Genomic DNA, 55,740 nt, shown 5'->3' with positions numbered 1-55,740 from the left:
GACGTCCGAGAACCCGCTGGGCGCGGCCCCCGCGTCGTACACGCTGCCCGGACCGCCCGACATCGCCGCGCGCCTGCGCAGACCCCGGCGCACCGGCACCGTCCCCGGACTGCACCACCGGCCGGCCGTGCCCGCCGACCCGGTGAAGGCCGCCGAGGTGGACCGCCGGCTGGAGACGTGGGCCCGCGGCCTCGATCTGTTCCCGGAGACCTGGAAGGGGGACTTCTCGGGCTTCCGGTTCGGCCGGGCCGTCGTCCTGCAGCACCCTGGGGCGCTCGACCTGGACCGGCTGACGGCCGCCGGGAAGCTGCTGCTCGCCGAGAACATCGTGGACTCCTGCTACTGCGAGGAGGACGAGGGCCGGGGCGGTGCGCGCCGCGGGCTCGGCGGCCGGCTGGTCATGGCCCAGTCGGCGCTCGACCCCTTCCACGGCGTCCCCGAGCTGGAGGAGGAGTGGCGCCGGGGCGTGCGGGCCGACGGGCCGCTGCGGTCGTACCACTTCGCCCTGGAGGACTTCGCGGGCTTCGCCACGCCCAGCCAGACCGACCGGTTCGTGCACGACATCGCACGGCTGCACCTGGGCTACCTCGCGGAGGCGGCGTGGGCGGAGACGCGGTACATGCCCCGGGTCTGGGAGTACCTGGTGATGCGGCAGTTCAACAGCTTCCGGCCCTGCCTGTCCATCGTGGACGCCGTGGACGGCTACGAGCTGCCCGAGCAGATCTACGCCCGGCCCGAGATCCAGCGGATCACCGCGCTCGCCTGCAACGCCACCACGATCGTCAACGACCTGTACTCCTTCACCAAGGAACTGGCCGCCGACCCCACGCACCTCAATCTGCCGCAGGTCGTCGCCGCCAACGAGCGGCGCGGGCTGAAGGCCGCCTATCTGAAGTCCGTCGAGATCCACAACCGGATCATGGCGGCGTTCGAGGAGGAGTCGGCCCTGCTGTCGGCGACCTCGCCGCTGGTGGAGCGCTATGCCCGGGGGCTCGCCGCCTGGGTGTCCGGCAACCACGAGTGGCACGCCACCAACACCCACCGCTACCACCTGCCCGACTACTGGTGACCGCCGCCTTCCGGAACACCGTCACACGCGCCAAGAGGAGCCACCCTTGACCTTCGCCCCCGTCGCCCGCACCACGCCCGTCACGGTCCCGGCCCAGTCCGTCTACCAGAGCCGGGTCGCGGACTACTGGAACGCCGAGGAGAACCCGGTCAACCTGGAACTCGGCAAGCTCGACGACCTGTACCACCACCACTACGGCATCGGCGCCGCCGACCTGTCGGTGCTGGACGAGCCCGATCCGCAGGCGCGCCGCGACCGCATCACCGCCGAACTGCACCGCCTGGAGCACGCCCAGGCCGAGTTGCTCGCCTCGCATCTCGGGCCGCTCTCCCCCGCCGACCGGGTCTTCGACGCCGGCTGCGGCCGGGGCGGCGGCAGCGTGGTGGCGCATCTGCTCTACGGCTGCCACGCCGACGGCGTCACCATCTCCGCCAAGCAGGCCGCCTTCGCCAGCGAGCAGGCCCGCGCCCGGGGCATCGACGACAAGGTGCGCTACCACCACCGCAACATGCTCGACACAGGCCTGGAGACCGGCGCGTACGCGGCGTCGTGGAACAACGAGTCCACCATGTACGTCGAGCTGGACCTGCTGTTCGCCGAGCACGCCCGGCTGCTGCGCCGCGGCGGACGCTATGTGGTGATCACCGGCTGCTACAACGACACCTACGGTCAGGCCTCGCGGGAGGTGTCGCTGATCAACGCCCACTACATCTGCGACATCCACCCGCGCTCGGAGTACTTCAAGGCGATGGCCCGCAACCGCCTGGTGCCGGTCCACGTCGAGGACCTGACCGAGGCGGCCATCCCCTACTGGGAGCTGCGCCGGAAGGCCGAGCACCTGGTCACCGGCGTCGAGGACACGTTCCTGGACGCCTACCGCAACGGCAGCTTCCAGTACCTGCTGATCGCGGCCGACCGGGTCTGAGCGCGGGCCCCCGGGAAAACGCGTCGACAGGGAGGGGGCCGAGGCGCTGTCATGGGCCGCGATGACTGCCTCCGACAGCCGGACTCCGCCGGCGCTGCCGAAGATGCACGCGGACGAGATCGACCTCGACGCCCCGCTGGTCCGGCGCCTGATCGCCCGCCGGTACCCGCAGTGGGCCGCCCTGCCGGTCCGCCGGCTCGCGTCCTCCGGGACCGAGAACGCCATGTTCCGCCTGGGCGCCGACCTGCTGGTACGGCTGCCCCGGCGGCCCGGAGCCGTGCCGGACGTGCGGCTGGAGCAGCGCTGGCTGCCCCGGCTCGCGCCGCTGCTGCCGGTCGCCGTGCCGGAGCCGGTGGGCCTCGGCGAGCCGGACGAGGGCTACCCGTGGCCCTGGTCCGTCTATCGCTGGCTTCCCGGCAGCAATCCGGCGGCCGGCGCCGTGCGGGACCCCGAGCGGCTGGCCGGGGACCTCGGGGCGTTCGTGCGCGCGCTGCGCCGTGCCGACCCGCGGGACGCGCCGGCCGGCTATCGGGCCGGCCCCCTGCGCGACCGGGACGCTCCCACCCGGGCCGCCCTCGCCGAACTCGGCGGACGCGTCGACACGGGTGCGGTCACGGCGCTGTGGGAGGAGGCGCTGCGCGCCCCCGCGCACACCGGGCCGCCGGTGTGGGCCCACGGGGACCTCTCCCCCGGGAACGTGCTGGTGGACGAGGACCGGCTGAGTGCGGTCATCGACTTCGGCTGTGCGGGGGCAGGCGACCCGGCGGTGGACCTGATCGTGGCCTGGAACCTGCTGCCCGCCCCGGCCCGGGACACCTTCCGCAAGGCCGCAGGCGCCGACGACGCGCAGTGGGCGCGGGGGCGGGGCTGGGCGCTGTCGATCGCGCTGATCCAGCTGCCGTACTACTGGGACACCAACCCGGCCCTGGCGGAGAACTCCCGGCATGTGATCGCCGAGATCCTCGCCGAGGCCGGATGACGGGGGCCGGCCGGCGGGGGGAGCCCCGGTGGCCCCTACTCCCCCGCGTACGCCCTGTTCAGCGCCGCGACGTCCAGCTTGCCCATGCCCATCATGGCCTTCATGGTGCGCGACGCCTTCTCCTGGTCCGGGTCGCCGATCAGGTCGATCAGGCGGTCGTAGACGACCTGCCAGGACAGGCCGTACCTGTCCTTGAGCCAGCCGCACGGACCGGGCTCGCCGCCGTCCTCGGTGAGCTTGGTCCAGTAGTAGTCGATCTCGGCCTGGTCGGCGCAGAAGATCTGGAACGAGACGGCCTCGCTGAAGGTGAACTGGGGACCGCCGTTGAGCGCGACGAACTTCTGGCCGTTGGCCGTGAACTCCACGGCCATCACGGAGCCGGCCGGACCGGGCCCGGCCTCGTTGTAGCGGCCGACGCGGCCGATGCTGGAGTTCTTGAAGACGGAGACGTAGAACTCGGCGGCCTCCTGGGCCTGGCCGTCGAACCAGAGACAGGTGGTGAAACCGTCGGCGGTCATGAGTACCTCCTGGGCGAGGGAACGCGGTCATCCGTGTAGACGGGTCCTCGCGGCGAAACTCATCGGCCGGGACGCCGAACGGCCGGCCATGGGGACTTTCGCGGCTCAGGCCGCCAGGCAGAGGCCGTTGTACGGGCGGTGGGGTGCGGACGCCGGGCGGTGGGGAGCCGCCGTGCGGCGGGTCAGTTCGCCGTGGGCCAGGGACAGCAGGCCGCCGAGGCCCAGGCCGAGGGCGTGCGCGGCGGCCGCGAGCACCTCGGAGGAGGCCTCCTTGCGGCCGCGCTCGATCTCGGACAGATACGGCAGCGAGATCCGCGCCGCGTCGGCCACCTCCTTGAGGGTGCGGCCCTGGGCCCGGCGCTCGCGGCGCAGCACCTCGCCGACCAGATCGCGCCACAGCGGCTCCTTGTCCGCCGCGGGCCCGGACCCGGGGGCCGCCGGACGGGCGGGCGCGGATCGCAGGGGAATCACTCGGGCTGCGTCGCTCACCTGGTTGCTCACCCCGCCAGCCTAGGAACCGGGGGCCGCGGGGCAAGGGGGCGGCATTGCGCCCTGAGGGAAACCGCCCCGCCGGGCGGGAGCCGAGCGTTTTCCGCCGCCGGCGAAGCAGGCATGCATGCTGTCCGTGACCGGGGGTACCCGCCTCGTGTGCACACCTCGCGGTCAGGCATGCAACGCCGGGCCCGGGGTATCCGGGCACACGCCGAGGAGTCGACAGAAGCGGAAGCCGCCGAGGCAGCCGCAGAACCGTGACTACCGTGGGAGAGGTAATGAACACCGCCGGGATCCGGTCGGAAGCAGAGGTCACCCAGAGGGCCGAGCAGGACGGGACGGGCGAGGGGTCACTGCCTGGCGTCGCGGACCCGGCATCCGTCGCACCACGGGACGCGCGGGAGCTGTCCCGCCAGTTCTTCCAGCGGCTCACCGAGCTGGAGGAGGGCACGCACGAGTACCAGTACGCGCGCAACACCCTGATCGAGATGAACATGTCGCTCGTGCGGTTCGCCGCCGGACGGTTCCGGGGCCGCGGCGACGACATGGAGGACATCGTCCAGACCGGCATGATCGGCCTGATCAAGGCCATCGACCGGTTCGAGCTGTCCCGCGAGGTGGAGTTCACCTCCTTCGCGCTGCCGTACATCGTGGGTGAGATCAAGCGGTTCTTCCGGGACACCACCTGGGCGGTGCACGTGCCGCGCCGGCTCCAGGAGCTGCGGGTGGAGCTGGCCAAGGCGCGCGAGGAGCTGTCCAGCCGGCTGGACCGGGACCCGACGGTGGCCGAGCTGGCGACCCTCATGAACATCACCGAGGACGAGGTGATCGAGGCCCAGATCGCCTCCAACGGCTACAACTCGGCCTCGCTGGACGCGGCGCTCACCGGTGACGGGCCGGAGGACGGCGAGGCGGTGCTCGCCGACTTCATCGGCGTGGAGGAGGAGGGGCTGCGACTCGTCGAGGACTTCCACGCGCTCGCCCCGCTGATGGCCGAACTCAGCGAACGGGACCGGCAGATCATCCACATGCGGTTCGTGGAGGAGGCCACGCAGGCGGAGATCGGGCAACGGCTCGGCTGCTCCCAGATGCACGTGTCCCGGCTGATCAAGCGGATCATCACCCGGCTGCGTGAGGGGATGCTCGGCGAACTCGGCTGCGCCTGACGCCGGTCCGGCCCCGACGGGGCGCGGACGCCGGTGGGCTGGGGCCGTTCGGTGTGCCGGCCCGGTGGCCGGTTCGGCGGGGACCCAGCGGTCGGTTGGGCCTGCGCCTCAGCGGTTCAGCTCGAAGCGGGCACGGATCCGCTTGCCCACCGGCACGCGCTCGGCGGTGACCTCGGAGGCGAGGGCGTGCACGATCTCCAGGCCGTGCCGCCCGATGCGTTCGGGGTCCTTGGGGAAGCGGCGGGGAAGGGCGGAGCTGCTGTCGTAGACGGACACCGTGACCTCGCTGTCCGTGCCCTCCAGTTCCAGGATGTACGGGCCGTTGCTGTGCCGGTCGGCGTTGGTGACGAGTTCGCTCACGAGCAGGAGCAGCTCGCCGCCGGCACGACGGTCGGCGTCCGCGCACCACTCGGTGCGCAGCTGCTCCAGAAAACGGGCCGCGAAGTCGCGCGCCTCGGCGATGCATCCGGGTTCGCCCGTGTAGTGCGCGGCACGGCGCAGCGGTTCCACGGGAACGTCGAAACCAGTGGGTATCACATCCCCGCCCAGGTGTTTGCTCATGCTGTCTCTCTCGGAAAGCCGGATCCGGCCAGTCACGTGGTGCACCTGTCCTCGTACCCCGAGCCCGGCGCGGCAGTCCCCGGAGGCGTTCGCCCACCGCGCACAGTGGCGAGGCTCACGCCGTCCGGCGCCCACCACCCTCCCACCGGCAGAGCGTTCTACGACTGCTGCCGAGTGGGGGTGATCGCCGGTTCGCCGGGCGTCCCGCTGGTCACCGGGGCCGGAGCAGAGCTTACCGAGGAGGCGGCCGACCGGGGCCCCGCGGACGACGGGGAGCCGGTCGCGGCGGAGGACGTCTGCGACGACGCCGGCCTCGACTCCGCGGACGTCGACGCCGGGGGCGAAGAGGCCGAGGAAGCGGAAGAGGCCGAGGAGGGGGATGACGTCGGCTTCGACGCCGGAGGCGAGGTCGGGGAGGACGGCCCCGACGAACCCGTCGACGGCGAGGAGTGGGACGGCGACGAAGATGGCTGGGACGGTGACGAAGAAGGCTTGGACGGGGACGAGGACGGCGACGACGGCGACGGGGACTTGGAAGCCGACGGGGAGGACGACGGCGACGGGCTCGGCTTGCCGGACGGGGACGGGCAGTGCTTCGTGCCCGGCGGGCACGACGGTGACGCGGGCCGGGGCCGGGCCGTCCAGGGGTGCGCGACCTTCGGCGGCTCGGCGCGCTGGTCGTGCCGGCAGTCGTGGTCGCCGCGCCGGCGGTGGATCCAGTCGTCGTGGCGGGTGTCGTAGAGCACGAAGACGTTGACGGGCTTCGGCGCGGGGGTCACCACGACCACGTTCGAGGGCCGGTACGCGGGCCAGCGCGGACCCACCAGCTTCGGCGCGGCCTTCTGGGCGACCGGCGAGGTCAGCGGGTTGCCGCAGGCGCAGCGCACGCGCGGCACACCGTGGCTGTCCACGAGCACGGCGGTGCCCGCCTGGAGCACGGACTGGTAGGAGGTGGGGGCGCCGTCGCGGTAGCCGTGGTTGGTGACCCGGGTGTCGACGCGCAGTTGCACCGGCGTCAGCGAGCGCAGGTAGGCGGGCACGCCGGACGACTGGACGCCGGCCACGGAGGCGAAGGCCTTCTCCTTGGCCGGGTCGGACCGGAAGAACCTGATCTGCTTCTCGACATCGCACGCGGGGGTGCTCTTGGTGCCGCCGTACAGGCCGGGCGCTGCGCCGTCCACGCCCTGCACCGCGTTGGCGGGGCCGGAGGGCGCGGCGGAGGCCGAGGGCGGCGGCGGGGCGGAACTCTGCCGGGCCGTCGATTCCGTGAACGGGTCCTCGCCGCTGCTGTTCGCGGACTGCAGGAAGACCTCGCCGCCCTTGGCGGAGGAGCCGCCACCCGAACGGGTGAGGACCACCGCCAGGACCACGGCGGCCACGACCACGGCGGTGATGCCTGCCACGCGCGGTACGGACTTCCACCACGGCCCGTGCGGCCCCCTGGCTCCGCCCGGCCCGGAGGGCGGCGGTCCGGCGGGCGGTGGCCCGGAGGGCGGCCGGGAGGAGCCCGACAGCGGGCCGGAGGGCGGCCCGGTCGGGCGGCCGGAAGACGGAGGTTCGGCGCTCACGAGCACTTCTTCCCGTCGCGATCGTCGCGGTACGCGGTGCGACACGCGGCTTGCTCAGTCAAAACCTTTTGGGTGCATTTTGGGGTATTTGGCTGCACGTTGATCCCATTGTGTGTCGCGGGATGAGGGCCGCAAGCCGACGCGGACGGCCCCACTCGGCGGGCGGGCCGCCCGGTGGGTGCCTAGCGTGTCCCTCGTGAGCGTTCCGACCGTCTCCGCGCGGCCCGCCGCCCGTCACGGCTGGGCGCAGGCCCTGGCCGCGGTGCTGACCGGGCTGGCCGTGATGGCGCTGGCGGCGGCGCTCGGACTGTGGGCGGCCGGCGCGACCGGCCTGCCGGACGCCGCGTTCCCGCGCGTGGTGGCCGCGACGTTGGTCATGTCGGTCGGCGGCAGCGTGGACCTGGCCGGCAACGCGGGCGCGCTGGCGCAGACGCGGGCCGGGCTGACCGTGATCCCGCTGTCGGTGACCCTGGTCGGCGCACTGGTGATCGGCGCGGGCTTCCTGCGCCCGCTGCGGCACCGGGCGGTGGCGTCGGCCCGGGAACTGGCCAGCTGGGCCGCCCGGATCGCGGTGCTGTGGCTGCTCGTGCTGATCGGGCTGGCCCTCGGCGCCCGGCAGACCTTCGCCGTCGACGTGGGCAACGGCACCCTCAGCGATCTCACCGGGCTGTTCGGCTCGGCGCCCCGGGTCGGGTTCACCACGGACGTGCCGCTGACGGTGCTGTTCGGCCTGCTGTGGCTGGCCGGGGTGCTGCTGCTGGCGCTGCTGGTGGCGCGCGGGGCGCCGCTGCCGGGGCGGCTGCTGCGCTGCCAGGAGTCGGTACGCCCGGCGGCGCACGCGGTGGTGGTCCTGCTGCTCGCCCATGTCGTCGTCGCCCTCGTCGCCGCGCTGATCACGGCGGCCACGCGCGGGCACGCCCCGGCGACCTTCGCCGTGATCCTGCTGGGCCTGCCCAATCTGGCCTGGCCGGCCCTCACCATCGGCCTGGGCGCCACCTGGAACGGCCGGGTGGACGGCCCGTTCGGTCTGCCGATGCCGCACGTCCTGGACGTGATCCTGCGCACCCCGGACGTCTCCGAACTGAATCTGCGGTCGCTCACCGCGTACGACGGCCGCTGGTGGTGGCTGGTGGCCGTGGACGCGATCCTGCTGCTGGCGGTGTCCTTCCGGATGGCGGCCCGCTCACCGGCCCGGATCCGGCTGTGGCGGCACGCCGTCCATCTGGCGGTGGCGCTGGCGCTGGCGGTGCTGATGATCTGCCTGATCTGTCGTGTCTCGGCCCACTACGGCCTCTCCCTGCTCGGCATCGGCGACCTGGGCGGCGGTCTGTCCGGGGAACTGTTCCTCACACCCCGGCTGTGGCAGGCGGTGGGCCTGGGCGCGCTGTGGGGGCTGGTCGCCGGATTCCTGGGCGGCCTGCTGGCCAAGGGGGTACGCCGCCGCGGCGAGGTGGACACGCGCTAGCGGCGGCGGACGGGCGCGGGGCGAGACGGACGGGGCCTGGGCGACGCCGGCCCGTGTCAGGTGAGGCGGACGGGTCGTGGCGGCGCGGGCCGGTATTGGGCGGGGTGGGTCGGTCTCAGCCTCAGGTGGGGAACACCGCTCCGGCCCAGTGTGGTGGGCGGGGAGCCCCGGCCGCCACGGCGGAATGGTCTGTGCGCCCGGACGCGGACGCCGGACGGTCCGGACGCGGCCCTGCCGCCGCGCGGTCCGACGGCGGCCCGGCTCCCGGCTGATCCGGTGCTGGTCCGGCCCCCGGCTGATCCGGTGCTGGTCCGGCCCCCGGCTGATGCGGTGCTGGTCCGGTCACCGCGTGGTCCGTCTCCGTGCCGGGCGCCTGCGCCGGGTGCGAGGCGGCCGGGCGGGCGGTGTCCGTGACGGACCGCAGGGCGGTGACGAAGCCGAGGCACGTGGGGTAGCGGGCGTCGGGGCTCTTGGCGAGGGCCTTGGCGAAGACGGCGTCGGCCCCGGCGGCGAGACCGGGGCGCGCCCGGCTCGGCGGGGGCGGTTCGTCGTACTGGTGGGCCCACAGCAGGGCCATGTCGTCGTCGCGCAGGAAGGGCGGGCGGCCGGCGAGGCTCTCGTACACGACGCAGGCCAGGCTGTAGACGTCGCAGCGGCCGTCGACCGGGCGGCCGGAGATCTGCTCGGGGGCCACGTAGTCGAGGGTGCCCACGAGCTGGCCGACACTCGTGAATCCGGTCAGCGACAGCGACTTCTTGGTGAGCCCGAAGTCGGTGAGGTACACGTGCTCGGGGTGGTCGCTGTCGATGCCCTCGGCGATCAGGATGTTGCCGGGTTTGACGTCCCGGTGCACCAGACCGTGGTCGTGGGCGGCGTCGAGGGCGGAGGCCACCTGCGCGGCGATCCGCACGGCGTCCGGCAGGGGCAGCGGCCCGCGCAGGTCGAGCAGGCGCCGCAGATCGCTGCCGGCGACGTACCGCATGGCGATGTAGAGCACCCCGTCCGTCTCGCCCGCCTCGAAGACCGGCACGATGTGCGGGTGGTCGATGGCGGCGGCCACCTGGGACTCATGGGTGAACCGCTTGCGGAAGGTGTCGTTGCGGGCGAGTTCGGGGGCGAGCAGCTTCAGGGCGACCGTGCGCTCCAGCCGCAGGTCGCGGGCGCGGTAGACGACGGCCATGCCGCCGCGCCCGATCTCGCTCTCGATGAGGTAGCCCGCGATCCGCCGGCCGACCGGTTCGGCGGGCCGGCCGGAGGACAGGCTGGTCCCGGGCGCCATCACCGCTCGCCCTCGGGCGCGACCACCCGGGTCGGGGCGTGTCCGGTGTCCTCTGCGCCGGTGACCTCCCGGTCGGTGGCGTAGGTGGTCAGCCGCCGTCCGTCGCCGTAGACCCAGCGGCCCTCCTCGGGGTCGTACAGCCACATCGACTCCCCGTCGACGACGAGGCCGATGCGCAGGCCGCCGGTGCGGTCGGCGAAGTCCTCGCCGTCCAGGGTCCCGGCGGCCAGCCCCTCCACGGCGGACCGGTAGTCGGCCAGGGCCTGTTCGGCGCGGGCGAGCAGGGGGCGGGGGTCGGCGGTGGTGGCGGCCGGGCCGTCCGCGGCGGGCGGGTCGTCGGGTACGGCGACGAGGCGGCGGCCGTCGACCCAGGCGGCCCAGCCGTTGGAACACCGGACGTGCCCCCAGTCGCCGCGCCGCTCCACGAGTTCGACGGGCAGCAGCGGGTCGAGGGGCACGGTGGGCCGGGCCGGGTCGGGGGCCTCCCAGGCGGGCATGCCGTGCCGCGGCACCACGTGCGTGGGCCGGAATCCGGGACCGGTCGCCTTGCTCATCGGGGCGCCTGCTTCCGCGTGGGGGCCATGGCGTTCGCCTGCTTCCGCTACTTCCGCATCACGGCGGGCTCCTGCCGGCGCAGCAGCCGTGCGACGACGAGCCCGTAGAGGACGGACAGCACCACCAGCATGGCCAGATCGAGCAGCCAGACGCCCGTCGAGTGCCGGAAGAGGGGGTCGGCGGTGAGCTTGCCGGGGACGGTCCTGGACAGCCCGACCGTGCCCGCCATGGCGCCGAGCGCCCAGCGGGACGGCACCAGCCAGGACAGCTGCTCCAGGCCGGGCACACCGTGCAGTTTGAGCAGGGCCCCGCAGAACACCACCTGGACGATGGCGAGCAGCACCAGCAGCGGCATCGTCACCTCCTCCTTGCGCACCAGCGCGGAGACGAGCAGGCCGAGCATCATCGCGGTGAACGCGAGCAGGGCGACGGCGAGGGCGAGCTCGGCGAGCGGCGGCAGCAGGACGCCCCGGCCGCCTGGGCTGTTCAGGTCGGCGCCGAGGAGGGCGACCAGGGTCAGCACGACGGCCTGGACGACGCTGACCGTGCCGAGCACCACCACCTTGGACAGCAGATAGGCCGAGCGGGGCAGTCCGACGGCGCGTTCGCGCTGGTAGACCACGCGTTCCTTGACGAGTTCGCGTACCGCGTTGGCGGCGCCGGTCAGTACCGCGCCGACGCACAGGATGAGCAGGGCGTTCATCGCGGTGTCCCGGCCGAGCCGGCCGCCTGCCAGGGCGCGGGCCATGGCGCCCATGACGAACGGCAGCGCGACCATGACGGCCAGGAAGGTGCGGTCGGCGGCGAGCACGGCCGTGTACCGCCGGATCAGGGTGCCGAGCTGGGCGCCCCAGCCGCGCGGGTGGGGCGGCGGCGCCGGGGGGACGGGGGCGGGGCCCGGATGGTGGGGCTGGGTGGTGGCCTCGGTGACGTAGTGCCGGTGGAACGGCGATTCGCGGTACTCGCGCGCCCAGTCGCGTTCCGGGTCCCGGTCGAAGGCCTCGAAGGCCTCCGGCCACTGCTCGAAGCCGAAGAAGGCGAGGGCGTCCTCGGGCGGCCCGTAGTAGGCCACCTTGCCGCCGGGGGCGAGCACCAGCAGGCGGTCGCAGACGGCGAGGCTGAGGACGCTGTGGGTGACTACGATGACGGTGCGGCCGTCGTCAGCGAGGCCGCGCAGCATGTGCATCACCGACCGGTCCATTCCGGGGTCGAGGCCGGAGGTCGGCTCGTCCAGGAAGAGCAGGGACGGTTTGGTGAGCAGTTCCAGGGCCACGCTGACCCGCTTGCGCTGGCCGCCGGAGAGGCTGTGCACCGGCTGGCCCGCGCGCTGCTCGAGGCCGAGTTCCCGGACGACCTCGTCCACCCGGGCGCGCCGCTCGGTCCGTGCGGTGTCCTGCGGGAAGCGCAGCTCGGCGGCGTACGACAGCGCGGCGCGCACGGTGAGCTGGGGGTGCAGGATGTCGTCCTGCGGGACCAGGCCGATGCGCTGGCGGAGTTCGGCGTAGTCGCGGTAGAGGTCGCGGCCGTCGTACAGGACGGTGCCCCGGTCGGCGGGCCGCTGCCCGGTCAGGGCGTTGAGCAGCGTGGACTTGCCGGCGCCGCTCGGCCCGACCACCGCGAGCAGGCACTTCTCCGGCACCGGGAAGGACACGTGGTCGAGGAGCACCTTCCGGCCGCCGTCGACGGCGACGGTGAGGTCCTGGACGTCGAGGGAGATCTCGCCGGTGTCGACGTACTCCTGGAGTTCGTCGCCGACCAGGCTGAAGGCGGAGTGGCCGACACCGACGACGTCGCCGGGGCGGAGGGGGGCGCGGGTGACGGGCCGCCCGTTGAGATAGGTGCCGTTGTGGCTGCCGAGGTCGACGATCTCGTACGTGCCGTCGGGGTGGGCGCGCAGTTCGGCGTGGCGGCGGGAGACGATCAGGTCGTCCACCACGAGGTCGTTGTCGGCGGCCCGGCCGATGCGCACCGAGCGCACGGGCAGCGGGCGGACGCTACTGGGCCGGCGGAAGGTGCCGGTCAGCAGCGGCTGCGACACCGCGGAGGGACGGCCGGGGGCGGGCGGCGGGGCGTCGGTGAGGACGGCGCGGGGGCCGTCGGTGGGATTGCCGAAGCGGATGACGCTGCCGGGGTGCACGCCCCACTCGTCGATCCGGTGGCCGTCGGCGTAGGTGCCGTTGGTGCTGTGCTGGTCCTTCAGGGTCCAGCGGTCCCGGTCGCAGCGCAGCACGGCGTGGTGCCACGAGACCCGGGCGTCGTCGAGGACGATGTCGCTCGAGGGGTCGCGTCCGACGTGGTAGTCGTGGCCCGGGCTCATCACCGTGGAGCCTGTGTCGGTCTCCACGAGGAGTTCGGGCGCCGTGAAGGCGACCGGCCGCTCCGCCATGGCCAGAATTCTACCGATTCACCCTGTTTCGCGCCCGGAGTCCCGGCCGGAGTGCGGGGGGAGCACCAGTGGACACGTGTCAGGCGACGGGTACGACGAGCGCCGGCAGGGTGCGCTGCATGCGCAGCGCGTCGACGGACTCGGCGAGCAGCTCGTACTCGGTGGTGTCGTCGCTGGCGGCGATCCGCACCAGCCGCCCGCCGGCCAGCTCCTCGGCCACCCGCTCCTGCCCGGCGTCGTCGGCGCACCAGGCGCGCAGCAGGGCGGGCACGTCGGCCACCGTGCCGGCGACCGGCACCAGCGAGCCCGCCGGGAAGGCGGGGTCGTCCGGGCTCGGGTCCAGGCGTTCGGCGATCCAGGAGGCGCGGTCGCGCAGCCACCACAGGGCCAGGGCCAGCGTCGGCGCGCGATAGGTGCCGAGCGGTACCCCGATGCGCCGGCCGTCGCACATGCCGTACGCCGTGACATGGCACAGGAATTCGTCGTGCACGTCCCACTCCCCCGTCGCCTCGCTGCTGCCGGTCCCGCCCTCGCTCTCCGTGCGGCTCCTGTGCGGTGAAGTGCCCCTGATGTTCGAGTATCGCCACTGCCGAAACACTGTCACCATGGGTTTCCGGCCAGTCTGTTGGCATATTCACCACCCGTTCTGGCCGGAATGCGGCGGGAGTTGGGGCCCCGGGTGATTACCAGCGAGGTAATCGACCCGCTCCCCCGTGCTCCGGCATGGTGGTCACACCGGATCGGCGACGGCCACGGATCCGGGTCCGACCAGTGGTTACGACCTCGATGGAGGCTGATGCAGCATGTCCGTGAACACCGACCGTTACGAGAACGCCGCCGCCCGTTACTTCGAGGCCTGGAACGCCACCGATCCGGAGGCGCTGAAGAAGGCGGTCGCCGCCGCCTGGACCGCCGACGGCGGCTACACCGACCCGCTCGCCGACGTCCGCGGCCACGACGCCATCGCGGCCGTGATCGCGACGGCGCACGAGCAGTTCCCCGGGTTCGTCTTCCGGCCGCTCGGCGCGGTGGACGGGCACCACGACACCGCGCGCTTCGGCTGGGAGCTGGTGAGCGGGGCCGACGGCTCGGCGCCGGTGGCCGGGTTCGACGTCGTCACGCTGGACGACGAGGGCCGGATCCGGCAGGTGCTGGGCTTTCTCGACCGGGTGCCGCCGACCGCCTGACCCCGCCTGCCCGGCGATGAACGCCTGGGGGGAGGTGAGCGAGCGGCTCACCTCCCCCGGTCCTGCCGATCCGGCGGTTCAGCCCGGTCCCGCCATCCGGCGGCTCAGCCCTTCACGATCGCGTCGATCCGCGCCAGTTCCTCGGCGTCGAAGTCCAGGTTGCCGAGGGCGCCGACGCTGTCCTCCAGCTGCCGCGGGCTGCTCGCGCCGACGAGCGCGGAGGTGACCCGGCCGCCGCGCAGCACCCAGGCCAGGGCCAGCTGGGCCAGGGTCTGGCCGCGGGACGTGGCGATCTCGTCCAGGGATCGGAGGCGGGCGACCAGGTCCTCGGTGACCACGTCCTTGTTCAGGAAGGGGCTGCCGCTCGCGGCGCGGGAGTCCTCGGGAATGCCGTTCAGGTAGCGCCCGGTGAGCAGGCCCTGCTCCAGCGGGGAGTAGACGATGGAGCCGACCTGGAGTTCGTCCAGGGCGTCGAGCAGGCCCTCGTCCTCGGGGCGCCGGTCGAGCATCGAGTAGCGCGGCTGGTGGATGAGGAGCGGGGTGCCGAGGTCGGCCAGGATGCGGGCGGCCTCGCGGGTCTGCTCCGCCGAGTAGTTGGAGACGCCGACGTACAGCGCCTTGCCCTGCTGCACCGCGGTGTGCAGGGCGCCCATCGTCTCCTCCAGCGGAGTGTCCGGGTCGGGGCGGTGCGAGTAGAAGATGTCGACGTAGTCCAGGCCCATCCGGGCGAGGCTCTGGTCCAGGGAGGAGAGCAGGTACTTGCGCGAGCCCCATTCGCCGTAGGGGCCGGGCCACATGAGGTAGCCGGCCTTGGTGGAGATGACGAGTTCGTCGCGGTACGGCCCGAAGTCGGCCTTCAGGGCCTCGCCGAGCGCGGACTCGGCGGCGCCGGGCGGCGGGCCGTAGTTGTTGGCGAGGTCGAAGTGGGTGACGCCCAGGTCGAAGGCGCGGCGCAGGATCGCCCGCTGGGTCTCGGCGGGCCGGTCCGGGCCGAAGTTGTGCCACAGGCCGAGGGACAGCGCGGGGAGCTTCAGTCCGCTGCGTCCGGTGCGCCGGTAGGGCATGGCGGCGTAGCGGTCGGGGTGTGCGGTGTACAACGCGACTCCAGAGGGGTTGGCACACGGTGTTCCCGGCTCCCGGGAGCGGCGGGCTCCCGGTCGCCGGTCCCACTCTTCCCCGCGGGCCGGGCAGCGGTCCAACAGAAGAATCCGATGGAATTGTGCGGCTAGGCTTCTCAATCATGGAACTGCGCCATCTCCAGCACTTCGTCGCCGTCGCCGAGGACCAGCATTTCACCCGGGCCGCCGAACGCCTCATGGTGTCCCAGTCGGGTCTGTCGGCGTCCATCCGGGCGCTGGAGCGGGAGCTGCGGGCGCCGCTGTTCGTGCGCACCACCCGCCGGGTCACGCTCACCGAGGCGGGGCGGGCACTGCTGGTGGAGGCCGAGCGGATCCTGGCGCAGGTGCGCGCCGCGCACGAGGCGGTGGCGGCGGTGCAGGGCGTGCTGCGCGGCACCCTGGCCCTGGGCACCGAGCAGTGCATCGCCGGGGTGCACGTCGCCCGGCTGCTGGCCGCGTTCCGGAGCCGGCACCCGGACGTGGAGATCCGGCTGCGGCAGACCGGCTCGGGCGCGCTGGCCGAGGAGGTCGGGGCCGGCCGGCTCGACCTGGCCTTCGCCTACCGCACCCAGGCGGACAGCGACCAGCTGCGTTCGGTGTCGCTGACGAGCGAGCCGATGACCGTGCTGTGCCATTCCGGGCACCGGCTGGCCTCGGCCGGCGCGGTGCTGACCCCGGAGGATCTGGCCGGCGAGGTCTTCGTGGACTTCCACCCGGACTGGGGCCCGCGCCGCACCACCGACGCCGCGTTCGCCGCGGCCGGGGTGCGGCGCACGGTCGCCCTGGAGGTCAACGACGTGCACAGCCTGCTGGACCTGGTGGACGAGAACCTGGGAATCGCGGTCGTACCCCGGCACTTCCGGCACAAGCGGCCCTCCCTCACGGCGCTGCCCCTGAAGGGCACGGGCGAGACGGAGTACGAGACCGTGGCGCTGCTGCCCCCGGACCGCGCCACCAGCCCCGCCGCCCGGGCACTCGTCACACTGCTGGAGACGGCCGGCGAGACAGGGGGCCTGGCACCACGAGGAGCCCACCCCTCCTGCTGACGGCCGCACGAGACACGTGACCGCCGGCCGGGGCGACGGCGGTCAGCGGGACCTGTCAGGGCAGCTCAGCGGGGAGCCGCCAAGGCGGACGCACCTGCCGGGACGTGTGCCGTTCGGTTTCCACGGGAGCTGGATTCCGGGCGCGTGAACGCCCGCTGTTTGGGATGGTGGACGGTATGCATGCGAAGGACATCCTCATCGACGGCTACGGCCGCATCCAGGAAGAAGTCCATGCCGCCCTCGACGGCCTCGGCCCGGACGCGCTGCACCACCGTCCGGCCCCCGACGCCAACTCCATCGCCTGGCTCGTCTGGCATCTCACCCGGGTGCAGGACGACCACGTCGCCGACGCGTTCGACCTCGACCAGGTGTGGCTGAGCCAGGGCTGGGAGAAGCGCTTCGGCCTCGACCTGCCCCGGCACGACACCGGGTACGGGCACAGCCCCGCGAAGGTCGCGAAGGTGCGGGTCGAGTCGGCCGACCTGCTCACCGGGTACTACGACGCCGTGCACGAGCAGACGCTCCGCGCGCTGCGCTCCCTGGCCGCCAAGGATCTGGAACGGATCGTGGACGAGCGCTGGGATCCGCCGGTCAGCCTCGGCGTGCGGCTGGTGAGCGTCCTGTCCGACGACCTTCAGCACGCCGGACAGGCCGCCTACCTCAGGGGGCTCGTTCAGAGCGCGGCCGCGTAGCCCGGCAGGACCACGTCCTCGATGAGGGCCTTGCGCTCGTCGAACGGGAGGAACGCGCTCTTGACGGCGTTCACCGTGACCGTGCGCAGGTCCTCGACGCTCCAGCCGGCCTCCCGGACCAGCAGGGACATCTCCCGGGTCATCGTCGTGCCCGACACCAGCCGGTTGTCGGTGTTGAGGGTGACCCGGAAGCCGAGGTCCTTCAGGGCCGTGATCGGGTGGCCGGCGATCGAGGCGGCGCAGCCCGTCTGCAGGTTGGAGGTGGGGCACATCTCCAGGGCGATCCGGCGGTCGCGCACCCAGGAGGCGAGCCGGCCGAGCTTGCCGTCCACGATGTCCTCGGTCAGGCGCACCCCGTGGCCGATGCGCTGGGCGCCGCACACCTGAAGGGCCTGATGGATGCTGGGCAGGCCGTGCGCCTCGCCGGCGTGGATGGTGAAGGGCACGCTCTCGCGGCGCAGATGCTCGAAGGCCTCGAGGTGGTCGGCGGGCGGGAAGCCGTCCTCGGCGCCGGCGATGTCGAAGCCGACGACCCCGGCGTCGCGGTAGGCGACGGCCAGGTCGGCGGCCTCACGCACCCGGTCGAACATCCGCATCCCGCACAGCAGCGTGCCGACCCGGACCGGAGTGCCGCCGGCGGCCGCCTTGGCCATGCCGGCGGCGAGCCCCTCCTGGACCGTCTCCACGACCTCGCGCATCGACAGCCCGCCCCGGGTGTTCAGCTCGGGGGCGTAACGCACCTCGGCGTAGACGACACCGTCGGCGGCGAGGTCCAGCACGTACTCCTCGGCGGTGCGCAGCAGGCCTTCACGGGTCTGCATGACGGCGAGGGTGTGCTCGAAGGTGGCTATGTAGCGCACCAGGTCGCCGGAGTTGGCGGCCTCGAAGAACCAGGCGGCCAGCTCGTCGGGATCGGTGGTGGGAAGGGTGTGACCGGCCTCGGCCGCCAGTTCCACGAGGGTGGCGGGGCGCAGGCCGCCGTCGAGGTGGTCGTGCAGCACGGCCTTGGGGAGGCGGCGGATCACATCAGCATCTACGCGCGTAGCAGTCATGGCGGGTCTTTCCTTGAGCAGGCGGTTCGAAGCGGCGGGAAGAAGTCAGCCGGCGGGCTGGAGCAGGTCCCAGCGGTTCCCGTAGAGGTCCTGGAAGACGGCTACGGTGCCGTACGGCTCGTGCCGCGGCTCCTCCAGGAAGGTCACGCCGGCCGCGGTCATCCGGGCGTGGTCGCGGGCGAAGTCGTCGGTGTGCAGGAAGAACCCGACGCGGCCGCCGGTCTGGTCGCCGACCCTGGACCTCTGGGCCTCACCCTTGGCGCGGGCCAGCAGCAGGCCGGTGCCGGCGGCGGCGCCGGGCTCCACCACGACCCAGCGGGAGCCGTCGGGACGCGGGGCATCCTCGGCGAGCCGGAACCCGAGAGCCTCGGTGTAGAAGCGAACGGCCTCGTCGTAGTCGTCGACGACGAGGGTGACCAGGGCGACGCGTCGCATCGGGACCTTCCGGTGGGAGTGGTTAGCGGGTGAGGTTATACGTAAAACCCGTGTCAGCGCCAGTCCCGGTCTACGCGCGTTGCCAGCGGGGACGCAAAGCCGGCCAGGATCTTGTGCGAGTCCCGGATCAGGGGGCCTCGTCGCCCTGGGCGATCTCCACGCGGTGGTGGAAGTCGGCCAGTCCGGCGACGGAGGCCGCACAGGAGACGGCCGTGCAGGCGATGAGCAGGGCGGCGACGGCACAGCCGGCGCGGGGAACGAGGGGCGCGGCCAGCAGCGCCTGGACGCGCTGCGGGACGGGACCGGCGGTCGCGGCGGGCACGAAGCCGGGGCGCTCGGCACGGGCGCCCTGTCCGGCGAGGGCGGCGCGGGCTATGGCGCGGGCGGTCAGACGCCGGTCACCGACGCTGGCTGCGGCGGCCTCGTCGGCGACACGCTCGGCGGCCAGGCGGATCGTGTCCCGGACCGGGCGCAGCGCCGGATGGCAGTGCGCGACGAGTTCGGCGGCGGCCAGGAAGTAGTGGTGGCGGCCGTCGTTGTGGGCCCGCTCGTGGGCGAACAGCACCTCCCGCTCGGAGCCGTCCAGGCTGCGCAGCATGGCGGTGGTGACGACGATGCGGTGCGGGCGGCCGGGCAGCGCATAGGCGTCCGGGCGCGGCGAGTCCACCACGCACAGATCGCCGGCCGCGGGCCTGCATCCGGCCTCGGCCCGTGCGGCGCGGAAGGCGCGGGTCTGCCACAGCACCGAGCGTGCGAGGGTCCAGCCGCAGACCGCGAGGGCGCCGACCGACGTCGCGGCGGCCGGCAGCACCACGAGGTCCGAGGCGGTGCGCAGCGGGTGGATCAGCTCGCCGACCGCCGCGAAGAGCGGGACCTTGAGCAGCCCGATGAGCACGAACGAGCCGAGCGCGGCCAGCGAGCAGCCGGCGAGGACGATCGCGCAGACGGTGACGGCCCACAGCGCGGCGACCGGGGCGAGCCGGTCCAGGGCCCGGCGGGCCAGCGCCGGCAGGGCGAACGGCAGCAGCAGGGGCAGCAGGAGCAGCGCGGTCATCGTTCGTCGGCTTCGAGCAGGTCCCGCAGGATGCGTTCGTCGTCGGGGCTCAGCTGGGCGACGAACCGGGCGAGGACGGTCTCGCGGTCACTGTCCCGGTCGAGCTCGGTGTGCATCCGGCGGGCGGTGAGACCGTGGGCGTCCTGGACGTCGCGGACCGGGAAGTAGGCGTAGCCGCGGCCCTGGCGGTGCCGCTCGACGACGCCCTTGTCGTACAGGCGGGTGAGGATCGTCGTCACCGTCGTACGGGCCAGGCCGCCGCCGAGGCTCCGCTGCACCTGACCGGACGTCTGCGGTGCGCCGGCGGCCCAGAGCGCGGCCATGACGCTCGCCTCGAGCTCACCGGCCGGCCGGCGCTCGTCCTTCGCCTCGGTCATGGAACGTCCCTCACCCCGTCTTGGTCTGGCGGCCCGGGCGACCGTCTACACGATAGTAGTCAACCGCTCCTTCGTACGGCTGGGCCCCCGCACCCATTATGTGAGGAGCGCTCGCGATGGCCGTCGTCCGCGGACGAGGGGCGGGAACCGTCCGTGGACGGAGGGGCGGGAACCGTTCGCGGGACGGAGGGCTGCGAGCACGGGCGGGCGGGAGTGGCCGGGCGCCTGGGCGCGACCGGTGCGTTGACGTCCTGCGGAGGACCGGGGTGTCGCCCGGAGGACCGCGGGCCGCCGCCCAGGCCGGGGGCTGCCGGGGACCGTCGGGAGGGGGCTACGGGGGCGGGCTGGGGGTCGGGGCGGCTTCCCTGAGGGGGCGGCCGGGTCCGGCACCGGCTGGTCCATGTTCGCGGCGATGGGTGCGGGACCCAGGCCCCCAGCCCGGCCCCAGCACCGGCTCCGGCGCAAGCCGCAGCCCCGGCCCTGGCCCTCGCCCGGCCCTCACCCTCGCCCTTCCCAGGCCCTGCCCCGGCACCGGCATCGGCCCCGGCCCTCGCCCTCGCCCGGCCCCGGGCAAGGGTGCGGCGCTGCCGGGCAGGGCGCCTCGGCACCGGGCCCGGGCGGCCTGCGTGGTCAGCCGCCGCCTCGGGTGGCCCGGGGTGCGGCGGTCGGGTGCGCGTCAGCTCGTGGGGCCGTGGAGCGCGTTCAGGCGGGCCAGTTCGTCGTCGGTGAGGCGCAGGGCGCCGGCCGCGATGTTCTCCGCGACGTGGTCCGGGTTGCCGGTGCCGGGAATGGCGAGGACGTGCGGGCCCTGGTGCAGGGTCCAGGCGATGCGGATCTGCGCGGGACCGACCCCGTGGGCGCGGGCGATGTCGCGCACGGTGTCGTCGTGGTCGTCGGCCGCCGCCTGCGCTCCCGCGTTGCCCGCGACGGCGTAGAACGGCACGAACGCCATGCCGTGCTCGCCGCACAGGCGGAGCATCTCGTCGTCGACGGGGTCGGGACGGTCGAGGGCGTAGCGGTTCTGCACGCACACCACCGGGGCGATCTCCAGGGCCTCGGCGAGGTGGCGCGGCTGGACACCCGAGACGCCCAGGTGCCGGATCAGGCCGGCGGCGCGCAGCTCGGCGAGCGCGCCGAAGTGCTCGGCGATGGAATCCTGGTTCTGGCGCCGGAAGTTGACGACGTCGAGATGGTCGCGCCCGAGCTGGCGCAGGTTCTCCTCGACGTGACCGCGCAGCTGGTCGGGGCGGGCGGGATCGCCCCACTCGCCGCAGTAGTCGCGGAAGGGACCGACCTTGGTGGTGATGACGAGGTCGTCGGCGTAGGGGGCGAGGGCCGTGTTGATCAGTTCGTTGGCGGAGCGCGTGGCGGAGAAGTAGAAGGCGGCGGTGTCGATGTGGTTCACGCCGAGTTCCACGGCCCGGCGCAGCACGGCGATCGAGCGGGCACGGTCGCTGGGCGTGCCGAGGTGGAACGCGGCACTGCCCGTCAGCCGCATGGCTCCGAGGCCGATGCGGTGGACGGGCAGGTCACCGAGTGTGAAGGTGCCGGAGGCTTCCGCGGTGATCGTTTCAGCGGTCATTCGGCGGAGTCTCGCACATCTGCCTTGCGTGCAAGGGAATTAGGCCGAGGGGCGTCTGCGGCGACGGCCGCGTCATGGGGTGTCGTACGCCGGCGGGCCCTGGGGCCGCGCCGGGCGCGCAGGGTCGTCAGACCGGGTTGAGGCGGGCCTTGAGCAGGCAGAACTCGTTGCCCTCGGGGTCGGCCAGCACGTGCCACTGTTCCTCGCCGGTCTGGCCGACGTCGGCCGGGCGCGCCCCGAGCTTCAGGAGGCGTTCGAGCTCGGCGTCCTGATCGCGGTCGGTGGGGTTGACGTCGATGTGCAGGCGGGCCTTCCCCGGCTCGGGCTCGTCCCTGCGGCTGAGGATGATCGTCGGCTGCGGACCGCCGAACCCTTCGCGCGGCCCGATCTCGATGCAGTCGTCCCCTTCGCGGTCGAGCACCACGAAGTCCAGGACCTCGCACCAGAACCGCGCCAGCACCTCGGGTTCGCGGCAGCCGAGCACGAGTTCACTGATACGACATGCCATGGACGAAACCCGCTCTCAGCGTGCGAACCGAAGGACCGGCCGCCCGCGGAGCAGTCGGACTTCCCGCCGCGGCGACACGCTCGGGACCGTACCGGACGGGGCGAGCGCACGCGATGGCTTTTCGGGACCGTGGCCCCGCCCCGGCCGGGCCCCGGCACGAGGCCGCACCGTCTCCGAAAGAATCCCCGCCTCCGAAAGAATCCCCGTCTCCGAAAGAATCCTCCGTATGACGGCCACCACCCCGCACCCGCTCGTCGACCGCGCCCACCGGCTCGCCACGGACCTGCTCGCGCCCCAGGCCGAGCGGGTCGACCAGGAGGGAGTCCCGATGAGTCACATCGAGGCGCTGAAACGGTCGGGGCTGCTCGGGGTGGCCGCTCCGGTCGAGTACGGCGGCTCGGACGCCCCGCCGGACGTGGCGCGCCGGACCGCGGAGATCCTGGCCGGGGCGTGCTGTTCGACGTGGTTCGTGCAGACCCAGCACCACACGCCGGTGAAGATCCTGGTCAAGGGTGAACCGCCCGTACGGGAGCGGCTGCTGGGCCGGCTGTCGCGCGGGGAGCTGCTGTCCGGGGTGGCGTACGCGCATGTCCGGTCGTATCCGCGCGTCCCGGTGCGGGCCCGCCGGGAGGGCGGCGGATGGCGGTTCGACGGAACCGTGCCCTGGTACACCGGGTGGGGCCTGAACGACGTGATGCTCCTCGCCGGGGTGACGGAGGCGGGCGAGGTGCTCCTGGCGTTCGCCGAAGCCCGCGAGCAGCCGGGGCTGCGGGCCTCGGAGCCGATGCGTCTCGCGGCGCTCACCGCCGCGCGCACGGTGTCGCTGGAGCTGTCCGGGCTGTGGCTGCCCGAGGAGGCGGTGGCCCTGCGGCGGCCCTACGAGCAGTGGGCGCCGGTGGACCGGGCCAGGACGCTGAACGCCAACCCGGCGGTGTTCGGCGTCACGGAGGCCGCCCTGTCCCTGCTGGATCCGGAAACGGCGGCTCCCCTCACGGCCCGGCTCGACGACGTCCGCCGCCGGGCCTACGCCCTGGCCGACCATCCGGAACCGCTGGAGCGGGTCGCGGAACGGCTGGCGGTGCGCGCGGAGGCGTACGAGGTGCTGCGTACGGCCACCACAGCGGCCGTGGTGGCGGAGGGCGGCCGCTCGATGGCCCTGACGAGCCGCGCCCAGCGCCTCGCCCGCGAGGCGCTGTTCCTGCTGGTGCAGGGGCAGACGGCCGAGACCCGGGCGGCACATCTGCGGACGTTGGGAGGTGCCTGAGCCGGATCCCTCGCCGTCACCGGCGTCGCAGCGCACCCCGGGCGGGGCGTGGGTGACGGCCGTGGCCGCCGCCACGCACGCGAGGCCCTCGGCCATGTCCCGAGGCGTCCCGCGCGTCCACGGCCTCCGGCGGCCGCCGTACGGACTCCTGCACGCCGGGGAACTTCTGCGCAGCCCCTGCGCATGGGCTGGCACCACCGCGGCACCATGACCAGTTCCTCGGTGTCGTGCACGGCCCATCCGGCTAGTCCCCAGGTGACGGCCCCGGCGGCCTCCTTCGGTTCTCGTGGCATGAACCGGCGGCCTGCCGGGGCCGGCTGGTCAGCTCGCGAACGGCACCTGGGCCGCGGGAGCGGGCGCGTGGCCGTCGGGATGCGTCCACAGGCCCCGCGCGGCGAGCCGGGGCAGCACCCCCTCGCCGAACCAGTACGCCTCCTCCAGGTGCGGATAGCCGGAGAGGACGAACTCGTCGATACCCAGGGCGTGGTACTCCTCGATCCGTTCGGCGACCTCGTCGTGGCTGCCGACCAGGGCGGTGCCCGCTCCACCGCGCACCAGGCCGATCCCGGCCCACAGGTTGGGGTGGATCTCCAGGTTCTCCCGCTTGCCGCCGTGCAGGGCGAGCATACGCTGCTGCCCTTCCGACTCGCTGCGCCCGAGCCCGGCCTGCACCGCCTGCACCGTCTCCGGGTCGAAGCCGTCGAGCAGCCGGTCCGCCTCCGCCCAGGCCTGCGCCGAGCTGTCGCGGGTGATGACGTGCAGCCGGATGCCGAAGCGGAGGGTCCGGCCGTGCTCGGCGGCCAGCGTGCGGATCCAGGCGATCTTCTCGGCGACCTGGGCGGGCGGCTCCCCCCAGGTCAGATACACGTCCGCGTGCCGGGCGGCGACCTCGCCCGCGGCGGGCGAGGAGCCGCCGAAGTACACCTCCGGCACCGGATCGGGCACCCGGCTCAGCCTGGCGTCCTCGACCCGCAGGTGCTCCCCGTGCAGGTCGACGCTCTTGCCGTCCCACAGGTCGCGCACGATGTGCAGGAATTCGCCGGTACGCCGGTACCGGGCGTCCTTGTCGAGGAAGTCGCCGTAGGCCCGCTGCTCGTGGCTCTCGCCGCCGGTGACCACGTTCAGCAGCAGCCGTCCGCCGGTCTGCCGCTGGAAGGTGGACGCCATCTGCGCGGCGAGCGTCGGCGAGACGAAGCCCGGCCGGAACGCGACGAGGAACTTCAGCCGCTCGGAGTTCTGGCTGACCATCGCGGTGGTCAGCCAGGCGTCCTCGCACCACGCGCCGGTCGGGGTGAGCGCGCCCGTGAAGCCGAGGTCCTCGGCGGCCCGGGCGATCTGGCTCAGGTAGGCGACCGTCGGCGGCCGGTCCCGGCCGGAGGCGGTGGCCGGGGTGCCGTGGCCGCCGCCGACGACATGGCGGCTGTCGCCGTTGGTGGGCAGGAACCAGTGGAAGGTGAGGGACACGTGGGTCTCCGTTCGCGAGTGTCCGTCAGAGCAGACCGTGCCGGGGCGGCCGGGTTCCGTCGAGCACGTACCGGCCGATGTGCTGGACCTTCCAGCGCACCGGGTCGTGCAGGGTGTGGGTGCGGGCGTCGCGCCAATGCCGGTGCAGATTGAGGGAGTCCAGGGCCGAGCGGGTGCCGGACACCTCGAACAGCGCGCTCGCCACCTCCACCGCCGCCTCGGCGGCCCGCACCTTGGCGGCGGCCACCGCGATGGACGCCTCGGCCGCCGAGTCGTCGGTGAGGTGCTCGCGGGCCGTGTCGACCGTGCGGGCGGCTTCCTTGAGCAGCGCCTCGGCCGTCCTGACGTGCAGGGCGAGTTCACCGAAACGCTGGGCGAGCAGCGGGTCCTCGACCGCCGTGTCGGCCCCGCTCTCGAACCAGGGCCGGCTCTTGGTGCGCACGAACCGGGCCGCCTCGGCGAGCGCTCCCCCGGCGATGCCGGCGTCGATGGCGGCGTGCAGCAACTGGGCGAACGCGCCGTGGAGTTGGGGCCCCCGGAAGGTGAGGTGGTGCGGGAGGACCCGGTCGGCGGGGACGGGTACGGCGTCCAGGCGGACGGTACCGCTGGCCGTCGTCCGCTGCCCCATGCCGTCCCAGTCGTCGGCCACGGTCACTCCGGGGGCGTCCCGGGAGACGTAGGCGACGTGCAGGTTGTCGTCCTCGGCGCGGGCCAGCACCGGGATCCAGTCGGCGAACAGCGCACCGGTGCAGTAGTGCTTGACGCCGGTCAGCAGGTACGACCCGTCGGACCGCCGCTCCAGGCGGGTGCGGATGTCCTGGACGTGCCGGGTGCCGGCCTCGGACTGGGCGTTGCCGAACCGGCGGCCGGCCAGCAGCTCGGCGAAGAAGAACTTCCGCTGCTCGTCCGTCCCCTGCCGCCGGATGACGTTGACGTAGACGAAGTGGCTCTGCGGGATCTGGGCGAGGCTTGCGTCGGCCGAGCCGAGCAGCCGGAAGATCTCCGCCAGGGTCGCGGCGCGTACGTCGGCGCCGCCGTGCTCGGCGGGCACGGTGACGGCGAGCAGCCCGGAGGCGGACAGCCGGTCCACCTCGGCCCGGGGCAGCCGCCGCTGTGCGTCCCGCTCGGCCGCCCCGGTACGGAACTCCGCGGCCAGGGCCTCGGCGACGGCGAGCGCTTCGACGTCGTCGGCGATGACATGTGCGGTCATGACCGGTCAGCCCGCCGTCGCGAGCGCGGGGACGCGGTCGAGGGCGGCGGAGAACTGGTCCACCACGTGCTCCAGCGCCTCGGCGGTGGCCGGGGCGACGGTCACCGAGCCGTCCTCGCCGACCGTGATGTCCTTGTCGAGGGTGAACCAGCCCTGCAGGACATGTGCGGCGCCCATGGACTGCAGCACCGGGCGCAGCGCGTAGTCGATGGCGAGGACGTGGGCGGTGGATCCTCCGGTGGCGAGCGGCAGCACGGTCTTGCCGGTGAGCGCGTACTGCGGGAGCAGGTCGAGCAGCGCTTTCAGCACGCCGGAGTACGACGCCTTGTAGATGGGCGTGCCGATCAGGACGCCGTCGGCGCGGGCGAACAGGTCGGTGGCCCGGGCGACGGCCGGGTGCCGGAAGTCGGCGCCGAGCAGGGCCTCGGCCGGGATGGTGCGGACGTCCAGCGGGATCACCTGGTGGCCCTGGGCGGTCAGCCGCCGGCCGAGGTGGTGCAGCAGGCGGCCGGTGCGCGAGGAGGCGGAGGGACTGCCGGAGACGGACAGGACGGTGGCCATGGGTGCCTCGTTTCTGGGGTGCGCCGGGCGCCCGTACGGGGACGGGCGCCCGGGGGGAAATCGGTCAGGAGTACCAGGTGGGTTCGGGCAGTTCGCCCTCGAGGACCCAGCGGCCGACCTCGCGGCGCTTGTAGGCGACGGGGTCGTGCAGGGTGTGGGTGCGCACGTTGCGCCAGAACCGGTCCAGGCCCTCGGCAGCCGTGGTGGAGCGGGCGCCGGTCACCTCGAAGATGCGGCTGGTGATCTCCAGCGCGACATCGGTGGCGCGTGCCTTCACCGCCGCCACCCGTACCTCGAACTCGCCGCGCGCCTGCGCGGTCACCGCGTCGGGATCGTCGTGCAGCCGCTGCCCCTCGTCGGCGACCGTGTCGGCGAGCGCTTCCACGGCCCAGAGTTTGGCGGTGAGGTCGCCGTAGGTGTCGATGACGTACGGCTCGTCGACCGCGCGCTCGTGGCCGCCGTGCAGCCAGGCGCGGGACTTCGTACGGGTGTAGGCGGCCGCGGTCTCCAGCGCGCCGGCCGCGATGCCGAGGTAGAAGTTCACGAAGACGAGCTGGATGGTGGGGACGTTGAGGGTGTTGTAGACCCTCGGCCGGAACTCCTTGTCCACGTATCCGGCGGCGCCGGACCACGGGGTGCGGACGCCGTCGAGGGTGACGCTGCCGCTCTCGGTGAGCCGCTGGCCGATGTTGTCCCAGTCGTCGTGGAAGGTGAGCCCCGCGGAGTCGGAGGGCACGATGGCGAAGACGTGCCGGTCGGTGCCCTCGAAGACGCCTTCCAGGACGGTGACGTCGGAGACCCTGCTGCCGGTGGAGAAGGACTTGCGGCCGGTGAAGACCAGGTCGTCACCGTCCTCGGTGACGATCACGTCCTTGTCGCGCGGGTTGACGGCGCCGCCGAAGAACCAGCGGCTGCGGGAGGCCTCGGCCTCCACCTGCTCCCACTGCTCGCGGGTGCCGACCAGTCGGGCGGCCCAGAACCACAGGTAGTGGTAGCCGAGGAGCTGCCCGATCGAACCGTCGGCCTTGGCGATCTCCCGGACGACCCGGTAGGCCGTCGGCCAGTCCTGGCCCCCGCCGCCGTGCTCGGCGGGACCGAGCAGGGTGACGAGGCCGGAGTCCTTCAGCAGCCGGACCTCGGCGTGCGGGGTGGCGCCGGCCTTGTCCCGGGCGGCGGCGTCGGTGGCGAGGACGGCGGCCACCTCGGTGGCGCGGGCGATCCAGTCCTCGGCGCTGCGCGGGGTGGGGAGCGTGGACCAGTCGGTGGGCGTGGCGGTGCTGCTCATGCGGACGACCTCCGGTGTCAGGCGTGGGCGGGGGCGAACTCGGGGTCGGATTCGGGCAGTTGTGCCTCGAGCTCCCGGACGAGCGGCAGCACCCGCCTGCCGAAGTACTCGACCTCCTCGTGGTAGTGCAGGAAGCCGAGCAGGAAGAGGTCGACGCCGAGCTTCCTGTAGGCGACGATCCGCTCGGCGATCTGTTCCGGCGTGCCGATGAGGCCGGTCCTGAAGCCGTCGTTGTACTGGACGAGGTCCTCGAAGGCGGAGTCCTGCCACATGCCCTTCTTGTCGGCGGTGGACTGGCCCGCCTGCTTCACGGCCGCGCCGAAGCCCTCCACCGCCGCGGTGTCGGCCTTGGCGACGATCTCGCGCAGCGTCTCGCGGGCCTCGGCCTCGGTGTCCCGGGCGATGAGGAAGCCGTTGAGGCCGAACCTCGGAGCCTCGCGGCCGGCTTCGGCGGCGGAGGCACGCACGTCCTCGATCTGCTCGACGACGCCGTCGAAGTCCTTGCCGTTGGAGAAGTACCAGTCGGAGACCCGGCCGGCCATCCGCCGGGCGGCGGTGGAGTTGCCGCCCTGGAAGATCTCCGGGTGCGGCCGTCCGGGTGCGGCGAGCGGCTTGGGTTTGAGGGAGAAGTCCCGCAACCGGTAGAAGTCCCCGGCGAGTTCGGCGTGGTCCTCGGTCCAGATCCGGCGCAGGGCGGTGATGAACTCCTCGGAGCGGCGGTAGCACTCGTCGTGCTCGAGCCAGGGCTCGCCGAGGGCGGTGAACTCGTCCTTGAACCAGCCGGACACGACGTTCACCGCGAAGCGGCCGCCGGACAGGTGGTCGGCGGTGGCGCCGAGTTTGGCGAGGACACCGGGGTGCCACAGCCCGGGGTGGACGGCGGCGATGACCTTCAGACGCCGGGTGGCGAGCAGCAGGGCGAGGCTGAAGCTGGTCGACTCGTGCTGGTACTCGGCGCCGTAGCTGGCCATGTAGCGGACCTGGCTGAGGGCGTACTCGAAACCGTTCTCCTCGGCGAGGACGGCGAGTTCGCGGTTGTAGTCGTATCCCCAGTCGGTGCGCTGTTCGATCGTGCTGGTGACGAGTCCCCCACTGACATTGGGAACCCAGTAGGCGAATTTCACGGGCGCTGCGGGCATGCGTGACTCCTGGTGCGGAATTGCTCGAAGGATTTCCCGGGCACGCCGAATTCCAGGTACGGGAAAACACCGGAAGACGTCGGGCGGTGCCGGAGGTGGAGCGGGGAGCGGCGGATCGGGAGCGGGGTCGGGCGATCAGGCCGCGGCGCAACAGGAGGCGCTGGAGACGCGCGCGAGGTCGACATGGCGTCGCCGCGTGAGGTCCAGTCGCATCGTCATGCCGTCGATCGTGGCAGCCGTCGGCGAGCGCCGTCAAGGAAAACCCGACCATTCTCGTATGGCGGACCATTGAATTTCACGAAGGCGTGACAGGAAAACCCTTGAACCGGGTCCTTGTGCGCGTGCATTCTGCGGCGGTGCGGACCGAACAGCTGGAATACATAGCGGCCGTCACCAGGCTCGGCTCACTGCGCCGGGCGGCCGACGAACTGCGCCTGTCCCAACCCGCGTTGAGCGAGACCGTGCGGAACCTGGAGCGGGAACTCGGGGTCGACCTGCTGGAGCGGAAGCGCTCGGGGGCCACGATGAGCGCGGCCGGGCGGGAGCTGCTGCCGCACATCGTGGGTGTGCTGGAGGCGGTGGACCGGCTGCGGGCGGCGGCCGGCGAGCAGCACCGCATCAGCCGCATGGTGCGCGTCGGCACGGTCAACGCGGCGACCGTGCCGCTGCTGATTCCGGTCCTGCGGGAGTTCCGGGCGGCGCATCCGGTCACCCAGGTGGAGGTGGTGGGCGCGCAGCAGACGGAGATCCAGCGCGGGCTCGTCGAGGGCGGGTTCGACCTGGGGCTGGTCAATCACCTGGACGGCGACGACGTACCGGCCGGCGTGGAGTCCACGGAACTGCTGCGCGGCCGCCCGGTGGTGTGCCTGCGCCCGGACAGCCCGCTCGCCGCACTGCCGGCGGTCGGCGCCGACGACCTGCTCGGTGTGCCGCTGATCGCGATGCGTACCGGCTATGTGATGCACCGGTATGTGCACCGGCTGCTGTCCGGCCGTACGCCGGTGTTCTCCTACTCGACGGACGGTGCGGAGATGGGCAAGCTCATGGTCGCCGAGGGCCTCGGGGCGACGGTGCTGCCGGACTTCAGTGTCGTCGGTGATCCGCTGGAGCGGTCCGGGGCGGTCGTCTGGCGGCCGATCGCCGGCGACACCACCCGGGTGCTGCTGATGCTGCAGCGCCGCCGGGCGGAGTCGGTGCCGCGGGCGGCCCGGGACCTGCACGCGGCGTTCGTGCGCCGGGCGCGGGAGCTGCCGCCGGTGTGACATCCGCTCCGGTCGCGCGATCCCGTCAGCCTCGGCCGTCCTCGTCCGGGGTCTCGGCCACCACGAGGAAGGCGTCGGACTTCAGGTCCATCACCACGGTCACCCGCTCGCCCTCGGCGCGGCGCGCGGCCGCGTACTCCTCCGCGGGCCAGGATCCTCGCGGGGCCCCGGCGGGGAACCGCTCCAGCACCTTCGCCTCCATGACGGCCGGTCACCTCCGCAGTCGACAGCGATCGGAATGTACATCCTGTACTTCTCCCCTGCCCGGAATCAGCGCGGCCATGTCACTCCGTGTCCGCCCCTCACCCGGTCGGCACGCGTGGTCACAACAACATCACAGGCCTACACATAAAGAAAAAATAAGAGCAAAATGGGCGTATGTGGTGCCACCTGCGCATCACACCAGACGCGATCTGGCCTGCAAGTCAAAGGAGACGAGACATGGCCAACGTGCACAGGGGTGACATATCGACCCACCCCGATGTCTCCGAAATGCGGGCACGCTACGCCCGCATGCTCGGCGGTCGAGATGTGGCGCTCGTGGACGGCCCGGTCTTCCTGCTCGGCCTCTACTGCGCGGCATCTCCGTGGATCGTGCACTACACGGCGAGCCAGCCCGCGCTCATGACCCACAACCTGATCATGGGCATCGCGATAGGTCTGCTGGCCCTCGGATTCAGCCGGGCCCCCGAGCGGATGTACGGCCTGAGCTGGGCCATGTGCGCCATGGGCATCTGGCTGATCATCGCCCCCTGGATCGTGGGCAGCGGCCCGGACCAGGGAGTGATCATCAACAACGTCGTCATCGGCGCGCTGGCGCTCGTCCTCGGACTGGTCTGCGCCGGTACGGCGGCGCGCAGCACCCCCGCCCCCCGGCCGTGACCGGAGACGCGAGGAAAGGAAGCACAGGAAGAACCGGCAGCACGAGAGGCCGGTCCGCCCAGGCGGACCGGCCTCTCGCATCCCGCTCAGCGGGCCGGCACCAGCCAGGGCTCCTGCGGCAGGGTCCGGCCGGTCTCCAGCAGGGACTTGAGGTTGGACAGCACGGCCGGCCAGCCCCCGGCGACGTCCGAGCGCTCACCCTCGTCGTTCAGGTCCTCGTGCACGACCGTCAGCCGGACGATGTCCTGGTAGGGGACGATCTCGAAGGTGACGCGTGAGTGCCGGTCCTCCTGATCCTCCTGGGCGGGCGCGGCCCAGGTGGTGACCAGGCGGGTCGGCGGCTCGCTCTCCACGACCCTGCCGACCACGTCCGCGACGCCGGAGCCGTCGGTGCGCACATGCGCCCAGCGGGATCCCGGCTGCCAGTCGGACTCGTTGCGGTGACCCCAGTAGGCGGCCGTCAGGTCCGCGTCGGTGAGCGCCTCCCAGACCTTCTCGGGTGTGCTCGCGATGTAGGTGACGTACACGAAACTCGGCTTGTCGGTCATGGCTTCCTCGGCTCGTCGCTTCAGGGCGCCGAGCGCGCTCAGGCGCGGGCGCTCGAACTTGTCGATCCACCGCTCCTGGATCTCGTGGAGCGGTACGGGGTTGAGGTAGTGCAGCTTCTCCCGCCCCCGCCGCACGGTGCTGATCAGGTTGGCGGCCTCCAGGACGGCCAGGTGCTGGGTGACCGACTGCCGGGTCATGGCGATGCGTTCGCACAGCTCGCCCAGGGTCTGGCCGTTGTTCTCGTGGAGCCGGTCCAGCAGGCGCCTGCGCGTGTCGTCCGCCAGCGCCTTGAAGACCCTGTCCATCCCGGTGTCGTCCTCTGATCGCACACTCAACGTTATGCAGGCAATTACTTGCATGTCAAGGATGAGGAGGTCCCGCCACACGGCGCGGGGCCCTTCGGTTCCGGACGGTGCATGCGAAAGCCTCCCCGCGGACTCGGGTCCGGTGCGGGGAGGCCACCGCTGAACGGCTGCGACGAGGGGCCTGTCGGCGTGTCGTGACGAGGGGCCGGTGAAGGTCCTCGGGTCAGCCCGTGGGCGCCACGTCCGGGTCCGCGCCCGCCAGGTAGTCCTCGCTGATCTCCTTCGCCCCGAACGGCCACACCTTCTCCAGCCGCGCCCACACGACGTAGGCCACGCAGCCGAGGGCCAGCCAGGCCAGGGACCACTCGATGGGGTGGCGGCCCGGGGAGTTCCTGTCGGCGTAGCCGTAGATCACGCACCAGCCCGCGAACGCGACCACGCTCGGCAGCGGGTAGAGCCACATCCGGTACGGGCGGCGCAGTCCCGGCTGGCGTCTGCGCAGCACGGTCAGGGCCACGATCTGGGCGAGCGCCTGCACGATCACCATGACCGTGGTGAGCAGCTGGATCAGCGTCGCCAGGTCGGTGTGCCGGCCGATCAGGAACCCGACCGCGGTGATCACCCCCATGGTCGCGAGGCCCAGCATCGGGAAACGGTGCCGGGGGTGCAGCCTCTCGTACGGCCGGAAGAAGACGCGGTCCCGGGCCGCGTCGTACGGCACCCGGGAGCCGCCGAGCAGGCCGGTGAAGACGGAGGCGAAGGCCGTGACCAGGATGAGCACGGTCACCGTGTCGGCGGCGCCCTTGCCCCAGGTGTCCTCCAGGACCGCCGAGGCGACCGAGGTGGAGGCGATGTCGTGCGCGTCGGTCATCCGGTGCCAGTCGACGACGCCGAGGGTGCCGATCTGCAGCAGCAGATAGATCGTCATGATGCCGGCGATGGACAGCAGGATGGAACGCGGGAGCGTGCGGCCGGGGTCCTTGATCTCCGCGCCCATGTACGCGGTGGTGTTGTAGCCGAGGTAGTCGTAGATGCCGATGGTCAGGCCCGCGGCGAAGCCGAGCCAGAAGTGGTCGCTCGTCAGGTCGAAGGCGCCCGGCGGGTAGGTGAAGGCCCGGTGCGGGCTGAAGTCGGTGGCCGCGGCGACGATCACCATCAGCACCGAGGCGATCATCACGGTCCACATCACGGCCGTGATCCGGGCGATGTGCTCGATGCCGCGCCAGAGCAGGAGCACCACCAGGGCGATGATGCCGAGGCCGATCAGGTCGCCCGCGGTCCGCCCGAGGTGCGGGGCGAGATAGCCCAGGTACTGCACGAAGCCGACGACGCCCGTGGACATGATCAGCGGGATGAACAGCATCGCCGTCCACACGAACAGGAACGGCATCAGCCGGCCGGTGCGGTACTGGAAGGCCTGCCGCAGATAGACGTAACTGCCGCCGGAGCCCGGCATCGAGGCGCCCAGCTCGGCCCAGACCAGTCCGTCGGCGAGCGCGAGGACGGCGCCCGCGACGAAGCCGATGACCGCCTGGGGGCCGTCGAACGCGGCGACCATGAGCGGGATCGTCACGAACGGCCCGATGCCGCACATCTGGCTCATGTTGATGGCCGTGGCCTGGAACAGGCCGACGCGGCGGACGAAACCACCCGTGGGTGGCGGGCTACCGGACATGGGGGCTCCTGACGCCACGGGCGCGCTCGACGGCGCCCGGCGGGCTGACTGGGCGATAAAGTTAAGGAGCCTTACTAGACGCGTCAAGTACGCGGCGGGAATAGCCGAGAATGGTCCGATGGCCGCCTGGGACGTCGAAGAGCAGCAAGCACAGCCCTGGAGCCGCCGGCGGCTGCGCAGCACCAACGAGCGGCTCCTGCTGGACCGGCTGCGCGCCCTCGGCGCCGCCTCCCGCGCCCAACTGGCCCGGGAGACGGGCCTGTCGAAGCCGACGGTCTCCAGCGCGCTGGCCTCCCTCGAGACGGCCGGTCTGGTCCACGAGGTCGGCACCCACGCCCCGGAACGCGGCCGCACCGCCGTGCTGTACGCCCCCGACCCGGCCGCGGGGCACGCCCTCGGCGTGGACATCGGCCGGGGCTGGCTGCGGGTGGCGGTCGCCGACCTCGACGGCACCCTCGTCGCCCGCACCGACGTACGCAACCGGGCCCGCACCTCGGCCGCGCTGGCCGACCTGGTCGTGGACACCGCCCGTCAGGTGATCGCGGGTTCCGGCGTGGATCCGGCCGAGGTGGTGCACGGGGTGGTCGGCACGCCCGGGGTCTACGACGAGAAACAGCGCCGGGTGCGGTACGCGATGCATCTGCCGGGCTGGGGGCGCGCGGGGCTCGTCGACCGGATGCGCGAGGAACTGGGCGTACCGCTGGAGGTGCACAACGACGCCAATCTGGCCGCGCTCGGCGAGTACACGTACGGCGTCGGCGCGGGCAGCCGACTGTTCGCGTACATCCTGATCGGCACCGGACTCGGCATGGGCGTGGTCAGCGAGGGGCGGCTGTTCACGGGGGCCCACGGACTGGCCGGTGAGATCGGCTTCCTGCCCTGGCCGGGCCGGCAGAAGCCGGAGCGGCTGGAGGACGCGGTGTCCGGGGTGGCCGTGGTGGAGGCCGCCCGGGAGTTCGGGATGAGCGGCCAGCTCACGGCGAAGGCGGTGTTCGACGCGGCCCGGCGGGGCCATCCCGCGGCCCGGCTGGCGGTGGAACTGGAGGGCGAGCGGATCGCGCACACCGTGGCGGCGGCCGCCGCGGTGCTCGACCCGGATCTGGTGGTGCTCGGCGGCGGCGTCGGCCACAGCGTCGACCTGCTGCTGCGCCCGGTCCAGGAGCGGGTGCGCGCCCTCACCCCGCTGCGCCCGCGGATCGCGCCGAGCCGGCTGGGCGAGGACGCCGTGCTGCTCGGCGCGGTCGCCACGGCACTGGACACGGCCCGGGATCTGGTCTTCGCACGCAGGACCGGCGCCGGAGCCTGACCGCCCGGGAAGCCGCCCGCGTGCCATGCTCCTCCGCGGGCAGGTCCCGAACGGCGGCCTGACTGACGGGCCTTCACCCGACACTGCTCCCGCGGTCGTTGACACGCCCCGCACGCCCCCTTACCTTGAGGCAGGTTAGTAAAGTTTCCTAACTTTAGGTCGCCGGGAGTCCGCCATGCCTCCTCGCCCCGCCCCCGCCCGCCGGTACGCCGTGGCGGCGCTGGCCCTCGGCCTGCTCGGCTCCCTGGCCGGCGGCGCCTGGGCCGGGGCCCGGCCACCGTCACCGCCGCAGCTGCCGCTGACGGCCCGGACCACCCGTGTCCCGTCCGCGGCCGGCACCGAGACCCCGCTCGCCGGGTACGCCATCCAGTCCTCGGCGAAGGTGACCGACTCCCCGGAAGCCGTCTCCTCCCCCGGCTATCCGGCGAAGGGCTGGTATCCGGCGGGCCCCCGCTCCACCGTGCTGGCCGCGCTGCTCGCCGACGGCGTGTACGCCGACCCGTTCTTCTCCACCAACCAGCAGAAGATCCCGCGGGCCGACTTCCAGGTCCCCTGGTGGTACCGCTCCGACTTCACCGTCGAGGACACCGCACGCCGGACCTACCTCGACCTCAGCGGGGTGATCTCGGCGGCCGACGTCTACGTCAACGGCCACCGGGCGGCGACGGCCGCGGAGGTCACCGGGGCCTACACGCGCCACGAGCTGGACGTCACCTCGCTGGTCAGGCCCGGCGCGAACACGGTCGCCCTCCGCGTCCGGCCCAACGATCCCGACGCGGACCTCACCATGGGCTGGATCGACTGGCTCCAGCCGCCGCCCGACCGCAACATGGGGATCGTCCGGGACGTGCTGGTGCGCCGGGGCGGCCCGGTGGCCCTGCGCGACGCACATGTCATCACCAAGCTCGCCGTGCCGTCGCTCGCCTCCGCCGACCTGACCGTGAAGGCGCGGGCCCGCAACGAGACCGGCACCCCGGTCACCGCCGAGATCACCGGCCGCATCGGCGCCACGGCGTTCACCCGGCGGGTCGCGCTGGCCGCCCACGAGACGAAGACCGTCGCCTTCTCCCCCGCCGACACCCCGGGCCTGCACCTCACCTCGCCCAAGGTGTGGTGGCCGGCCGGGATGGGCGGGCAGCCGCTGTACACCCTGGACCTCACCGCCTCTGTCGCCGGTACGACGTCGGACACCGCGCGCGAGAGCTTCGGCATCCGTGACGTCCGGGCGCCGCTGGACGCGGACGGCGCGCGCCAGTACCGGATCAACGGCCGCAGGCTGCTGATCAAGGGCGGCGGCTGGTCACCGGACGAGTTCCTGCGCTGGGACCGCGGCTACACCGAGGACCGGCTGAAGTACGCCGTCGACCTGGGGCTGAACACCATCCGCCTGGAAGGCCATCTGGAGCCGGACGAGTTCTTCGACCTGGCCGACCGCTACGGCGTCCTCACGCTGCCGGGCTGGGAGTGCTGCGACAAGTGGGAGGGCCAGGTCAACGGCAGCGAGACCGGCGACAAGTGGACGCAGGCCGACTATCCGGTGGCGCAGGCGTCCATGGCCGCCGAGGCTGCCCGGCTGCGCGACCACCCGAGCGTGATCTCCTTCCTCGTCGGCAGCGACTTCGCCCCCGACGCGAGGATCGAGAAGACCTACCTGGACGCCCTGAAGGCCGCCGACTGGCCCGACCCGGTGGTCTCCGCCGCCTCGGACAAGTCCTCGCCGCAGCTGGGGAGTTCGGGCATGAAGATGACCGGGCCCTACGACTGGGTGCCGCCCGCCTACTGGTACGCCAAGCGCGAGGGCGGGGCCACCGGCTTCAACTCCGAGACCAGCGCGGGCCCGAGCATCCCCACCCTCGACACGCTGCGCCGCATGCTGACCCCGGCGGAACGGGACACCCTCTGGAAGAACCCGGACGAACGGCAGTACCACCGCTCGCCCTCCCCGGTCTTCGGCACGCTGAAGATCTACGACGCCGCCCTCACCGGCCGCTACGGCGCCCCGAGGAGCCTCGCCGACTACGTCCGCAAGGCCCAGCTGGCCCAGTACGAGAACGTCCGCGCCCAGTTCGAGGCGTACGACCGCAACGCCACGGACGCGTCGAAGCCGTCGACCGGGGTCATCCACTGGATGTTCGACAGCGGCTGGACCTCTCTGCACTGGCAGCTGACGGACCGCTACCTCGACCAGGGCGGCGCCTACTTCGGCGCGAAGAAGGCGAACGAGCCGCTGCACATCCAGTACTCCTACGACAACCGCTCGGTCGTCGTCGTCAACCACCATCACACCTCCGCCACCGGACTCACCGCACGGGCCACGCTGTTCGACCCCGATGGCACCCAGCGGTACGACAGGACCGTGACCGGCCTGACGGTGCCCGGCGACGGCGCGCACGGTACCGCTCTCACCCTGCCGTCGTCGGTGAGCGGCCTCGCGTCGACGTATCTGGTCCGCCTGGTGCTGACGGACGCGGACGGCAAGGAGGTGAGCCGGAACGTGTACTGGCTCTCCACCCGGCCCGACACGCTCGACTGGAGCGGCACCACCTGGTACTACACGCCGACGACCGGCTACGCCGACCTGACGGGGCTCGCCTCGATGGCGCAGGCGCCGGTGACGGCGACCGCGGCGACCCGGTCGTCGGACGGCACGTCGACCACGACGGTCACCCTGCGGAACACCGGCAACGGAAAGACCCCGGCGCTGCTGACGGACGTCCACCTCGTGGACGGGCGGGGCGAGCCGGTGCTGCCGGTGCGCTGGTCGGACAACGAGGTGAGCCTGTGGCCGGGCGAGTCGGTGACGCTGACCGCCACCTTCCGGACGGCCGATCTGCACGGCTCGGCGCCGGGTGTGCGCATCTCCGGCTGGAACACCCCGGAGCGGACGGTGCCGGCGGCCTGAGCAGGCGGGGGCGGGCCGGTGCGGCCCGCCCCGGCCGGGTCAGCCGACGGTGAGCGCGGTGTCGTCCACGACGAACGACGTCTGGTACTGGGAGCCCTCGGTGCCGGTGAACTTCAGGGTGACGGTCTGCCCGGCGTAGCCGCCGAGGTTGAAGCTGCGCTGGGTGTAGCCGGAGGCGGCGTTGAGGTTCGAGTACGTCGCCAGGGTGCCGAGGACCGTGCCCGAGCTGTTCAGCACCTGGACCTTGAGGGTGTCGTAGGCGGTGCTGGTCGAGGTCTCGGCCGTGTCGATGTGCAGCCAGAAGCTGAGCGTCGCCGACGAGCAGCCGGACGGGATGGTCACCGACTGGGACAGGGTGTCCGTGGTGGCGGTGCCGTAGCCGTCGAGCCAGGCGTAGTACGAGCCCGAACGGGCCTTCTCGCCGGTCGCGTTGGTGATGACCCCGCTGCTGGCGCTCCAGGTGCTGCTGCCCGACTCGAAGCCCGGGTTGCCGAGCAGCTGGCCGGCGGCGCAGGTGCCGGTGCCACCCCCGCCGCCGCTGGTGCCGCCGGTGCCGGAGAGCCACGCGGTGGCGTTCAGGGCGAGGGCGGCGTTGGTGGCGCCGGAGTCGTTCCAGCCGTCGTACAGGGTGTTGCCGGACTGGCCGGTGCCGTCGTCGATCGGGGAGCTGTCGCCCCAGAAGGCGACCCGGCCGCTGCCGAAGGTGCTGGTGAGGAAGAAGGCGCCGGTGTTGCCGGAGTAACCGGAGCGGTAGACCAGGCCCTTGACGTCCGGGTTGTCCGACGGCTTGAGGGTCGCGGTCGTGCCGTCGGCGATGAGGCTCTTGGTGACCGTGCCGAAGGAGCCGTGCAGCACCGGGTCGGTGCTGTCGTTGATCGCGGCCGGGTAGCCGGAGGAGATGTCGAGGGAGTCGATGGAGAAGCCGAACGGGTCGGTGGAGTCGACGCTGTTGTTCGTCATCAGGTCGTTGAGGATCTCGACCGCGTCTTCGCCGTCGTTGTTGCGGTCGGCTCCGGTGTGGTCGGAGATCATGAACAGACCGCCGCCGTTCTTCACGAAGTTCATGATCGCCGTCTTCTCGGCGCTCGTGAACAGCGTGTTCGGTTCGGGCAGGACCAGCGTGTCGAAGTTCGACAGGTCGGTCGAGGACGAGCCGCCGTAGCTGAGGGCGGCGCCCGACGGCAGCGTCTTCAGGCTGTAGCTGCCGGTCTTCTGCAGCGCCACGCCCCAGGAGGACAGGGCGCCGGTCCAGTCGGTCTCGGCGGACGGGGAGGGATTCTGGCCCAGCGGGTCGGGCTGACTGGTGGAGATGATCCAGTCGGCGTTCCCGGCCGTCTCGGCGTGGGCGTTGTCGAACAGGATGCGGTGCGTCGTCGCCGCGTGGGCGGCGGTGCCGCTGCCGACCTGGACGGCGGCTCCGGTCAGGAGCAGCCCGAAACCGGCCAGGGCGGTGGTGAGTCTGCGGCGGGATCTGAGGGATCCAGGCATCCGGCGAACCTCCGTGAGGGGGTGGGGAGAGGCGGTGGGGGCGCCCAAGTCTGCGCGCGTAGAGCGTGCTTGAGGGTTCTACACGCGTCGATTGGTTGAAAGGTACATGGCATGAAGGGCCGGTGAACAGAAAGTCCCGGCAATAACCGGAGCGGACTGCCTGCGCCCACAGCGGGAAGACGATGAGCGGGAGGCGACACCACAAGGGGTGGACATGCATATCTCCGGCATCCTCAGCGCCATCGTCATCGGCCTCGTCATCGGCATACTGGGCCGCCTGGTCGTGCCCGGCCGGCAGCACATCGGCATCCTGTGGACCATCGTCGTCGGCATCGTGGCCGCGCTGCTGGGCTCGGCGATCGCCGCCGGGTTCGGGGTCGCGGACACCAAGGGGCCCGACTGGATCGAGTGGTTCATCCAGATCGCGCTGGCCGCAGTCGGGATCGCGGCACTGGACCGCTCCCGCGTAAGCCGCTGACGCGCCGTCAGCCGCCGTACAGGTACGGCGTCGTGGTGCTCAGCGCGTGGAAGCCGAGCCGCTCCAGGATGGGGCGGCTCGTCGGTGCGGCGTCGACCTGGAGGTAGCGGTAGCCGAGGGCGGCGGCGACGCGGGCACGGTGGGCCACCAGGGCGCGGTAGACGCCCCGGCCCCGCCAGTGCTCGACGGTGCCGCCGCCCCACAGGCCGGCGAACCGGGCGCCGGGCGTCAGTTCCATGCGGGCGGAGCTGACGGGTTCGTCCCCGGCGAGCGCGACCACGGCGACCACGGTGCCGGGGCCGTCGGCCAGGTGGGCGAGCAGCCGGTGCCGCAGCCGGGTACCGTCGGTGCCGAAGGCCTTCTCGTGGACGTCCACGACGAGGTCGACACCGGCCGGGTCCGCGACCTGCACGAGCCGGACGCCGGCGGGCGGTTCGGCGTCAAGGGCGAGCCGGCCGGTCTCGCCGATCATCAGGGTCTCCTCGGGCTCGGCGCGGAATCCCGCGGCGAGGAGCCGGGCGCCGAGGTCGTGCGGCCGGTCGTGGCCGTAGAGCTTCCACTCGAAGTCGCGGCCGAGGCTCGTGAAGTACGCGACCTGGTCCCGGATCGCCCGGTCCGCGCCCGCCGCGTCCAGGGCGGACCAGAGCACGCCGTTCCACCCCTGCGGGTCCGCGACATGACGCACCACCGCACCGGCCCGCTCGATCCGGGCACCGGGGCCGTCGGGAGCCGCGTTCTCTCGCATGTCCCGGTCGTAGAGGGCGAGCACCGCCGAATGATCCATGCGCAGCACTCGATCACGCCCGGCGCGTCCGGGGCAACGGGATTATCCCCCGAGCCGCCTGGCGCACGCGGGGCGGCGAGCCAGGCGCGGAGCCGGCCGGGTTTGCGGGGAGGCAGCCGAGACGCGCCTTGACGCGGCCGGCGCCGCTGGAGGAGGGCTGCCTCGCGCGGTACGCCGGTCCGTCGGCCGCTCGGTCAGCTGCCCGAACACGTCCGGGTTGCGCGGGAACTTCCGCGGGGGTCGCACACCCGGCGGGCCGACGGGGTTCACCGGAGCCGGGAGCGCGGGCCGCCTGCGTGCTCGACGCCCGTGCGGGTGAGGGCCGAGCGGACGTAGGCAGGGTTGCGTACCCGGCGGCCCGGTGGCGGTTCCGCCGGGCCGGGTGCGAGGGCCGCCGCTGTACGCACGATGCCCCTGCGAGTGAGCCGGGCCGAGCGGGCGTAGGCAGGGCCGCGCCCGCGGTCGGCCGGTGGGGTTTGCCGGAGCCGGAAGCGCAAGCCGCCCGCATGCGCGACGCCCCGGCGGGTCAGCCGAGCCGAGCGGACGTAGGCAGGGCCGCGCCCGCGGTCGGCCGGTGGAGTCCGCCGGGGCCGGAAGCGCAAGCCGCCCGCATGCGCGACGCCCCGGCCGGTCAGCCCAGTTCGAGGGTGGTGACACCGTAGACGCGGTGCTGCGCGTGCTCGCGGACCGGGCCGGTGTACATGCGGGCCGTCTCGAAGGAGGCCTGGAATCCGGCCTGTTCGGCGAGCGCGACGCCGGCCGTGTTCGGCTCGGGCACGTCGACGCAGACCTCGCGGCCCGCGGCCTCGGCCGTGAGGGCGGTGAACAGGGCGCGGGCGTCGTCCGCGGTGTCGGCGAAGAGGGGGCCGATGCGCAGGGTGTCGTGGCCCGGACGGAGCACGCCGTATCCGGTGAGCCGCGCGCCGTCGTGGCGGACGAACGCCCGGTGTCCGGGGGCGGCGAGCCATGCGGCGAGGAAGCGCGGGCGGTCGGCCGGGTGGCAGGCGCTGTCGTAGGCGGTGATCGCGGCGAGGTCGTCCGCCGCGGCCGGGCGGACCCCGGCCGGTGTCTCGCCCGCCGGCGCGGTGCCGGTGAACCGGATCGTGCGGTAGGCGAGTTCGAACCCGGACTGCCGGTAGTTGTCCTGCTGCGCGACGACCCCGTCCAGGCCGATGGTGCGGTTGCCGGCATGGGCGAGGGCGGTCTTCCACGTGGTGAGGCCGTGGCCGTGGCCGCGCAGGTCGGGACGGACGAGGTAACAGCCCAGAAAGGCGTACTCCGGGCCGTAGTTGACCACGGAGACGGCCGACACGGGCTCCCCGTCGATGCGGCCGAGGAAGAACCCGTCGGGGTCCTGCGCGAAGAACGCGGGCCCGTCGGACAGCCCGGGATTCCAGCCCTCCGCCGCCGCCCACCCGGCGATCACCGGCCAGTCGTCGAGGGTGGCCTGCGTGACGACGAGGTCGTGGGGGGCCGCAGAGGTCATCGATGCGCTCCATTTCCGTCGGGGGACCGGACTGCCGTTCCGCATCCTTCCGGATCAACAGGAGCCGCGCCACGGGGAGATCGGCCGTCGCGCCGGGCACGCACCTGTCGCCCAGGCCCCACCGGGCCGGCGTCCGGTGGGGCCTTGGGAGGGGGCGGGCCGTACGTCAGCCGGTGCGGGCCGGGCGGAAGCGTCGGTAGAGGACCGTGCCCGCGAGGAGAAGGGCGGCGCTGCCCGCGACGGCCGGCACGGTGGCGTCCGCACCGGTGTGGGCGAGGGTGGGCGTCGTCGGCGGTGCGACGGGACTCGGCGCCTGCGGAAGGTGCCGGGCCGGGGCCGGAGGCTTCGGTGCCGGGCTGCGGGGGTGGCGGGGGGCGCGGGGGCCGTTGACCGACTCGTTGCCCTGGACCGGGTTGCCCACTCCCCCGACGTCGACGGTGTTGCCGCTGACGTTCACCGGCAGGTCGACGGGGAGCTGCACGCCGTTGCCGGAGAGCGCGCCGGGCGAGTCCTGCGCGCCGCCGTGGGCCGAGGCGCCGCCGGACGCGGACGATCCGCTCGTCCCGGAGGTCTTTCCGGAGCCGTGGTTCGCGCAGGCGTTGCCGGCGGCAGGGTTGAGCAGCCCCACCACGTTCACGGTGTTGCCGCACACGTTCACCGGTACGTCGACCGGCAGCTGGATGCCGTTGCCGGAGACCAGCCCGGGCGAGCCGGCCGCGGAGCCCTCGGCGGTGGCGCCGTCGGCCGCGAAGGCGGCGGACGGCGCCACCGCCATCGCGCCGGACGCGACGGCGACGGCGATCACACCGTTACGGGTAGCCCGTCTCATAGGTTCCCTGCCTTCCAGACTTGTCGCGGGCACTCACCCGCACCCCGTAAAACGCGGGTCGACCATCCGAGTTATGGCTGATCGCTCTTTCACCCCGTAGGGCGACAGTGGTATCGAATGCGTTGTAAAGATCTCAATAATCATGAAATCGGGTCGGACGGGAGGGCAGAGTACGGCGTCGCAGCCCGTCCCGCTCGCCGGGAGGCGGGCCGTCCGGGGCCCGCTTATCGTGATCCGAGGGCGCCGTGCCCGGTCCGCGACAGGCGTCCCGGGAGGATCGATGCTGGCCAAGCTGTCCACACGGCCCGCCGTGCGGCGCTGCGCGGGTACCGGAGTCCTCGCCCTGGCGCTGCTCGGCGCCGGCCTGCCCGCGGCCGCCGCCGACCGGCCGCAGCCCGACCTGGCCCGTTTCTACCGGCAGAAGGTGACCTGGACCGCGTGCGAGGGCCTCGAGATGCCGCGGGACATGCAGTGCGGGAAGGTCACCGTCCCGCTCGACTACGCCCGCCCCCGCGCGGGGACGCTGGATGTGGCCCTCGCCCGCTACCGGGCGACCGGGAAGAAGCGGGGCTCGGTGCTGCTCAACTTCGGCGGCCCCGGCGGTGCGGGCGTCGCCGGACTCGCCACCGACGGCGCGCAGTTCATGGACCTGACCAACGGCTACGACGTGGTCACCTTCGACCCGCGCGGCGTCGGCCGCTCCTCCCCCGTCAGTTGCGGCGAGGGCAGTGACGAGGCCGCGTCCGCGACGGCCGGCGACGCCGACCTCGACCATCCGAAGGCGCTGCTGGCGAGGTTGCGCCAGGCCGCCGCGGAGTGCGTCCGCGCCTCCGGCCCGGTGCTGCCCCACATAGGCACCGTGAACGCCGCACGCGACCTGGACGTCATCCGCCAGGCCCTGGGCGACAGGAAGCTCAACTACCTCGGCTTCTCCTACGGTTCGCGGCTCGGCGCGGTGTACGCGGCGCAGTTCCCGCACAAGGTCGGCCGGCTCGCCCTCGACGGCGTGGACACCCTGACCGAGCCGCTGTCCGAGCAGGGACTGGCCGGCGCCGAGGGCCAGCAGACCGCACTGGACGATTTCCTGGACTGGTGTACGACGGATGTCGCCTGCCCGTTCGGCCAGGACCGGCGTGCCGCAGGGGACGAGGTGGTCCGGCTGGTGCGCACGCTCGACGCCGACCCGGTGCCGGCGGACTTCGGCGGCTCGTTCTCCGGACAGGACCTGGTGGGCGCCCTCGCGCAGGGCCTGTACAGCAAGCAGTTGTGGCCCTCCATGGAGCGCGCCCTGGCCTCGCTGGTCCAGGACGGTGACACGCGCGGGACCCTGAACTTCGCCGCCGGCGGCTCCGGCCTGCCGCGCAGCGGGCGTCACGGCAACGGCGGCCTGGTCGACCCGCAGGACATCCCCGCGGACAACCTCGAGGCCGCGCTGATGGCGATCGACTGCGCCGACGACCCCGACCGGCCCGGCGCGGCGCGGATCGCCGAGGACCTCAGGAACCTCAGGGCCCGCTACGAGCAGGCCTCGCCGGTCTTCGGCCGCTACCGGCTGACCCAGCTGCTCATGTGCTACGGCCGTCCGAGGGGAACCGACTTCATCCGTGACCGGGTGAAGAACGTCGACTCCGCGAAGATGCTGCTGGTGGGCACGCGCGGCGACCCGGCGACGCCGTACCGGTGGACACAGGAGACGGCCGCACGCCTCGGCCCGTCGGCGGTGGTGCTCGACAACAAGGGCGAGGGCCACACCGGCTACTCCTCCTCCACGTGCGTGCACCGCAAGATCGACGACTTCCTGCTCTACGGCTCGCTGCCGCCCAGCGGCAGCTCCTGCCCGGCGGACGGACGCGACTGGAGCGCCACCACGGACACCGCCGGCTGACGCCGCCACGGGGCCGTCCGGCTGACAGTCGCGCACCCGGCACAACCTGTGGGGCCGCCCGGCCGTCACACCGGGCAGGCACACTCCGGCCACCGCATCCGATACGCAGACCACGACAGGGGGAACCACCATGCGCATCCGCGCCGCCCTCGCCGTACCCGCCGCCTCGGCCGCCGCCGCGGTCCTGCTGCTGACCGCGCCGCAGGGCCGGGCCGCCACCACCGATGCCGTCCGGCCCGGCCGCTGCGCCGAGACGGCGCTGACGGTCCGGGCGCGGGCCGTGCCCGGCGTTCCGGCCGTGCTGCGGGTCGGCGTCACCAACCACGGCTCCCGCGCCTGTGCCGTCGACCGCGTGCCCACGGTGACCTTCGGCAGCCTGGACGGCGCCGCGCTGCCGACACCCGAGGGCGGCACCGGCGACTACCGGCTCGCGGCCGGACGGACCGCGTACGCCGACGTGCGGACCATCGCCGACCCGGCGGACCCCGAGGCCCGCCGGGTCGGCACCGTGACCGTGGCCGCCGCGGCCGCCCACAGGGGCCGCTCCTTCACCGCTGCGCGGCTCGGGGCCGGGACGCGCGTCCTGGTGTGGGAGCCGGTGACGACGTGGTGGCAGCCCACGCGGGCCGCGGCGGACCGGGCCATCGGCCTCAGCCGGTGATCACCTCGGGCCGGTAGAGCTCCAGCCACTGTGCGAGGTCCAGCGCGCGTTCCAGGCCGCGCCGGGCCGCCTGGGTGCTGACCGGCGCCTCGCGTTCGGCGGCCTGGCGGAGCCGGTCGCGGTCGACGAGGTCGAAGACCGGGTGCGAGGGCTGGGCGAGCAGGTCCTTGGCCTGGTCCTGCAGGGCGCGGGCGTACTGCGGGTCCTGGGTGGACGGGTACGGGCTCTTGACCCGCTCGTACACCGAGCGCGGCAGGACGTCCGCGGCGGCCTCCCGCAGCAGGCTCTTCTCCCGGCCGTCGAAGGACTTCAGCGCCCAGGGGGCGTTGTAGACGTACTCGACCAGCCGGTGGTCGCAGAACGGCACCCGGACCTCCAGGCCGACGGCCATGCTCATCCGGTCCTTGCGGTCGAGCAGGGCGCGCACGAACCGGGTCAGGTGCAGATGGCTCATCTGGCGCATCCGGTACTCGAAGTCGCTCTCGCCGTCGAGCCGTTCGATGCCGGCGACGGCGGTGCGGTAGCCGTCGGCGATGTAGCTCTCCAGGTCCAGGGACTTGGAGAGGTCGGACCGCAGGACGCCGGCGTCCTCGCCGAAGTGGCGTCCCATGGTGGCCAGCCACGGGAAGGTCTCCGCGCGCCGCGCCTCCTCGTCGAAGAACTGCAGATAGCCGCCGAACACCTCGTCGGCGGACTCGCCGGACAGGGCCACCGTGGACTTCTCCCGGATGGCGCGGAAGAGCAGCAGCAGGGAGGCGTCCATGTCACCGAAGCCGGCGGGCAGATCGCGGGCGCGGATCACCTGCTCGCGTACGGCGGGGTCGGCGAGGGACTGGGCGTCGAGCACGATGTCCTGGTGGTCGGTGCCCGCGAGTTCGGCGACGTCGTGCACGAAGGGCGTGTCGGGGGTGCCGCGCAGTTCGTCGGCGACGAAGTTGTCGGTCTGGCCGACGAAGTCGACGGCGAAACTGCGCACCTTCTCGCCCTGCGCGGCCAGTTGACGGGCGGCGAGCGCGGTCATGGCGGAGGAGTCCAGGCCGCCGGAGAGCAGGGTGCAGCGCGGCACGTCGGCGACCAGCTGGCGGCGCACGATGTCGTCGAGGAGCGAGCGCACGGTCGCGATGGTGGTGTCGCGGTCGTCGGTGTGCGCCCGGGTCTGCAGCTGCCAGTAGACGCGGGTGGACAGGCCGGAGCGGTCGACGGTGACGACCGTGCCCGGCTCGACCTCGCGCATGCCGTCCCAGATCGCGTGTCCGGGGGTCTTGACCATGACGAACAGCTCCCGCAGCCCGTCCAGGGTCACCCGGCGGCGGGCCAGCGGGTTGGCGAGGATCGCCTTGGGCTCGGAGCCGAACAGGACGCCGTCGGAGGTGGGGTGGTAATAGAACGGCTTGATGCCCATGCGGTCGCGGATCATCACGAGCTTGTCGTGGCGGCCGTCCCACACGGCGAACGCGTACATCCCGTTGAGCCGTTCGGCGACGGCGTCGCCCCATTCGAGGTAGCCGTGCAGGACGACCTCGGTGTCGGAGTCGGTGGTGAACCGGTGGCCGCGGCCTTCGAGTTCCCGGCGCAGCTCGGTGAAGTTGTAGGCCTCACCCGAGTACACCAGGGCGACGGTCCCCTCCGGGGTGTCCACGGACATCGGCTGACGGCCGCCGGGGAGGTCGATGATCGCGAGCCGGCGGTGCCCGAGGGCGGCCGGGCCCCGGGCCCAGGTGCCGCGGTCGTCCGGGCCGCGGCAGGCCATGGTCTCGGTCATCGCATGCAATGTGGTGGCCTCGGCGGTCAGGTCACGGTCGAAGGACACCCATCCGGTGATGCCGCACATGCGCTGCCTCCTGCCTCCGGCTCGCGGCCGGCTCCGGCGCTCACCTGGGGCTTCCTCGGGTGAACCAGGGCCGGCCGGCAGACCAGTTGTAACTAGCACCTATATCGCCAGCCTCCGTCAGTTGCCCGAGGCAGTCAACACGGGGGCAACACCGACGACACCTGCACCCCCATGGTTTCGGACGGGTTTTGCTTACGCGAAATCTCGCGCCGCCCATGCCGCCGGGCCGGCCCCGTCACGAACCGGCCACAGGCAAAAACTTCCCCAAGCGCCGAGCGCGTCAGATCTTTCCGGTCACAAACTGGTCCAGCACGGCGGTCAGCTCGGCCGGCTTCTCCAGCGGCAGCTCATGACCCGCGTCGAGGATGCGGACCACCGCGTCCGGGTACGCCTTCGCCATCCGCAGCATCTGCCGCACCGGCAGCTGCACGTCGTGGTAGCCGTGCACCATCAGCGTGGGCGTACGGATCTCGCCGGCCCGGTCCAGGACGTCGAAGGCGCGCATCGCCGCGTACAGCGTCATCACGACCTCGCGCGGGGTCGCGGCGGAGGCACGGATCTGCGCGCGGACCTCCTCGCGGGGATGGCCGGGCCCGAAGGCCCGCCGGATGTTGGCGGCCACGAACAGCCGGTACGGCACCAGGGTGGACGCCGCCATGAGCAGACCCCGGCCACGGCTGTAGGTCATCCGGCCGATGGAGCCGACCAGCGCCATCCGCTCCACGCGCTCGGGGTGCGCCAGCGCGATGGTCTGCGCGATCATCCCGCCCATCGAGTGCCCGACCAGGACGAACCGCTCGACCTGGAGGTGATCGAGGAGCGCCAGGACATCCCGCGCCAGTTCCGCGATCGTGCGCACCCCGGCCCCGGTGCTCTCCCCGTGCCCGCGCAGGTCGAGCCGGATCACTCGGCGCCCTCCGGAGAAGTGCGCGATCTGGTGGTCCCAGCGGTGCCGGTTCGCGGTCCAGCCGTGCACGAAGACCAGGGGCGCCTCGGGCGCGTCCCGGGGGCCCTCGTCGTCGTACGTCAGGGCCGCTCCGTCGACGTCGAGCTGCGGCATGTCAGGCCTCCTGGGGTGCGCCACGATCCGGTCCACGATCCGGTTACTGACCGGTAGGGTAGCGGTGCGCGGGCCGCCGCGTCACCGGTCTCCGCGCCGCGGCCCCCATCCGAATCCGGTCTGGATTACCCCGAATGCCGTACATGTGAATCCGACCTATCGTGCTGTCATGGAGCACGCACTGAGTCCCGCGACCCTCGCCGAGCTGCGGCGGCCGCGTCCGTATCCGGCGGTGTCCGTGCTGACCCCGACGCACCGCCGTGAGCCAGAGAGCGGCCAGGACCCCGTCCGGCTGCGCAATGTCGTCACCGAGGCACGCAGGCGCCTGGAGTCCGATCCGGCCGTCACCCGCGACCGCCGCAACGAGGTCGTGGCGCAGCTCGACCGGGCGCTGGCGGAGGTCGATCTGGCGCACGCCGAGGACGGCCTGGCGATCTTCGCCGCGCCCGGCGAACACCAGGTCTGGTCCCTGGCCCGTGCCGTCCCCGAGCGGGTGGTGCTCTCGGACACCTTCCTCACCCGCAACCTGGTCGCCGCCCAGGTCGCCGAGCGCCCCTTCTGGGCGCTGTCGGTCTCCGCGGACCTCGTCACCCTCTGGAGCGGCGGCGAGGACCGGGTGGTGCGGGACCGTTCGGGCGGCTTCCCGCTGGAGCGCAGGCGGGAGAACTTCGACGCCGAGCGCCAGATGCAGATCGGCGATCTGAAGAGCGCCTTCCGGGGCGAGGGCACCCGGCAGTTCTTCCGCGAGGCCGACACGGCCATGAGCACGGTCCTGCGCGAGCAGCCCCGCCCGCTGTACGTGACCGGCGAACCGGCCGCACTGTCCCTGCTGGACGAGGTCGGCAGCGTCGCCAAGTGCGCCGTGCACGTTCCGCACGGCGGCCTCGCGCACGCCGGTCCGGAGGCGGTGTGGCAGGCGCTGCGGCCGGTGCTGGAGGCGGAGGCCCGCAAGGACACCACGGCCGTGATGCAGGAGCTGACCTCGGCACGCGGCCGCCGGACCTACGCGGCCGGTCTCGACGAGCTGTGGCAGAGCGTCCGGGAGGGCCGGGTCCGGCTGCTGGCCGTGGAGGAGAACTTCCGCGCGACCGTCAGCGACCTCGGCGACCACCTGGTCCCGGCCCTGCCCGGCGATCTGGACGCCCGCGAGGACATCGTGGACGAGATCGTCGAGCAGTGTCTGGAGACCGGCGCCGAGGTGCGCTTCGTGCCCGACGGCACGCTCGGCGACGCGAACGGGATCGCGGGGGTCCTGCGCTACTGAGGTCCCCGCGCGCTGCCGCCCGCTCCTCCGCCGGCAGCGCTCCCCGCCCGGCGTACGCTACGGCGTGATCGTCGGCGTGAGGGAGCGCACACATGGGTGACCTGCTGGGAGTGGCGGTACTGGGGGCCGGGCACATGGGGGCCGACCACATACGACGCCTCGACCACGTGGTCAGCGGAGCGAGGGTCGCGGCGGTGGCCGACCCCGATCTCGAGCGCGCTCGGGAAGCCGTGGCCGGCCGCGACGCGGTGACCGTCCACACCGACCCGCTGGCCGCGCTCGACGCGCCCGGCGTCGACGCCGTGCTGATCGCCTCCCCCGGCCCCGCCCACGAGGAGGCGCTGCTCGCCGCGTTCGCGCGGCGGCTGCCCGTGCTGTGCGAGAAGCCCATGGTGCCGGACTCCGCCGGAGCGCTGCGGGTGGTGGAGGCCGAGGCGCGGCTCGGCCGCCGGCTGGCGCAGATCGGCTTCATGCGCCGCTACGACGCCGAGTACCGCCGGCTCAAGTCGCTGCTGGACGGCGGCACGCTGGGCCGGCCCCTGATGCTCCACTGCACCCACCGCAACGTCTCCTCCCCCGCCGGCTTCACCAGCGCCATGCTGATCAACAGCTCGGTCTCGCACGAGATCGACGCGGCCCGCTGGCTGCTCGGCCAGGAGCTGACGGCGGTCACGGTCCTGCGCCCCACGCCGTCCGCGGGTGCCCCCGAGGGCCTGCTCGACCCGCAGTTCGTGCTGTTCGAGACCGCCGGGGGCGCGCTGGTCGACGTCGAGGTGTTCGTCAACTGCGGCTTCGGCTACCAGGTGCGCTGCGAGGCCGTGTGCGAGAAGGGCAGCGCGCGCATCGGCGAGGAGCACACCATGGTGGTCACCACGGCGGGCAGCGCCGGTGCGGAGGTCGCGCAGGACTACCTCGTCCGCTTCGCCGGCGCCTACGACCGCGAGGTGCAGGCCTGGGTGGACGCCACCCGGCGCGGCGAGGTCACCGGCCCGGGCGTCTGGGACGGCTACGCCGCCTCCGTCGTCGCCGAGGCGGGGGTGCGGGCACTGGAGAGCGGCGGCCGGGTGGCGGTCGGCCTCGCCCCGCGCCCGGAGCTGTACGACCCCCGCGCCGGGGCCGGCCGCTGACGCCGGCACGCCCCTACACCCCGCCGAACAACGCGCTCAGCCCCCGTTCCACCACCCCGGCCAGGTCCTCCTGACCGGCGCCCACGGCTCCGTACGTGCGCAGCAGGAAGCGGCGCAGTGCGCAGGACGGGAACTGCAGCAGGGCCAGGCCGTGAGGCGAGTGGAACTCCAGGACCGTCCGGGTGCGGCCGTAGGGCCAGATCTGGACGTCCCCGTGGCCGGCCGGGGCCCGCAGCCCCTGGTCGAGCAGGGAACGCGCGAAGACCCAGGTGACCTCCTCGCCGTCCAGGGCGGCCTCGGCGGGAAAGTCGACGAAGACGGCCAAGGGGTCGTCGGTGGTGTACCGCAGCGTGGCCGACACGGGGATCTCCTGGTCCTCGGCGGTGATGAGCCGGGCCTGGGCGAGCTGTGCGACGGTGATGGCATCCATGCCTTAATGGAGTCCGTACGCGCCCCTCGCATGCCGCGAATTCCGGTCAGAGTTCGACGGGTACAAGACGCATCCCGCACAGGGGAACACAGAAGCGACGAACACATGCGTGAGCGTCGGCAAAAAGGCGACCCGCATCAGGCAACTGCCGTAGTCCGGGTAAGACTTGACCTGCCGGGCGCGTATGGCATTCGTGTGCGGGAATCGCTCCGGGAAGACTCTGGCATATGCCAAAAGCACCACCGTATCGTGTGTTGCCGAATCCCTTACGGGGCGTCGCGGGCTGTGCCAGAGTCGGTAACGGTCCCCCCGTCGTCCCCGGCCGTCTCGTTCCCCAACGGAGTGCGTCATGCCGTCACCGGTCTCCACGGACCGCTCAGCCGCCCAGCCACCCGGACGCGGCTCGGTCGAGGCGTTGATCACGCAGACGCGGCGGCTCAAGGGCGACGTGGACGCCGTACGGCGGGACACCCGGAGCGACGGTTCGGACCCGGAGGAACGCTGGCAGCGCGCCCTGTACGACCTCGCGCTGCACCAACTCGACGACCTCGACGCCCACTTGGCCCAGCTGAGGGACGGACCGGCCGCCGAGAGCACCGAGGCGCCCGGCCCTCGGCCGGTACCCGCAGGCGCCCCGCACGGCTCGCTGCTCAGCCGCGTCGGCAGCGCGGAGTGGAACCTGCTGACGGACGAGGCGACCTGGTCCGGGGAGCTCTACCAGCTCCTCGGTCTGGACCCCGACTCCCCCGCCCTCACCCTGGACGAGCTGCCCTCCCTGGTGCTGGAGGAGGACCGGCCCCGGCTGACCGCGATGGTGACGGACTGCCTGGTCGACGGCAAAACCATCGACGGCGAGTTCCGCGTCGTGCGGCCCGACGGCTCGGTGCGGGCGGTGCACATGATGGGCGAACCGGTGCTCGGCGCCGACGGCGGCGCGGCCTCGATGTGGGCCGTGCTGCGCGACGTCAGCGCACTGCGCCGCTGCCGGACGACCGTGCACGAGACCCGTGACTCGCTGCAGCGTCACCGCCGGCAGGAGCAGACCGAGCACCGGATCGCGGTCGAGCTTCAGGAAGCCGTGCTGCCGCCATGGCGCGGCTCCCTGCGGCTCCCGCACCAGGGAGCGAGCACCCTCGACCTCGCCGCCCGCCGCCTCGCCGCGGCGACCCGCACACCGCTCGGCGGCGACTGGTACGACGCGCTGGAACTGTCCGACGGCGAGACCCTGCTCAGCGTCGGCGACCTCACCGGGCACGGGGTGGCCGTCGCCACCGGCATGGCGATGCTGCTCGGCGCCGTGCGCGGCATGGCGCTGGCCGGCAGCCGGCCCGGTGAACTGCTCGGCATGCTGAACCAGTTACTGGACGCGACCGTGCAGCCAGCCCTCGGCAGCGCCGTCTGCTGCCGCTACCGGCCCGACACCCGCACCCTGGTCTGGGCGCGCGCGGGACACCCCGCCCCGCTGCTGTACCGCGACGGGACGGGGCGTCTGCTCGACGCACCGGACGGCGTCCTGCTCGGCGCCACCGCGGGCGCCGTCTACGGACAGGCCGAAGAGACCCTCCGGCCGGGCGACGTCCTGCTGCTGCACACCGACGGCCTGGTGCCGGAGCACGGCCCGGGCGCGGCCGTGGACCGGCTGCTCGGCCTGGCCCCGCGGTTCGGCGCGGCGCGCACCGCGCAGGACTGCGTGCGGACGGTGGTCGAGGAGTTCGGCGGAGCCGCACGCGAGGACGACGCCTGTGTGCTCGTCGCCAAGGTCACCGCGTGAACGCGTGAACCGCACCAAGTGAAAGCGGGAAGACCGCTGCTGCGGTCCCGCGCACGGGCCCGGTGCCCGTGCGCTCACGCCTGAGCGCTGTCGCCGCCCTTCGCCCTCGGTTTGGGCAGGGCGAGCCGGATCTCCTCCCGCAGTTCGTGGATCTTCGGATAGCCGGCGTACTCCGCGGTCAGCCGGTACATCTGGCGGAGCCGGTCCCAGGTGCGCCGGGAGGAGTTGGAGCCCATCGACATCAGGGCCAGCCGTGCGTAGCGGTCGGCCTGTTCGGGATCGTCGGCGATGAAGCAGGCCGAGGCCATGGACAGATGGTCGAAGATCTTCGACCGCTCCCGTCCGTCGATCCGCAGCGAGAGCGCCTTCTCCGCGTAGTACTGGGCGTGCGTGGCCGCGCTCGGGTCGAACTCCGCGAGCGTGCGGTAGGCGAGCGCCTGCATGCCGTACAGGTCCTCGTCCTTGAAGGTCTGCATCCAGTCCGGCGGTTCCTCGTCGCCCCGGTCGGCGACGAACAGGTCCTCCGCCTGCCCGAGCGTGCGCCGCATCGCCTGCCCCTTGCCCATCGACGCCTGCGCCCAGGCCTCGATGGTGTGGAACATCGCCTTCGTGCGCGGCTGCAGCCGGTCGCCGGCGCCGGACTGGGCGAGCTTCATCAGGTTCAGCGCGTCGTCGGGCCGGCCCAGGTGCACCATCTGCCGGGCCGCCCGCGACAGGGCCTCGCCGGCGCGCGGCCGGTCACCGCCCTCCCGGGCGGCGTGGGCGGCGATGATGAAGTACTTCTGCGCCGTGGGCTCCAGGCCGACGTCGTGCGACATCCAGCCCGCCAGGACGGCGAGGTTGGCGGCGACGCCCCACAGGCGCCGCTGGAGATGGGGTGGATGGTGGTAGGCGAGCATGCCGCCCACCTCGTTGAGCTGGCCCACGACCGCCTTGCGCTGCAGCCCGCCGCCACGGGCGGCGTCCCAGGCGCGGAACACCTTGACCGAGTTCTCCAGTTCCTCGATCTCCTGCGACCCGATGGGGGCGGCCTCGTAGCGGTCGTACCCAGCGGGGTCGGCGTGCAGGGGATCGCCCTGGACGGGGGCGTCGGCCTTCAGGGCCGGGTCGGTGTGCAACCAGTCGTACATGGCAGTGCTGAGCGTGGATCCCGCGGCGAGCGCGGCACCCGCGCCCACCAAGCCGCGTCGGTTGAGCATGAGGTCCATTCCCGTGAATTCGGTGAGGACCGCGGCGGTCCGTTCGGGCGCCCACGGCACGCCGTCGGGATGTTCCTCGATCCCGTCGCCCTGCCGTTTCCCCGTACGCCCGTGCCGTACCAGACCGAGGTCCTCGATGGTCACGACACGGCCGAGACGCTCGGTGAACAGGGCTGCCAGCACCCGCGGTACCGGATCGCGCGGGATCTCTCCCATGTCGATCCAGCGGCGGACCCGGGAGGTGTCGGTCGACAGCTGGGGGTGGCCCATGGCCGCCGCCTGCTTGTTGACCAGCCTCGCGAGTTCACCCTTGGACCAGCCGGCCAGGCCGAACAGGTCCGCCAGACGAGTGTTGGGTTGTCCGCTCACGTAAGCCCCCAGGTTCTCGGCTGAGTTGACACTAGCCCGGTGAAGGTTGCCGGGCGACTATTCGCCAGGGTTCGCCAGGGTCCGCCAGATGGTGTGCCACTGGGCATCGGGTGTCGAGTAGGAACGCGCCATCCCGGCCCGGTCGCCGCTCGCACTTCACGGAGCCCGCGGGTGCATTCCCCAGGGTGCACTCGGGCGACCGGGCCGGGCAGGCGGATGCTCGCAGTGCATGCGAACGGAGTACGGGCCCTCACGCGCCCCGGCCCCTGGCATGTGCGCCGAGCACGCACCACAGGCAGGCACCGCAGGCACACGAAGGGATCTGTATCTCCCATGTACGCAGCATCGTCCTCCGTGTCCGCCCCGCCCCGGCCGCTTCGCACCCGCCCGGCGGGCGGCGGACCGTACCTGGACCCGGCGGCGCGCCCGGGCGGCCCCGCGCCGGTCGCGGGCCGGCTCCGGCGGCTCCCGGGCCAGCCCGGTCCCCAGCCGCTCAGCGGGAGACTGGACCTGTCCGGCCCCCAGGGCGCGCAGCTGCGCACCGCGATCGCCGCGGTGCACCGGATCTGTCCGGAGTTCACTCCGGCGCAGGTGCTGCGGCGCAGCGGACGGTCCGTCCTCCTGGTGGGGACGGCGGGGCGCGGCACGGCCGTGGCCAAGTGTCTGCTGGACCACTCGCCCGCGTGGGCCGAGCGGATCCGCCACGAAATAGCCGCATACCGCTCGTTCGTCCGGCACCGGCCCCCGGTCCGCGTGCCCCGGCTGATCGCGGCGGATCCGGACAACGGCACCCTGGTCATCGAGCGGGCACCGGGCCGGGTGGCGGCGCTGCAGCGCCATCCCCTGGAGGCCCCTCCGCGCGCGGACATCCGGGCCGCGCTCGGCGCGATCTGCCGGGTGAACGCCTGGCGGCCCCCGGCGGGCACCTTCGACATGCCGCTGGACTACGGCGCCCGGATCTCCCGGTACCACGAGCTGGGCCTGCTCACCGACCGGGACCTCGGCGACCTGCAGAAGCTGCTGCACGGCATCGCCCACGAGGTGGGCCGGCACGGCATGCTCCAGTTCTGCCACGGCGACGCCCTGCTGTCGAACGTGCTGCTGTCGCCGGCCGGTCCCGTGCTGGTGGACTGGGAGCACGCGGGCTGGTACCTGCCGGGGTACGACCTGGCGACGCTGTGGCTGGTCCTCGGGGACGCGCCGGTGGCCCGGCGGCAGATCAGCCAGATCGCCCAGTCGGCGGGCCCCGCGTCGCGGGAC

Annotated in this window: 52 protein-coding genes and 1 pseudogene (3 of these 53 only partly in view); 21 read left to right on the top strand and 32 right to left on the bottom strand. The window is 72.9% G+C overall.

All coding sequences use genetic code 11. The features are described from left to right. Positions 1 to 2: a 2-nt sliver of a family 2B encapsulin nanocompartment shell protein gene (locus OG956_RS33355; protein WP_330341740.1), read on the top strand. Its footprint begins 1,441 nt before the window's first position; a 2-nt sliver of its 1,443-nt coding sequence is all that appears in the window; its start codon lies off the left edge, out of view; only part of the stop codon is in view: it crosses the left edge, with 2 bases visible at positions 1 to 2. Further along, positions 1 to 1,069, top strand: the 3' portion of a protein-coding gene (locus OG956_RS33350; RefSeq protein WP_330341739.1) for a family 2 encapsulin nanocompartment cargo protein terpene cyclase. 2 nt of this gene lie to the left of the window's left edge; the window shows 1,069 of its 1,071 coding nt (coding positions 3-1,071); its start codon straddles the left edge of the window (only 1 of its three bases is visible, at position 1); its stop codon occupies positions 1,067 to 1,069. The genes OG956_RS33355 and OG956_RS33350 overlap by 4 nt, the downstream gene beginning before the upstream one ends. A 46-nt stretch (positions 1,070 to 1,115) precedes the next feature. Continuing rightward, positions 1,116 to 1,994, top strand: a complete 879-nt coding sequence (locus tag OG956_RS33345; RefSeq protein ID WP_330341738.1) for a geranyl diphosphate 2-C-methyltransferase — start codon at positions 1,116 to 1,118, stop codon at positions 1,992 to 1,994. Positions 1,995 to 2,055: 61 nt separating this feature from the next. Then, positions 2,056 to 2,973 carry an aminoglycoside phosphotransferase family protein gene (locus OG956_RS33340; protein WP_330341737.1) on the top strand — a complete coding sequence of 306 codons (918 nt, stop codon included), beginning with the start codon at positions 2,056 to 2,058 and terminating at the stop codon, positions 2,971 to 2,973. Between the two features lie 35 nt (positions 2,974 to 3,008). On the opposite strand, the gene OG956_RS33335 is transcribed toward OG956_RS33340, so the two are convergent. Then, the gene (locus OG956_RS33335) at positions 3,009 to 3,491 is read right to left on the bottom strand and encodes a VOC family protein (protein WP_330341736.1); all 483 of its coding nucleotides are present in this window, start codon (positions 3,489 to 3,491) and stop codon (positions 3,009 to 3,011) included. 105 nt (positions 3,492 to 3,596) lie between these two features. Next, positions 3,597 to 3,992 (bottom strand): helix-turn-helix domain-containing protein, encoded by a 396-nt coding sequence (locus OG956_RS33330; RefSeq protein ID WP_330341735.1) that lies wholly within the window; start codon positions 3,990 to 3,992, stop codon positions 3,597 to 3,599. Between the two features lie 269 nt (positions 3,993 to 4,261). On the opposite strand from OG956_RS33330, the gene OG956_RS33325 reads away from it, so the two are divergent. Then, a complete protein-coding gene (locus tag OG956_RS33325) occupies positions 4,262 to 5,149 on the top strand; it encodes an RNA polymerase sigma factor SigF (protein ID WP_330343010.1) in 888 nt (295 codons plus the stop codon). A 108-nt stretch (positions 5,150 to 5,257) separates the two neighbouring features. On the opposite strand, the gene OG956_RS33320 is transcribed toward OG956_RS33325, so the two are convergent. Next, positions 5,258 to 5,710, bottom strand: coding sequence for an ATP-binding protein (locus OG956_RS33320; protein ID WP_330341734.1), 453 nt, complete (start codon positions 5,708 to 5,710; stop codon positions 5,258 to 5,260). 356 nt (positions 5,711 to 6,066) lie between these two features. Continuing rightward, positions 6,067 to 7,278 (bottom strand): annotated as a pseudogene (locus OG956_RS33315) (DUF6777 domain-containing protein); the annotation flags it as partial. Positions 7,279 to 7,474: 196 nt separating this feature from the next. On the opposite strand from OG956_RS33315, the gene OG956_RS33310 reads away from it, so the two are divergent. After that, positions 7,475 to 8,743 (top strand): streptophobe family protein, encoded by a 1,269-nt coding sequence (locus OG956_RS33310; RefSeq protein WP_330341733.1) that lies wholly within the window; start codon positions 7,475 to 7,477, stop codon positions 8,741 to 8,743. A gap of 121 nt (positions 8,744 to 8,864) precedes the next feature. Here OG956_RS33310 and OG956_RS33305 read toward each other — a convergent pair whose 3' ends face one another. The 4 genes from OG956_RS33305 to OG956_RS33290 all read right to left on the bottom strand — a co-directional run bounded on the left by OG956_RS33305 (position 8,865) and on the right by OG956_RS33290 (position 13,453). Beyond that, positions 8,865 to 10,022: a serine/threonine-protein kinase gene (locus tag OG956_RS33305; protein WP_330341732.1), complete on the bottom strand. Its 1,158-nt coding sequence runs from the start codon at positions 10,020 to 10,022 to the stop codon at positions 8,865 to 8,867. Next, complete coding sequence (locus OG956_RS33300) at positions 10,022 to 10,576, bottom strand: hypothetical protein (RefSeq protein ID WP_330341731.1); 555 nt, start codon at positions 10,574 to 10,576, stop codon at positions 10,022 to 10,024. Before OG956_RS33300 ends, OG956_RS33305 begins: the two co-directional genes overlap by 1 nt. Positions 10,577 to 10,623: 47 nt before the next feature. After that, positions 10,624 to 12,963: an FHA domain-containing protein gene (locus OG956_RS33295; RefSeq protein WP_330341730.1), complete on the bottom strand. Its 2,340-nt coding sequence runs from the start codon at positions 12,961 to 12,963 to the stop codon at positions 10,624 to 10,626. Between the two features lie 79 nt (positions 12,964 to 13,042). Further along, positions 13,043 to 13,453 (bottom strand): hypothetical protein, encoded by a 411-nt coding sequence (locus OG956_RS33290; protein ID WP_330341729.1) that lies wholly within the window; start codon positions 13,451 to 13,453, stop codon positions 13,043 to 13,045. Between the two features lie 313 nt (positions 13,454 to 13,766). Between OG956_RS33290 and OG956_RS33285 the strand changes: the two genes are divergently transcribed. After that, positions 13,767 to 14,150 (top strand): nuclear transport factor 2 family protein, encoded by a 384-nt coding sequence (locus OG956_RS33285; RefSeq protein ID WP_330341728.1) that lies wholly within the window; start codon positions 13,767 to 13,769, stop codon positions 14,148 to 14,150. 104 nt (positions 14,151 to 14,254) lie between these two features. Here OG956_RS33285 and mgrA read toward each other — a convergent pair whose 3' ends face one another. Beyond that, positions 14,255 to 15,247, bottom strand: coding sequence for an L-glyceraldehyde 3-phosphate reductase (gene mgrA / locus OG956_RS33280; protein ID WP_330341727.1), 993 nt, complete (start codon positions 15,245 to 15,247; stop codon positions 14,255 to 14,257). 143 nt (positions 15,248 to 15,390) lie between these two features. Here mgrA and OG956_RS33275 point away from each other — a divergent pair, with 143 nt between their 5' ends. Together OG956_RS33275 and OG956_RS33270 are read left to right on the top strand one after the other, a co-directional pair. Then, a complete protein-coding gene (locus OG956_RS33275; RefSeq protein ID WP_330341726.1) occupies positions 15,391 to 16,314 on the top strand; it encodes a LysR substrate-binding domain-containing protein in 924 nt (307 codons plus the stop codon). Between the two features lie 176 nt (positions 16,315 to 16,490). Next, positions 16,491 to 17,006 carry a mycothiol transferase gene (locus tag OG956_RS33270; RefSeq protein WP_330341725.1) on the top strand — a complete coding sequence of 172 codons (516 nt, stop codon included), beginning with the start codon at positions 16,491 to 16,493 and terminating at the stop codon, positions 17,004 to 17,006. Here the strand turns inward: OG956_RS33270 and OG956_RS33265 are convergent. From OG956_RS33265 to OG956_RS33240, 6 genes are all read right to left on the bottom strand, one after another. Next, entirely contained in the window at positions 16,988 to 18,058 is a 1,071-nt protein-coding gene (locus OG956_RS33265) for an adenosine deaminase (protein WP_330341724.1), read from the bottom strand. The two genes, OG956_RS33270 and OG956_RS33265, sit on opposite strands and share 19 nt — an antisense overlap. 45 nt (positions 18,059 to 18,103) lie before the next feature. Continuing rightward, positions 18,104 to 18,493 carry a VOC family protein gene (locus tag OG956_RS33260; protein WP_330341723.1) on the bottom strand — a complete coding sequence of 130 codons (390 nt, stop codon included), beginning with the start codon at positions 18,491 to 18,493 and terminating at the stop codon, positions 18,104 to 18,106. Positions 18,494 to 18,620: 127 nt separating this feature from the next. Beyond that, positions 18,621 to 19,547 (bottom strand): M56 family metallopeptidase, encoded by a 927-nt coding sequence (locus OG956_RS33255; protein ID WP_330341722.1) that lies wholly within the window; start codon positions 19,545 to 19,547, stop codon positions 18,621 to 18,623. After that, entirely contained in the window at positions 19,544 to 19,924 is a 381-nt protein-coding gene (locus OG956_RS33250) for a BlaI/MecI/CopY family transcriptional regulator (protein ID WP_330341721.1), read from the bottom strand. The genes OG956_RS33255 and OG956_RS33250 overlap by 4 nt, the downstream gene beginning before the upstream one ends. A 676-nt stretch (positions 19,925 to 20,600) precedes the next feature. Next, the gene (locus OG956_RS33245) at positions 20,601 to 21,506 is read right to left on the bottom strand and encodes an aldo/keto reductase (RefSeq protein WP_330341720.1); all 906 of its coding nucleotides are present in this window, start codon (positions 21,504 to 21,506) and stop codon (positions 20,601 to 20,603) included. Positions 21,507 to 21,633: 127 nt separating this feature from the next. Beyond that, the gene (locus tag OG956_RS33240) at positions 21,634 to 22,014 is read right to left on the bottom strand and encodes a VOC family protein (RefSeq protein WP_330341719.1); all 381 of its coding nucleotides are present in this window, start codon (positions 22,012 to 22,014) and stop codon (positions 21,634 to 21,636) included. A gap of 226 nt (positions 22,015 to 22,240) precedes the next feature. Here OG956_RS33240 and OG956_RS33235 point away from each other — a divergent pair, with 226 nt between their 5' ends. Next, the gene (locus OG956_RS33235) at positions 22,241 to 23,278 is read left to right on the top strand and encodes an acyl-CoA dehydrogenase family protein (RefSeq protein WP_330341718.1); all 1,038 of its coding nucleotides are present in this window, start codon (positions 22,241 to 22,243) and stop codon (positions 23,276 to 23,278) included. 321 nt (positions 23,279 to 23,599) lie between these two features. Here OG956_RS33235 and OG956_RS33230 read toward each other — a convergent pair whose 3' ends face one another. From OG956_RS33230 to OG956_RS40305, 6 genes are all read right to left on the bottom strand, one after another. Next, complete coding sequence (locus tag OG956_RS33230; RefSeq protein WP_330341717.1) at positions 23,600 to 24,742, bottom strand: LLM class flavin-dependent oxidoreductase; 1,143 nt, start codon at positions 24,740 to 24,742, stop codon at positions 23,600 to 23,602. 25 nt (positions 24,743 to 24,767) lie between these two features. Beyond that, positions 24,768 to 25,952, bottom strand: a complete 1,185-nt coding sequence (locus OG956_RS33225) for an SfnB family sulfur acquisition oxidoreductase (protein ID WP_330341716.1) — start codon at positions 25,950 to 25,952, stop codon at positions 24,768 to 24,770. Between the two features lie 6 nt (positions 25,953 to 25,958). Beyond that, entirely contained in the window at positions 25,959 to 26,513 is a 555-nt protein-coding gene (gene ssuE / locus OG956_RS33220; RefSeq protein WP_330341715.1) for an NADPH-dependent FMN reductase, read from the bottom strand. Between the two features lie 64 nt (positions 26,514 to 26,577). Further along, positions 26,578 to 27,798 carry an acyl-CoA dehydrogenase family protein gene (locus tag OG956_RS33215; protein WP_330341714.1) on the bottom strand — a complete coding sequence of 407 codons (1,221 nt, stop codon included), beginning with the start codon at positions 27,796 to 27,798 and terminating at the stop codon, positions 26,578 to 26,580. A 17-nt stretch (positions 27,799 to 27,815) separates the two neighbouring features. Beyond that, positions 27,816 to 28,937 (bottom strand): dimethylsulfone monooxygenase SfnG, encoded by a 1,122-nt coding sequence (sfnG, locus tag OG956_RS33210; protein ID WP_330341713.1) that lies wholly within the window; start codon positions 28,935 to 28,937, stop codon positions 27,816 to 27,818. Between the two features lie 135 nt (positions 28,938 to 29,072). Then, a complete protein-coding gene (locus OG956_RS40305; RefSeq protein WP_350786652.1) occupies positions 29,073 to 29,150 on the bottom strand; it encodes a putative leader peptide in 78 nt (25 codons plus the stop codon). A gap of 143 nt (positions 29,151 to 29,293) precedes the next feature. Between OG956_RS40305 and OG956_RS33205 the strand changes: the two genes are divergently transcribed. Continuing rightward, the gene (locus OG956_RS33205; RefSeq protein ID WP_330341712.1) at positions 29,294 to 30,199 is read left to right on the top strand and encodes a LysR family transcriptional regulator; all 906 of its coding nucleotides are present in this window, start codon (positions 29,294 to 29,296) and stop codon (positions 30,197 to 30,199) included. Positions 30,200 to 30,224: 25 nt separating this feature from the next. Here the strand turns inward: OG956_RS33205 and OG956_RS33200 are convergent, their stop codons facing one another. Continuing rightward, complete coding sequence (locus OG956_RS33200) at positions 30,225 to 30,401, bottom strand: hypothetical protein (RefSeq protein ID WP_330341711.1); 177 nt, start codon at positions 30,399 to 30,401, stop codon at positions 30,225 to 30,227. Between the two features lie 239 nt (positions 30,402 to 30,640). Between OG956_RS33200 and OG956_RS33195 the strand changes: the two genes are divergently transcribed. After that, positions 30,641 to 31,081, top strand: coding sequence for an SPW repeat protein (locus tag OG956_RS33195; protein ID WP_330341710.1), 441 nt, complete (start codon positions 30,641 to 30,643; stop codon positions 31,079 to 31,081). An 86-nt stretch (positions 31,082 to 31,167) separates the two neighbouring features. On the opposite strand, the gene OG956_RS33190 is transcribed toward OG956_RS33195, so the two are convergent. Together OG956_RS33190 and OG956_RS33185 are read right to left on the bottom strand one after the other, a co-directional pair. Continuing rightward, a complete protein-coding gene (locus OG956_RS33190) occupies positions 31,168 to 31,935 on the bottom strand; it encodes an ArsR/SmtB family transcription factor (protein ID WP_330341709.1) in 768 nt (255 codons plus the stop codon). Between the two features lie 223 nt (positions 31,936 to 32,158). Further along, positions 32,159 to 33,610, bottom strand: a complete 1,452-nt coding sequence (locus OG956_RS33185; RefSeq protein ID WP_330341708.1) for an APC family permease — start codon at positions 33,608 to 33,610, stop codon at positions 32,159 to 32,161. A gap of 118 nt (positions 33,611 to 33,728) precedes the next feature. Between OG956_RS33185 and OG956_RS33180 the strand changes: the two genes are divergently transcribed. Both OG956_RS33180 and OG956_RS33175 read left to right on the top strand, forming a co-directional pair. Then, positions 33,729 to 34,916 carry an ROK family transcriptional regulator gene (locus tag OG956_RS33180; protein ID WP_330341707.1) on the top strand — a complete coding sequence of 396 codons (1,188 nt, stop codon included), beginning with the start codon at positions 33,729 to 33,731 and terminating at the stop codon, positions 34,914 to 34,916. A gap of 175 nt (positions 34,917 to 35,091) precedes the next feature. Beyond that, positions 35,092 to 37,818, top strand: coding sequence for a glycoside hydrolase family 2 protein (locus tag OG956_RS33175; protein ID WP_330341706.1), 2,727 nt, complete (start codon positions 35,092 to 35,094; stop codon positions 37,816 to 37,818). Between the two features lie 39 nt (positions 37,819 to 37,857). Here the strand turns inward: OG956_RS33175 and OG956_RS33170 are convergent, their stop codons facing one another. Continuing rightward, a complete protein-coding gene (locus tag OG956_RS33170; RefSeq protein ID WP_330341705.1) occupies positions 37,858 to 39,306 on the bottom strand; it encodes a hydrolase in 1,449 nt (482 codons plus the stop codon). Positions 39,307 to 39,520: 214 nt separating this feature from the next. Here OG956_RS33170 and OG956_RS33165 point away from each other — a divergent pair, with 214 nt between their 5' ends. Further along, positions 39,521 to 39,784, top strand: coding sequence for a GlsB/YeaQ/YmgE family stress response membrane protein (locus OG956_RS33165; RefSeq protein WP_330341704.1), 264 nt, complete (start codon positions 39,521 to 39,523; stop codon positions 39,782 to 39,784). Positions 39,785 to 39,791: 7 nt separating this feature from the next. Here the strand turns inward: OG956_RS33165 and OG956_RS33160 are convergent, their stop codons facing one another. From OG956_RS33160 to OG956_RS33150, 3 genes are all read right to left on the bottom strand, one after another. Further along, positions 39,792 to 40,568, bottom strand: coding sequence for a GNAT family N-acetyltransferase (locus tag OG956_RS33160; RefSeq protein WP_330341703.1), 777 nt, complete (start codon positions 40,566 to 40,568; stop codon positions 39,792 to 39,794). A gap of 631 nt (positions 40,569 to 41,199) precedes the next feature. Continuing rightward, a complete protein-coding gene (locus tag OG956_RS33155; RefSeq protein ID WP_330341702.1) occupies positions 41,200 to 42,054 on the bottom strand; it encodes a GNAT family N-acetyltransferase in 855 nt (284 codons plus the stop codon). A 166-nt stretch (positions 42,055 to 42,220) separates the two neighbouring features. After that, on the bottom strand, positions 42,221 to 42,883 hold the full coding sequence (locus OG956_RS33150; RefSeq protein ID WP_330341701.1) for a chaplin: 663 nt from the start codon (positions 42,881 to 42,883) through the stop codon (positions 42,221 to 42,223). Between the two features lie 280 nt (positions 42,884 to 43,163). On the opposite strand from OG956_RS33150, the gene OG956_RS33145 reads away from it, so the two are divergent. Then, entirely contained in the window at positions 43,164 to 44,768 is a 1,605-nt protein-coding gene (locus OG956_RS33145) for an alpha/beta hydrolase (protein ID WP_330341700.1), read from the top strand. 130 nt (positions 44,769 to 44,898) lie between these two features. Continuing rightward, complete coding sequence (locus tag OG956_RS33140) at positions 44,899 to 45,429, top strand: DUF4232 domain-containing protein (protein WP_330341699.1); 531 nt, start codon at positions 44,899 to 44,901, stop codon at positions 45,427 to 45,429. Here OG956_RS33140 and asnB read toward each other — a convergent pair. Then, positions 45,419 to 47,260, bottom strand: a complete 1,842-nt coding sequence (asnB, locus tag OG956_RS33135) for an asparagine synthase (glutamine-hydrolyzing) (protein ID WP_330341698.1) — start codon at positions 47,258 to 47,260, stop codon at positions 45,419 to 45,421. The two genes, OG956_RS33140 and asnB, sit on opposite strands and share 11 nt — an antisense overlap. A 280-nt stretch (positions 47,261 to 47,540) precedes the next feature. Then, positions 47,541 to 48,320: an alpha/beta fold hydrolase gene (locus tag OG956_RS33130; protein ID WP_330341697.1), complete on the bottom strand. Its 780-nt coding sequence runs from the start codon at positions 48,318 to 48,320 to the stop codon at positions 47,541 to 47,543. A gap of 169 nt (positions 48,321 to 48,489) precedes the next feature. Here OG956_RS33130 and OG956_RS33125 point away from each other — a divergent pair, with 169 nt between their 5' ends. Together OG956_RS33125 and OG956_RS33120 are read left to right on the top strand one after the other, a co-directional pair. Then, positions 48,490 to 49,584 carry a baeRF3 domain-containing protein gene (locus OG956_RS33125; protein WP_330341696.1) on the top strand — a complete coding sequence of 365 codons (1,095 nt, stop codon included), beginning with the start codon at positions 48,490 to 48,492 and terminating at the stop codon, positions 49,582 to 49,584. A 92-nt stretch (positions 49,585 to 49,676) separates the two neighbouring features. After that, a complete protein-coding gene (locus tag OG956_RS33120; RefSeq protein ID WP_330341695.1) occupies positions 49,677 to 50,711 on the top strand; it encodes a Gfo/Idh/MocA family protein in 1,035 nt (344 codons plus the stop codon). 13 nt (positions 50,712 to 50,724) lie between these two features. Here OG956_RS33120 and OG956_RS33115 read toward each other — a convergent pair whose 3' ends face one another. Further along, the gene (locus OG956_RS33115; protein WP_330341694.1) at positions 50,725 to 51,141 is read right to left on the bottom strand and encodes an SsgA family sporulation/cell division regulator; all 417 of its coding nucleotides are present in this window, start codon (positions 51,139 to 51,141) and stop codon (positions 50,725 to 50,727) included. Positions 51,142 to 51,490: 349 nt separating this feature from the next. On the opposite strand from OG956_RS33115, the gene OG956_RS33110 reads away from it, so the two are divergent. After that, positions 51,491 to 52,912, top strand: a complete 1,422-nt coding sequence (locus OG956_RS33110; protein WP_330341693.1) for a PP2C family protein-serine/threonine phosphatase — start codon at positions 51,491 to 51,493, stop codon at positions 52,910 to 52,912. 74 nt (positions 52,913 to 52,986) lie between these two features. On the opposite strand, the gene OG956_RS33105 is transcribed toward OG956_RS33110, so the two are convergent. Beyond that, complete coding sequence (locus OG956_RS33105) at positions 52,987 to 54,480, bottom strand: DNA-binding protein NsdB (protein ID WP_330341692.1); 1,494 nt, start codon at positions 54,478 to 54,480, stop codon at positions 52,987 to 52,989. A gap of 333 nt (positions 54,481 to 54,813) precedes the next feature. Between OG956_RS33105 and OG956_RS33100 the strand changes: the two genes are divergently transcribed. Beyond that, a protein-coding gene (locus tag OG956_RS33100; protein ID WP_330341691.1) for an aminoglycoside phosphotransferase family protein crosses the window boundary here: on the top strand, positions 54,814 to 55,740 show its 5' portion. The gene runs 219 nt beyond the window's last position; the window shows 927 of its 1,146 coding nt (coding positions 1-927); its start codon is at positions 54,814 to 54,816; its stop codon lies off the right edge, out of view.

This window comes from Streptomyces sp. NBC_00557 (assembly GCF_036345995.1).
Classification (GTDB): Bacteria; Actinomycetota; Actinomycetes; order Streptomycetales; family Streptomycetaceae; genus Streptomyces.
The sequence above is the reverse complement of the archived record's forward strand: the minus strand, read 5'-3'. Positions and strand labels throughout refer to the sequence as shown.

Coding starts and splice junctions, on each gene's coding strand:
- OG956_RS33340 (WP_330341737.1), top strand. CDS start 2,056: ATGACTGCCTCCGACAGCCGGACTCCGCCGGCGCTGCCGAAGATGCAC.
- OG956_RS33335 (WP_330341736.1), bottom strand. CDS start 3,491: ATGACCGCCGACGGTTTCACCACCTGTCTCTGGTTCGACGGCCAGGCC.
- OG956_RS33325 (WP_330343010.1), top strand. CDS start 4,262: ATGAACACCGCCGGGATCCGGTCGGAAGCAGAGGTCACCCAGAGGGCC.
- OG956_RS33320 (WP_330341734.1), bottom strand. CDS start 5,710: ATGAGCAAACACCTGGGCGGGGATGTGATACCCACTGGTTTCGACGTT.
- OG956_RS33305 (WP_330341732.1), bottom strand. CDS start 10,022: ATGGCGCCCGGGACCAGCCTGTCCTCCGGCCGGCCCGCCGAACCGGTC.
- OG956_RS33300 (WP_330341731.1), bottom strand. CDS start 10,576: ATGAGCAAGGCGACCGGTCCCGGATTCCGGCCCACGCACGTGGTGCCG.
- OG956_RS33295 (WP_330341730.1), bottom strand. CDS start 12,963: ATGGCGGAGCGGCCGGTCGCCTTCACGGCGCCCGAACTCCTCGTGGAG.
- OG956_RS33285 (WP_330341728.1), top strand. CDS start 13,767: ATGTCCGTGAACACCGACCGTTACGAGAACGCCGCCGCCCGTTACTTC.
- OG956_RS33275 (WP_330341726.1), top strand. CDS start 15,391: ATGGAACTGCGCCATCTCCAGCACTTCGTCGCCGTCGCCGAGGACCAG.
- OG956_RS33270 (WP_330341725.1), top strand. CDS start 16,491: ATGCATGCGAAGGACATCCTCATCGACGGCTACGGCCGCATCCAGGAA.
- OG956_RS33265 (WP_330341724.1), bottom strand. CDS start 18,058: ATGACTGCTACGCGCGTAGATGCTGATGTGATCCGCCGCCTCCCCAAG.
- OG956_RS33260 (WP_330341723.1), bottom strand. CDS start 18,493: ATGCGACGCGTCGCCCTGGTCACCCTCGTCGTCGACGACTACGACGAG.
- OG956_RS33255 (WP_330341722.1), bottom strand. CDS start 19,547: ATGACCGCGCTGCTCCTGCTGCCCCTGCTGCTGCCGTTCGCCCTGCCG.
- OG956_RS33250 (WP_330341721.1), bottom strand. CDS start 19,924: ATGACCGAGGCGAAGGACGAGCGCCGGCCGGCCGGTGAGCTCGAGGCG.
- OG956_RS33245 (WP_330341720.1), bottom strand. CDS start 21,506: ATGACCGCTGAAACGATCACCGCGGAAGCCTCCGGCACCTTCACACTC.
- OG956_RS33240 (WP_330341719.1), bottom strand. CDS start 22,014: ATGGCATGTCGTATCAGTGAACTCGTGCTCGGCTGCCGCGAACCCGAG.
- OG956_RS33235 (WP_330341718.1), top strand. CDS start 22,241: ATGACGGCCACCACCCCGCACCCGCTCGTCGACCGCGCCCACCGGCTC.
- OG956_RS33225 (WP_330341716.1), bottom strand. CDS start 25,952: ATGACCGCACATGTCATCGCCGACGACGTCGAAGCGCTCGCCGTCGCC.
- ssuE (WP_330341715.1), bottom strand. CDS start 26,513: ATGGCCACCGTCCTGTCCGTCTCCGGCAGTCCCTCCGCCTCCTCGCGC.
- OG956_RS33215 (WP_330341714.1), bottom strand. CDS start 27,798: ATGAGCAGCACCGCCACGCCCACCGACTGGTCCACGCTCCCCACCCCG.
- sfnG (WP_330341713.1), bottom strand. CDS start 28,937: ATGCCCGCAGCGCCCGTGAAATTCGCCTACTGGGTTCCCAATGTCAGT.
- OG956_RS40305 (WP_350786652.1), bottom strand. CDS start 29,150: ATGCGACTGGACCTCACGCGGCGACGCCATGTCGACCTCGCGCGCGTC.
- OG956_RS33200 (WP_330341711.1), bottom strand. CDS start 30,401: ATGGAGGCGAAGGTGCTGGAGCGGTTCCCCGCCGGGGCCCCGCGAGGA.
- OG956_RS33195 (WP_330341710.1), top strand. CDS start 30,641: ATGGCCAACGTGCACAGGGGTGACATATCGACCCACCCCGATGTCTCC.
- OG956_RS33190 (WP_330341709.1), bottom strand. CDS start 31,935: ATGGACAGGGTCTTCAAGGCGCTGGCGGACGACACGCGCAGGCGCCTG.
- OG956_RS33185 (WP_330341708.1), bottom strand. CDS start 33,610: ATGTCCGGTAGCCCGCCACCCACGGGTGGTTTCGTCCGCCGCGTCGGC.
- OG956_RS33180 (WP_330341707.1), top strand. CDS start 33,729: ATGGCCGCCTGGGACGTCGAAGAGCAGCAAGCACAGCCCTGGAGCCGC.
- OG956_RS33175 (WP_330341706.1), top strand. CDS start 35,092: ATGCCTCCTCGCCCCGCCCCCGCCCGCCGGTACGCCGTGGCGGCGCTG.
- OG956_RS33170 (WP_330341705.1), bottom strand. CDS start 39,306: ATGCCTGGATCCCTCAGATCCCGCCGCAGACTCACCACCGCCCTGGCC.
- OG956_RS33165 (WP_330341704.1), top strand. CDS start 39,521: ATGCATATCTCCGGCATCCTCAGCGCCATCGTCATCGGCCTCGTCATC.
- OG956_RS33160 (WP_330341703.1), bottom strand. CDS start 40,568: ATGGATCATTCGGCGGTGCTCGCCCTCTACGACCGGGACATGCGAGAG.
- OG956_RS33155 (WP_330341702.1), bottom strand. CDS start 42,054: ATGACCTCTGCGGCCCCCCACGACCTCGTCGTCACGCAGGCCACCCTC.
- OG956_RS33150 (WP_330341701.1), bottom strand. CDS start 42,883: ATGAGACGGGCTACCCGTAACGGTGTGATCGCCGTCGCCGTCGCGTCC.
- OG956_RS33145 (WP_330341700.1), top strand. CDS start 43,164: ATGCTGGCCAAGCTGTCCACACGGCCCGCCGTGCGGCGCTGCGCGGGT.
- OG956_RS33140 (WP_330341699.1), top strand. CDS start 44,899: ATGCGCATCCGCGCCGCCCTCGCCGTACCCGCCGCCTCGGCCGCCGCC.
- asnB (WP_330341698.1), bottom strand. CDS start 47,260: ATGTGCGGCATCACCGGATGGGTGTCCTTCGACCGTGACCTGACCGCC.
- OG956_RS33130 (WP_330341697.1), bottom strand. CDS start 48,320: ATGCCGCAGCTCGACGTCGACGGAGCGGCCCTGACGTACGACGACGAG.
- OG956_RS33125 (WP_330341696.1), top strand. CDS start 48,490: ATGGAGCACGCACTGAGTCCCGCGACCCTCGCCGAGCTGCGGCGGCCG.
- OG956_RS33120 (WP_330341695.1), top strand. CDS start 49,677: ATGGGTGACCTGCTGGGAGTGGCGGTACTGGGGGCCGGGCACATGGGG.
- OG956_RS33115 (WP_330341694.1), bottom strand. CDS start 51,141: ATGGATGCCATCACCGTCGCACAGCTCGCCCAGGCCCGGCTCATCACC.
- OG956_RS33110 (WP_330341693.1), top strand. CDS start 51,491: ATGCCGTCACCGGTCTCCACGGACCGCTCAGCCGCCCAGCCACCCGGA.